The 57,273-nt window shown below is 45.4% G+C and carries 59 protein-coding genes (1 of these 59 only partly in view); 21 read left to right on the plus strand and 38 right to left on the minus strand.

The features are described 5' to 3' along the window. Positions 1–267 precede the first annotated feature (267 nt). Together OH459_RS20985 and OH459_RS20990 are read right to left on the minus strand one after the other, a co-directional pair. Positions 268–762 (minus strand): YcxB family protein, encoded by a 495-nt coding sequence (locus tag OH459_RS20985; protein ID WP_239212116.1) that lies wholly within the window; start codon positions 760–762, stop codon positions 268–270. A 240-nt stretch (positions 763–1,002) separates the two neighbouring features. Then, entirely contained in the window at positions 1,003–1,263 is a 261-nt protein-coding gene (locus OH459_RS20990) for a DUF5062 family protein (protein ID WP_005451643.1), read from the minus strand. A 424-nt stretch (positions 1,264–1,687) separates the two neighbouring features. Here OH459_RS20990 and OH459_RS20995 point away from each other — a divergent pair, with 424 nt between their 5' ends. Beyond that, positions 1,688–2,635, plus strand: a complete 948-nt coding sequence (locus OH459_RS20995) for a hypothetical protein (RefSeq protein WP_269988553.1) — start codon at positions 1,688–1,690, stop codon at positions 2,633–2,635. A 125-nt stretch (positions 2,636–2,760) separates the two neighbouring features. Here OH459_RS20995 and accD read toward each other — a convergent pair whose 3' ends face one another. Then, positions 2,761–3,630, minus strand: a complete 870-nt coding sequence (gene accD, locus OH459_RS21000; RefSeq protein WP_050908219.1) for an acetyl-CoA carboxylase, carboxyltransferase subunit beta — start codon at positions 3,628–3,630, stop codon at positions 2,761–2,763. A 109-nt stretch (positions 3,631–3,739) separates the two neighbouring features. On the opposite strand from accD, the gene OH459_RS21005 reads away from it, so the two are divergent. Further along, positions 3,740–4,633: a LysR family transcriptional regulator gene (locus OH459_RS21005; RefSeq protein ID WP_050908220.1), complete on the plus strand. Its 894-nt coding sequence runs from the start codon at positions 3,740–3,742 to the stop codon at positions 4,631–4,633. A gap of 68 nt (positions 4,634–4,701) precedes the next feature. Here OH459_RS21005 and OH459_RS21010 read toward each other — a convergent pair whose 3' ends face one another. Both OH459_RS21010 and OH459_RS21015 read right to left on the minus strand, forming a co-directional pair. Beyond that, positions 4,702–4,962: a nicotinamide mononucleotide transporter gene (locus OH459_RS21010; protein ID WP_009696752.1), complete on the minus strand. Its 261-nt coding sequence runs from the start codon at positions 4,960–4,962 to the stop codon at positions 4,702–4,704. 149 nt (positions 4,963–5,111) lie between these two features. Beyond that, entirely contained in the window at positions 5,112–5,594 is a 483-nt protein-coding gene (locus OH459_RS21015) for a tetratricopeptide repeat protein (RefSeq protein ID WP_050925196.1), read from the minus strand. 175 nt (positions 5,595–5,769) lie between these two features. Between OH459_RS21015 and OH459_RS21020 the strand changes: the two genes are divergently transcribed. After that, positions 5,770–6,384 (plus strand): 3'-5' exonuclease, encoded by a 615-nt coding sequence (locus OH459_RS21020; RefSeq protein WP_269988554.1) that lies wholly within the window; start codon positions 5,770–5,772, stop codon positions 6,382–6,384. An 84-nt stretch (positions 6,385–6,468) separates the two neighbouring features. On the opposite strand, the gene OH459_RS21025 is transcribed toward OH459_RS21020, so the two are convergent. Together OH459_RS21025 and OH459_RS21030 are read right to left on the minus strand one after the other, a co-directional pair. After that, positions 6,469–6,699 (minus strand): hypothetical protein, encoded by a 231-nt coding sequence (locus tag OH459_RS21025; RefSeq protein WP_038898888.1) that lies wholly within the window; start codon positions 6,697–6,699, stop codon positions 6,469–6,471. Between the two features lie 151 nt (positions 6,700–6,850). Beyond that, positions 6,851–7,189 carry a winged helix-turn-helix transcriptional regulator gene (locus OH459_RS21030; RefSeq protein WP_005451632.1) on the minus strand — a complete coding sequence of 113 codons (339 nt, stop codon included), beginning with the start codon at positions 7,187–7,189 and terminating at the stop codon, positions 6,851–6,853. 187 nt (positions 7,190–7,376) lie between these two features. On the opposite strand from OH459_RS21030, the gene OH459_RS21035 reads away from it, so the two are divergent. Then, positions 7,377–7,817, plus strand: a complete 441-nt coding sequence (locus OH459_RS21035) for a YybH family protein (protein ID WP_009696756.1) — start codon at positions 7,377–7,379, stop codon at positions 7,815–7,817. 2 nt (positions 7,818–7,819) lie between these two features. Here the strand turns inward: OH459_RS21035 and OH459_RS21040 are convergent, their stop codons facing one another. Beyond that, positions 7,820–8,239: a PaaI family thioesterase gene (locus OH459_RS21040; RefSeq protein ID WP_029789393.1), complete on the minus strand. Its 420-nt coding sequence runs from the start codon at positions 8,237–8,239 to the stop codon at positions 7,820–7,822. Positions 8,240–8,533: 294 nt separating this feature from the next. On the opposite strand from OH459_RS21040, the gene OH459_RS21045 reads away from it, so the two are divergent. Then, positions 8,534–10,294: an ABC transporter ATP-binding protein/permease gene (locus OH459_RS21045; RefSeq protein ID WP_269988556.1), complete on the plus strand. Its 1,761-nt coding sequence runs from the start codon at positions 8,534–8,536 to the stop codon at positions 10,292–10,294. A gap of 440 nt (positions 10,295–10,734) precedes the next feature. On the opposite strand, the gene OH459_RS21050 is transcribed toward OH459_RS21045, so the two are convergent. The 4 genes from OH459_RS21050 to OH459_RS21065 form a co-directional block, all read right to left on the minus strand. Further along, on the minus strand, positions 10,735–12,147 hold the full coding sequence (locus tag OH459_RS21050; RefSeq protein ID WP_269988558.1) for a coniferyl aldehyde dehydrogenase: 1,413 nt from the start codon (positions 12,145–12,147) through the stop codon (positions 10,735–10,737). 128 nt (positions 12,148–12,275) lie between these two features. After that, positions 12,276–12,686 (minus strand): GNAT family N-acetyltransferase, encoded by a 411-nt coding sequence (locus tag OH459_RS21055; RefSeq protein WP_005451623.1) that lies wholly within the window; start codon positions 12,684–12,686, stop codon positions 12,276–12,278. 3 nt (positions 12,687–12,689) lie between these two features. After that, positions 12,690–13,244, minus strand: a complete 555-nt coding sequence (locus tag OH459_RS21060; protein WP_005451622.1) for a GNAT family N-acetyltransferase — start codon at positions 13,242–13,244, stop codon at positions 12,690–12,692. A 13-nt stretch (positions 13,245–13,257) separates the two neighbouring features. After that, the gene (locus OH459_RS21065; protein ID WP_005451621.1) at positions 13,258–13,710 is read right to left on the minus strand and encodes an NUDIX hydrolase; all 453 of its coding nucleotides are present in this window, start codon (positions 13,708–13,710) and stop codon (positions 13,258–13,260) included. Between the two features lie 150 nt (positions 13,711–13,860). On the opposite strand from OH459_RS21065, the gene OH459_RS21070 reads away from it, so the two are divergent. Further along, positions 13,861–14,760 (plus strand): DMT family transporter, encoded by a 900-nt coding sequence (locus tag OH459_RS21070; protein ID WP_029789577.1) that lies wholly within the window; start codon positions 13,861–13,863, stop codon positions 14,758–14,760. A gap of 85 nt (positions 14,761–14,845) precedes the next feature. Here the strand turns inward: OH459_RS21070 and OH459_RS21075 are convergent, their stop codons facing one another. Continuing rightward, complete coding sequence (locus OH459_RS21075) at positions 14,846–15,160, minus strand: DMT family transporter (protein ID WP_005451619.1); 315 nt, start codon at positions 15,158–15,160, stop codon at positions 14,846–14,848. Positions 15,161–15,788: 628 nt separating this feature from the next. Between OH459_RS21075 and OH459_RS21080 the strand changes: the two genes are divergently transcribed. Then, complete coding sequence (locus tag OH459_RS21080) at positions 15,789–17,153, plus strand: endonuclease/exonuclease/phosphatase family protein (protein WP_269988560.1); 1,365 nt, start codon at positions 15,789–15,791, stop codon at positions 17,151–17,153. 70 nt (positions 17,154–17,223) lie between these two features. On the opposite strand, the gene OH459_RS21085 is transcribed toward OH459_RS21080, so the two are convergent. The 14 genes from OH459_RS21085 to OH459_RS21150 all read right to left on the minus strand — a co-directional run bounded on the left by OH459_RS21085 (position 17,224) and on the right by OH459_RS21150 (position 32,847). Next, the gene (locus tag OH459_RS21085; RefSeq protein ID WP_009701640.1) at positions 17,224–17,763 is read right to left on the minus strand and encodes a phosphatase PAP2 family protein; all 540 of its coding nucleotides are present in this window, start codon (positions 17,761–17,763) and stop codon (positions 17,224–17,226) included. A 184-nt stretch (positions 17,764–17,947) separates the two neighbouring features. Beyond that, entirely contained in the window at positions 17,948–19,042 is a 1,095-nt protein-coding gene (locus OH459_RS21090) for an NADH:flavin oxidoreductase (RefSeq protein ID WP_269988562.1), read from the minus strand. A 547-nt stretch (positions 19,043–19,589) separates the two neighbouring features. After that, complete coding sequence (cyoE, locus tag OH459_RS21095; protein ID WP_269988564.1) at positions 19,590–20,462, minus strand: heme o synthase; 873 nt, start codon at positions 20,460–20,462, stop codon at positions 19,590–19,592. An 8-nt stretch (positions 20,463–20,470) separates the two neighbouring features. Next, entirely contained in the window at positions 20,471–20,782 is a 312-nt protein-coding gene (gene cyoD, locus OH459_RS21100; protein WP_005443825.1) for a cytochrome o ubiquinol oxidase subunit IV, read from the minus strand. After that, positions 20,782–21,381: a cytochrome o ubiquinol oxidase subunit III gene (gene cyoC, locus OH459_RS21105; RefSeq protein WP_005451611.1), complete on the minus strand. Its 600-nt coding sequence runs from the start codon at positions 21,379–21,381 to the stop codon at positions 20,782–20,784. The genes cyoD and cyoC overlap by 1 nt, the downstream gene beginning before the upstream one ends. Further along, positions 21,371–23,407, minus strand: coding sequence for a cytochrome o ubiquinol oxidase subunit I (cyoB, locus tag OH459_RS21110; RefSeq protein ID WP_269988566.1), 2,037 nt, complete (start codon positions 23,405–23,407; stop codon positions 21,371–21,373). Before cyoB ends, cyoC begins: the two co-directional genes overlap by 11 nt. A gap of 5 nt (positions 23,408–23,412) precedes the next feature. Next, entirely contained in the window at positions 23,413–24,294 is an 882-nt protein-coding gene (cyoA, locus tag OH459_RS21115; RefSeq protein ID WP_078609229.1) for a ubiquinol oxidase subunit II, read from the minus strand. Between the two features lie 913 nt (positions 24,295–25,207). After that, positions 25,208–25,966, minus strand: coding sequence for an SDR family oxidoreductase (locus OH459_RS21120; protein WP_269988569.1), 759 nt, complete (start codon positions 25,964–25,966; stop codon positions 25,208–25,210). A gap of 59 nt (positions 25,967–26,025) precedes the next feature. Further along, positions 26,026–26,931 (minus strand): 3-hydroxyisobutyrate dehydrogenase, encoded by a 906-nt coding sequence (mmsB, locus tag OH459_RS21125; RefSeq protein WP_005451602.1) that lies wholly within the window; start codon positions 26,929–26,931, stop codon positions 26,026–26,028. An 11-nt stretch (positions 26,932–26,942) separates the two neighbouring features. Continuing rightward, positions 26,943–28,067: an enoyl-CoA hydratase/isomerase family protein gene (locus tag OH459_RS21130; protein WP_269988572.1), complete on the minus strand. Its 1,125-nt coding sequence runs from the start codon at positions 28,065–28,067 to the stop codon at positions 26,943–26,945. 8 nt (positions 28,068–28,075) lie between these two features. Next, positions 28,076–28,864, minus strand: coding sequence for an enoyl-CoA hydratase (locus tag OH459_RS21135; protein WP_256892200.1), 789 nt, complete (start codon positions 28,862–28,864; stop codon positions 28,076–28,078). Positions 28,865–28,933: 69 nt separating this feature from the next. Further along, complete coding sequence (locus tag OH459_RS21140; protein ID WP_269988575.1) at positions 28,934–30,088, minus strand: acyl-CoA dehydrogenase family protein; 1,155 nt, start codon at positions 30,086–30,088, stop codon at positions 28,934–28,936. Positions 30,089–30,105: 17 nt separating this feature from the next. Further along, positions 30,106–31,599, minus strand: coding sequence for a CoA-acylating methylmalonate-semialdehyde dehydrogenase (locus tag OH459_RS21145; protein ID WP_269988577.1), 1,494 nt, complete (start codon positions 31,597–31,599; stop codon positions 30,106–30,108). Positions 31,600–31,602: 3 nt separating this feature from the next. Then, on the minus strand, positions 31,603–32,847 hold the full coding sequence (locus OH459_RS21150; RefSeq protein ID WP_269988579.1) for a thiolase family protein: 1,245 nt from the start codon (positions 32,845–32,847) through the stop codon (positions 31,603–31,605). 290 nt (positions 32,848–33,137) lie between these two features. Here OH459_RS21150 and OH459_RS21155 point away from each other — a divergent pair, with 290 nt between their 5' ends. The 5 genes from OH459_RS21155 (at position 33,138) to OH459_RS21175 (ending at position 38,185) form a co-directional block, all read left to right on the plus strand. Beyond that, entirely contained in the window at positions 33,138–33,521 is a 384-nt protein-coding gene (locus OH459_RS21155; RefSeq protein WP_009704658.1) for a MerR family transcriptional regulator, read from the plus strand. A gap of 104 nt (positions 33,522–33,625) precedes the next feature. After that, the gene (locus OH459_RS21160; RefSeq protein ID WP_269988582.1) at positions 33,626–34,795 is read left to right on the plus strand and encodes an isovaleryl-CoA dehydrogenase; all 1,170 of its coding nucleotides are present in this window, start codon (positions 33,626–33,628) and stop codon (positions 34,793–34,795) included. A gap of 21 nt (positions 34,796–34,816) precedes the next feature. Beyond that, positions 34,817–36,421 (plus strand): carboxyl transferase domain-containing protein, encoded by a 1,605-nt coding sequence (locus OH459_RS21165; RefSeq protein ID WP_269988584.1) that lies wholly within the window; start codon positions 34,817–34,819, stop codon positions 36,419–36,421. A gap of 25 nt (positions 36,422–36,446) precedes the next feature. Beyond that, positions 36,447–37,292: an enoyl-CoA hydratase-related protein gene (locus OH459_RS21170; protein WP_269988586.1), complete on the plus strand. Its 846-nt coding sequence runs from the start codon at positions 36,447–36,449 to the stop codon at positions 37,290–37,292. Next, positions 37,289–38,185: a hydroxymethylglutaryl-CoA lyase gene (locus tag OH459_RS21175; RefSeq protein ID WP_269988649.1), complete on the plus strand. Its 897-nt coding sequence runs from the start codon at positions 37,289–37,291 to the stop codon at positions 38,183–38,185. The genes OH459_RS21170 and OH459_RS21175 overlap by 4 nt, the downstream gene beginning before the upstream one ends. Before the next feature lie 80 nt (positions 38,186–38,265). On the opposite strand, the gene OH459_RS21180 is transcribed toward OH459_RS21175, so the two are convergent. Continuing rightward, a complete protein-coding gene (locus OH459_RS21180) occupies positions 38,266–38,883 on the minus strand; it encodes a porin family protein (protein WP_053052299.1) in 618 nt (205 codons plus the stop codon). A 305-nt stretch (positions 38,884–39,188) separates the two neighbouring features. On the opposite strand from OH459_RS21180, the gene OH459_RS21185 reads away from it, so the two are divergent. After that, complete coding sequence (locus OH459_RS21185; protein WP_269988588.1) at positions 39,189–40,016, plus strand: winged helix-turn-helix domain-containing protein; 828 nt, start codon at positions 39,189–39,191, stop codon at positions 40,014–40,016. Further along, the gene (locus tag OH459_RS21190) at positions 40,004–40,483 is read left to right on the plus strand and encodes a hypothetical protein (RefSeq protein WP_005451582.1); all 480 of its coding nucleotides are present in this window, start codon (positions 40,004–40,006) and stop codon (positions 40,481–40,483) included. Before OH459_RS21185 ends, OH459_RS21190 begins: the two co-directional genes overlap by 13 nt. 10 nt (positions 40,484–40,493) lie before the next feature. Here OH459_RS21190 and OH459_RS21195 read toward each other — a convergent pair whose 3' ends face one another. Then, positions 40,494–41,045: a DUF2301 domain-containing membrane protein gene (locus tag OH459_RS21195; RefSeq protein WP_050936170.1), complete on the minus strand. Its 552-nt coding sequence runs from the start codon at positions 41,043–41,045 to the stop codon at positions 40,494–40,496. 74 nt (positions 41,046–41,119) lie between these two features. Then, on the minus strand, positions 41,120–41,998 hold the full coding sequence (locus OH459_RS21200) for a DMT family transporter (protein ID WP_269988592.1): 879 nt from the start codon (positions 41,996–41,998) through the stop codon (positions 41,120–41,122). Positions 41,999–42,341: 343 nt separating this feature from the next. Here OH459_RS21200 and OH459_RS21205 point away from each other — a divergent pair, with 343 nt between their 5' ends. The 5 genes from OH459_RS21205 to OH459_RS21225 all read left to right on the plus strand — a co-directional run bounded on the left by OH459_RS21205 (position 42,342) and on the right by OH459_RS21225 (position 47,541). Then, positions 42,342–42,512, plus strand: coding sequence for a hypothetical protein (locus OH459_RS21205; protein WP_009696160.1), 171 nt, complete (start codon positions 42,342–42,344; stop codon positions 42,510–42,512). A gap of 469 nt (positions 42,513–42,981) precedes the next feature. Beyond that, on the plus strand, positions 42,982–43,350 hold the full coding sequence (locus OH459_RS21210) for a c-type cytochrome (protein ID WP_017819538.1): 369 nt from the start codon (positions 42,982–42,984) through the stop codon (positions 43,348–43,350). 15 nt (positions 43,351–43,365) lie between these two features. Beyond that, positions 43,366–44,775: a cytochrome-c oxidase, cbb3-type subunit I gene (gene ccoN, locus OH459_RS21215; protein WP_005451576.1), complete on the plus strand. Its 1,410-nt coding sequence runs from the start codon at positions 43,366–43,368 to the stop codon at positions 44,773–44,775. Position 44,776: 1 nt separating this feature from the next. Then, positions 44,777–45,388, plus strand: coding sequence for a cbb3-type cytochrome c oxidase subunit II (locus tag OH459_RS21220; RefSeq protein ID WP_005451574.1), 612 nt, complete (start codon positions 44,777–44,779; stop codon positions 45,386–45,388). Then, positions 45,385–47,541, plus strand: coding sequence for a cytochrome c (locus tag OH459_RS21225; protein ID WP_269988596.1), 2,157 nt, complete (start codon positions 45,385–45,387; stop codon positions 47,539–47,541). The genes OH459_RS21220 and OH459_RS21225 overlap by 4 nt, the downstream gene beginning before the upstream one ends. Before the next feature lie 309 nt (positions 47,542–47,850). On the opposite strand, the gene OH459_RS21230 is transcribed toward OH459_RS21225, so the two are convergent. From OH459_RS21230 to OH459_RS21245, 4 genes are all read right to left on the minus strand, one after another. Then, the gene (locus OH459_RS21230; protein ID WP_269988598.1) at positions 47,851–48,384 is read right to left on the minus strand and encodes a DNA mismatch repair protein; all 534 of its coding nucleotides are present in this window, start codon (positions 48,382–48,384) and stop codon (positions 47,851–47,853) included. Then, on the minus strand, positions 48,378–48,764 hold the full coding sequence (locus OH459_RS21235; RefSeq protein WP_005449392.1) for an MAPEG family protein: 387 nt from the start codon (positions 48,762–48,764) through the stop codon (positions 48,378–48,380). Before OH459_RS21235 ends, OH459_RS21230 begins: the two co-directional genes overlap by 7 nt. A 198-nt stretch (positions 48,765–48,962) precedes the next feature. Further along, complete coding sequence (gene rarD, locus OH459_RS21240; protein WP_009696156.1) at positions 48,963–49,868, minus strand: EamA family transporter RarD; 906 nt, start codon at positions 49,866–49,868, stop codon at positions 48,963–48,965. 82 nt (positions 49,869–49,950) lie between these two features. After that, complete coding sequence (locus OH459_RS21245) at positions 49,951–50,673, minus strand: sulfite exporter TauE/SafE family protein (RefSeq protein ID WP_005449394.1); 723 nt, start codon at positions 50,671–50,673, stop codon at positions 49,951–49,953. Between the two features lie 355 nt (positions 50,674–51,028). On the opposite strand from OH459_RS21245, the gene OH459_RS21250 reads away from it, so the two are divergent. After that, positions 51,029–51,562, plus strand: coding sequence for a type II secretion system protein (locus tag OH459_RS21250; protein WP_053053137.1), 534 nt, complete (start codon positions 51,029–51,031; stop codon positions 51,560–51,562). Positions 51,563–51,608: 46 nt separating this feature from the next. Here the strand turns inward: OH459_RS21250 and OH459_RS21255 are convergent, their stop codons facing one another. The 3 genes from OH459_RS21255 to OH459_RS21265 form a co-directional block, all read right to left on the minus strand. Continuing rightward, positions 51,609–52,589: a chemotaxis protein gene (locus OH459_RS21255; RefSeq protein ID WP_005449396.1), complete on the minus strand. Its 981-nt coding sequence runs from the start codon at positions 52,587–52,589 to the stop codon at positions 51,609–51,611. Between the two features lie 272 nt (positions 52,590–52,861). Beyond that, positions 52,862–53,584 (minus strand): nitroreductase family protein, encoded by a 723-nt coding sequence (locus tag OH459_RS21260; RefSeq protein ID WP_005449398.1) that lies wholly within the window; start codon positions 53,582–53,584, stop codon positions 52,862–52,864. A gap of 101 nt (positions 53,585–53,685) precedes the next feature. After that, positions 53,686–55,605, minus strand: coding sequence for a HAMP domain-containing methyl-accepting chemotaxis protein (locus OH459_RS21265; RefSeq protein ID WP_269988602.1), 1,920 nt, complete (start codon positions 55,603–55,605; stop codon positions 53,686–53,688). Between the two features lie 365 nt (positions 55,606–55,970). Here OH459_RS21265 and OH459_RS21270 point away from each other — a divergent pair, with 365 nt between their 5' ends. Beyond that, positions 55,971–56,579, plus strand: coding sequence for a response regulator transcription factor (locus tag OH459_RS21270; protein WP_005449400.1), 609 nt, complete (start codon positions 55,971–55,973; stop codon positions 56,577–56,579). Here OH459_RS21270 and OH459_RS21275 read toward each other — a convergent pair. Next, positions 56,576–57,273: the 3' portion of a LysR family transcriptional regulator gene (locus tag OH459_RS21275; protein ID WP_005449401.1), read on the minus strand. 190 nt of this gene lie beyond the right edge of the window; the window shows 698 of its 888 coding nt (coding positions 191–888); its start codon lies beyond the right edge, outside the window; the stop codon is at positions 56,576–56,578. The two genes, OH459_RS21270 and OH459_RS21275, sit on opposite strands and share 4 nt — an antisense overlap.

Below are 57,273 nucleotides of genomic sequence, written 5' to 3' on the forward strand. Positions count from 1 at the left end.
ATAGTTGATATTAAATAGATTTAATGACCAATTTCTCTTCCAAAAACCGTACTACGCCTCCTTCAAAGCTGACGATGCGGGTTTGATTCCCACTGTACGCTTAGGTAGATTCCTAGTCTCGCCTAGGCTCGCTGGAATGACCCATCTGTAACGCCGAGTGTAGTGGTTCAGCTTTCGAGTCAGAATCAGAGTTACCCCATGGACACCAAATCCTAAGATCAAAAAAGGCGAACCACTTGACTCGCCTCTTTTGTCAGTAAGGATTTGTTAGCTCGCTTTCGATGCCGCGTGCTGTTCTACCATAAACGCAATAACTTCATCGTTTAAGCAAGATTTGCTGATGTATTGGCGTTGTTTACCAAGATGAAGGATAAAGCCCAAATCGGTTTGTTCGAGTTGGTCGATTTCTTTCCAAGCGAGGCTGCGATCGATTTTACCGCTTTTGTAGCGCACGCCATCCGCGTTAACTTCAAACACCACTTTGTTGCCACGGCTTGAACTAATGGTTTGACGCCACAGCCACCACGTTCGCTTGCAGTACACACTGAACGCTTCAATCACACTCAATACGATAAAGAACCAACCCACATAACCGTTAGGTAGCAGTTCAAACTCCAATAAAACCACACCAAAAATAAGAAACAAGATCCCTTTCAGGTATGCGTGTGGGAACTTAACTGGCTGGCTAGTTTGATCATAACACTCTGCAAAGAATGGTTTGTCGAGTGTGTATTCTGTGGTGAATTCGAAATCTTTAGACATGTATGGTTACTTTAAGGTTTCTGTGAATGAGTCTACTTGGTTGCTCTCTCGCAACGCGTGCATTGTAGCGCTTCTCTTAGTTTATCTTTAGTCCTTTTGATTCTGTTTTGTAAATCAATAATAACGAAACATTCGGAGACCCTAGTGCGCTTGCCAAGATCAAACAAAGCGAACCATTTGGCTCGCCTTGTTATTTGATGGTCTATGTTAATTAATGACCTATGCGACTTCTTGAGTTTTCTACTTTAGAGGGTCGTTATCTGGCAAAGCACTGTGTATCCACACTGCCAGTCTGTGTTTGATGTTTGCGCCGTCGAGCTTGCTTTCTGGCAGTGGCGTGATTTGCTTGGCATCGACCAAGAATAGGTAAATCGCTTTTACTCTTACAGGTTGTGGTGACTGCGGAAGGTCAAAGCCTTGTAGCTTCGCCATCTTCCCGCCAATCTCTAGTGCCTTCTTAACCAGTTTGTCTTCATTCTGAAGCTTGGAGCTTTTTGACATTGATAGATTCCTCTTCTTCGCTTCCAGTAAGAATACATTAAGTGTCACGTATGGCGTGTTAGTAAGCTCGCATATTAGTAAGATTCCCTGACATTGCCGCGCAACTGATTAAACAACGACCAAGCATGCTGATATTGGCGATACAGCAATGTAGGCAAGTCACTTCACCACATTGTTTCTGGTTTCAAAATACCCCCTCTTTTTATGGTCTTTGAGCGTTTTCATTGGCTTTTTCTTTGAATCAATCTCAAACAAATAAATTTAAATGATAATTATTATCATATTTATACTTACTTTATAAAATCCTACTGATAAGCTCAGCTTTGCTTCTCGATACTGAAATTGAGGACGCTTACATCGGTCGAGTTAAACCTCTCTTCCGATTGAAAAATTAATAAAAACCATAAATAACAGGCTACTAACTATGAACATTAAAAGAAGCTTCGCCGGTCTGGCAATTTTCGCTGCATTTAACGCTACGGCTTACGAACACTATTCGGTGTTTGAAGATTACGTTGACCAGGGTCTGGTCACTGCAAACCAATCTCGCTTAACACAAATAGCAAAGTCTAACCAAGGGCAACTAACTGTAGCTGGCGCGTACTCATACGATCAGCTAGGACGAGTAACACAGCGCGACTACGCAGACAGTACATTTGACTACGCCTATAACGATGCAGGCTTTTTGGAATCTGCACGTGCGCTAATGAAGCACGGCTCAATCAACAGTTACGTTAGACACACCAAAGAAAACTTCATCTCTCAATACAGCTATAACGAACTCGGTCAAGTTGATGTTGAGAATAAGCAAGTCTTTCAGGATGAGGCTGCCGATCTTAACGGTACACCTATCGCGACATATCGAATTCAATATACGTATGGTGCTGATGGCAAACTTCTTCAACGCCGCCAAGTACCGCAGTCTGGCGACGATATGTCTGTTCGCGAATTTCATTACTCCTACCATGAAGATGGTAAGTTAAGAAAAATCCGTGAGGTTAAGCTCTCGACACCAAAGGAAAAGAGTACCCTCTTGCTGCAATACTACCCGAATGGCGAAATCAAAAAAGCAACTCAGAAGTTGTTCGGCAAAGGCACCAAAACCTTTGAAATGGAGTATGAGGATGATGGTTCATTGGTTTATGGTGTTTACTATGTAGATCCAGTGAAAGAGTGGAAAGTAGACTTAGATTTCTTTGGTCTTGCCTTCCATCCAATCAAATCAATGAAACAAACCGCTGGCGATGCAGTCAGCACATACCGCTATCAATACCAGAACAGCGACGGTGATACTCTGCCAGATGTGGCACTGCTAGAGGTCACACTGCCAAGCTTTAGCCAAACTATTCAGTACAATATGACAAATAGATAACGCTAAACCCTTCTCGAAGATATTCTCGTATCAGACTATCAAGGAAGACCGCGCTTCTGGTCTTCCTTGTTTCCCAGTAAAAAAACCGTGACAAAGCAGCAAGCTTATATGTCAACAAGACAAAGTTACCCTGCATCTATCTGGATACTTGTATTGGTCAACTTTGCTATTAGCCCACCTACTCGTTCTCGCATATCCTGCCTTTGTACGATCATATCAAGAGCGCCATGCTCAAGTAGAAACTCACTTTGTTGAAAGCCATCCGGTAGCTTTTCTCGCACGGTTTGTTCAATCACACGACGCCCTGCGAACCCGATTCTGGCTGCAGGTTCACCAATGTTGATGTCCCCCAGCATAGCCAAACTTGCAGAGACGCCGCCGAACGTTTGATCGGTCAATACCGAGATATAGGGCAAGCGTGCATCAGACAAACGCGCTAATGCTGCACTGGTTTTTGCCATCTGCATTAACGCCATTAAGGACTCTTGCATACGAGCGCCACCACAAGCTGAAAAACAAACTAATGCACAATTATCTTCTATTGCTGTATCGACGGCATCAACAAAACGAGCCCCTACGACCGACCCCATTGAACCTGCCATAAATGAAAACTCGAATGCACATGCGACAATGGGTAAACCTAGTAGCTCGCCTTTCATTGCAACTAATGCATCTTTCTCTCCAGTATTCTTTTGAGCAAGTGCGATACGTTCTTTGTAGCGCTTTTTATCCTTAAAATTGAGCATATCTGTTGGCTCATATTCACTGCCAATTTCTATCCGCTCCCCTTTATCCAAAAAGCTATCCAAACGATGCCGAGCTGACATCCGCATATGATGTTGACATTTTGGGCAAACTTCTAGGTTCTCCTTAAGGGCGAGCCGATACAAAACTTGTTCACAAGAATGACACTTGGTCCATACCCCCTCTGGGATGGATGCTTTGCGCGTACTGATGATGCTCTTTTTATCTAATAGCTTTTCTAGCCAACTCATTGGGATCCTTCAACTTAGAAACAACGTTATCGAGCATTGTATTAACCTGTTTCAAGTAATAAAGTGCACTTTACGGGCTTTATAATCCAATAATATGGGATAAACCAAAATGCTTGAGAGAATTGATCAGCAATGGCTAAAGAGCTTCCATTGTGTCTATGAAAACAATAGCTTTAAGAGAGCCGCCGAGTTTTTATCCCTGCCGACTTCAAACGTCAGCCGCCATATTGCTTTACTAGAAGAACAACTTGATGTGCGATTGTTTGATAGAACAACCCGAAGAATATGCGCTACAGATGCCGGAGAGCACCTCTACATACGTACGCAACCTCTTTTGGACAAACTGAATGACGCGCTCGAAGAAGTCACGCAACACTCACATCAAGTCACGGGACAACTTAACGTTTTAATGCCAGATTCACCGGAGTTGGCGCGAGCGGTTGTCTCTTTCTGTTCTCAACACCCTGCGATTTCATTGAGTTGCGAGACCAACCTAAGCCCTAAAGAGGATTTGCTTGATGGGTTTGATGTTATCTTGAGTTTTCATCGTGGAAAACTTGAAGACAGCAATTGGATTGCCAAAGAGATTAAGCGCTGGTCTAGCGTTGTTGTCGCCTCACCTATCCTACTGCAAACATGCCAAAAACCTTACAAAATTAACGATTTAAAACACCTTCCTTGTATTAGCAGTTTTACGGCATTGAAAGGAACGCCTTGGGTTTTCAAAAACTCAGAAGGAGAGCAGATAACTCAACGAGTACAATCTGCATTTAAGGTTAATAGTGGACAACTTGCTAAAGTCGGCGCGTTAGCAGGATTTGGCTTTGCTATTCTTCCCGAAGCGTTCTGCTATGAAGACGTACAATCCGGAGTACTGGAAGTCGTTGAACTTGAATACAAGCCAGAAGATTTGGTGTTATACGCCTTTTACGCTTCCAGAAAGCACGTAGCGAAGAAGATCCCGATGTTTATTGAGCATTTGAAACGTTTGTCGAGCATTTGAAACACTCAATACATAACACGAACACTAAATAAACCCGTCCCCTCTCCTGCACTTGTTCAATTTACCACTTATTGCTCAACTGGCGTCACTTTTGATTCGTCGTCAGGTTGAGACCACTTGATGATGGCTCGTAGGTTCATAGAGAAGAAGATGATATTGGCAATTATCATTGCCACGCTGCCTGTGAGATACCCAACTGCAACCCAACTGGTGTTTCCGCACATCATTAAGATGAAACCAATTTTGTTCTTGTTTCCGATTTGCCAAATGGCAAGAAACGTAAGTACCATCGCAACCCAGTCGATCCCATAGTACTGAAAGTATTCCATTGTCCTCTCCATGGATGTAACACTTTAAAACGGTGAGCAAGCGCCTTAATGAAGCTTTAACACACCACTTTAATGATAAAAACAACAAGGCGTAAATGCCGCGCGTAGTGAATCTTTTTTGAATATTTGATGATTACTAGAACCAAAAGCTACCAAGTTTTATCGAGATCTCGAGCGTACAAAGAAATAGCTCGCTGATACTCTTTAATTGCATCGCTGTTGGTGGTGGACACTAAGAGTTCGAGTAACAATGATGTGGCTTCTTTATGTCGACCCACATTGTAAAGACACATTGCATAAAAAGGCTGAACTTCGATCGCATTAGGGTATTCATCCAACGTTTGTTCAAAATAGCTTAATGCTTCTGAATACTCGCCAAGGCTTCGGTAGGTACTCGCTAAGCCGAACAAAGCATCAAATCTTTCTAGCGAAGAGAGTGTTCCTGAAAGCGCAGACAAGTAATGACCGATTGCTTCTTGCTCTTTGCCTTCATTGTCGTACGACCAAGCGATTTGTAAGTGCGCTTTTGCGGCAAAATGTTCATCGTCTAGTAGTGTTGTAAGTAACGCTCTCGACGCTTGATACTTAGCTTCTTTTCGCAGCTCAATTGCTTGTTTGATGATCGTTTCCATAATTTCCCTCGAAGCTAAAAGCGCTCGTTTAAAGAGCGCGCAATCGCAATGTCTTTGTTCGAATGAATCAAGAATAGTAAATAACCTAACTCACACAGTCTACCCATCATAACCTTTCTTTTTGTATCCGTTTCGTTGATACTCTTGCCCCTTATCGTTCAGTTGGAAAACTTTCATGCCCCAAGCTAACTCTGTTGTCGTACTCGACTTTGAAACCACTGGTCTCTCTCCGAATATGGGTGACCGCGCCATTGAAATCGGTGCAGTAAAATTAGTCGACGGTGAGGTTGTCGATAGTTTTCAGCAACTGATGAATCCAGGCTTTAGAGTCAGTTCTTTCATCGAGGGCTACACTGGCATTACCAATAACATGTTACGCACCGCACCAGGCTGCGATGAAGTGATGGCATCATTCAGCGAGTTCATTGCCGGTGAAAACCTTATCGCCCACAACGCATCTTTTGATAAGCGCTTCCTCGATGCGGAGCTTGAACGAATCAACCGTGGTTACTCAGGCGAGTTTGCATGCTCATTGCTAGTGGCAAGACGTTTAATTCAAGATGCTCCTTCTCATAAACTCGGAGAACTAGTTCGCTTCAAAAACATCGATAATGACGGCGTTTTTCACCGAGCGTTAGCCGATGCACAGATGACAGCAAAACTCTGGATTGAAATGGTCGAGGGCTTGGAGCAATCCGGCATTCACAATCCAAGCTTTAAGTTTATGCAAACCGTGAGTAAAACAGCGAAAGGGAAAGTCGATCTGCTACTCGCGAAAAACCGCACTTAGATCTCGCGACTATGATGTTTGTTCTCAAGCATCATAGTAAAGGTAAATAATCTATGGTTGTTTATGATTAGAAATACCTAATCGTTAAGAGTCACGCTCGTTTTTCATCATAAAACCTTGATACAGAGCTTCGAGCTTAGCATTCAGCTCCTCATCATTTTTTGCAGATACAGTACCTATCAAAGTCGCGCCGCTTGCCGTACCTATTGTTACATCAAAGTTTTCATTATCCGTACTTTCGACAAAGACATAGTTGTCGTTCTCTCTGTCGTAGAAAGAAGCAAAATTATCGTCAATAGATGTATTAAATTTCATAAATCAACCCGTCAAAACCGTAATGATTGTGACTCTTTTTTAAGGTCGGTAATACAGGTATATGTTAATTCTCAGTCTCATTCCACAATCAGATGCAATCAACATATCTATTAGTTTCTACATAAGGGTTCTAAAGGGTTAGATACGTAACCTACTCGGCATCCCAGTCATCAACTTTTTGGACTATGATGTCGACAACACTAGCAAACTCTCTACCTTTTGGGGTTAAACCATAATTCACAGTCACAGGGATAGTGTCTTCTTGTTTTCGCCAAACAAACCCATATTCGCACAGTAACTTCAAGCGTTCGGTGAGCACCTTGCTTGAAACCAGCGCTAATTGCTTGCGAATTTGACCGAATCGCATCTCTTCTTGTTGCCCGAGCAACCAAACGATGTGAGCAGTCCACTTAGTCGATATCAATGTTAAGTATTTATCCACGCTGCAATAGCCAACAGGCTGTACTTGATGATTTACTTTTGACGACATCGCCCTTCCCTAATCCGTTTTTTACCGCCAGTGTAATCAAACACTACACCTCAGACCATTAGTTACCTGAGAGTAACTAGTTACTTTTAGGAAGCTAATTTTAATTCGTAACTGACCGTTCTATCTTGAATTGGCAATTAGGCAAAGGGGCGAAAGCTGCCTGAGCCAATAATTAGAGGATTACGTTATGCGATATATTTTTCTGTTTATTTCTTTTGTCTCACTTGGTTTACATGCGGAGACGCTCTATCCGAAGCCACAAACACCATCAGAGTTACATGCATTATTTGGTCAATACTTTGCGGATAAAGATTTGGAGGGATTAGGAACACTTTTCCATCAAGATGCGGTATTTATTTTGGATAAAGAAGGCAATCAAGCCAAAGGGCAAGAAGCGATCAAACGCGTATTGGAAGGTTTTATGAAAGGCGATGTCACCATGCATACAAAGCGCGTTTCCATCCACATTAATGATGACATTGCCATGGTGCGTTCAGATTGGGAAATAATGAACACTTCGCAAGGTGCAACTCAGACAAAAAACGCGATACAAGGAACGGCATTGGAAGTCATGCATTATGTAGATGGAGGTTGGGTTTATGTTATCGATAATCCCAATGGCTTTTGAGGTCAATATTCGGCGTCGACAACATGCTGCATGAACTTCGCTTCTGCTTTTGAGTAACATTGTTCCCCCACATAGATTTCGCTTTGTAGTAGAAACATTCCTCGTTTGCTCTTTACGCAATGCGCCTCAACGCGAATGATGGCATTAAGGGGAACCGGTTTGATAAAGCGAACCTCGAGCTTTGCTGTCATCGCACATATCTCTTGAGCAAAAAGGCAGTGGGTCATAGCCGTGTCATGCAAAGCGCAGATTGCTCCGCCTTGCATGACACCTTGATATCCCTGAACTTTCTCTGTTGGTACGATTTCGCACTGCACGCCGCCATTCGGCATCTGGGAAAACTGAACAGTATCGTTGGCGTTGAAAAATGGCTGGCAACACACTGCACACTGCTGGTGGTTTTTGGGGTTGTGGTGTGACATAAAATCCTTCTGTATCTGAGACGTCTCTGAACTTAAGCTGCTTTAATAAGAGTGTTCACGAATCATGCATCTAACTCAACATTCAAAGGCGAGAGGCGCTTATTCATTGGTAATGGGATATGAACTGTAGCCCTCATTATTAGCATATGCCAATAACAAATAGTGAGAAATTAGGTTCCATGAGACTGTATTCTTTCTAACGAATGAACCGTGACTCGAATCGGACGCGCCACTGGTCACGTCTCAAAAAGTCGCTTACTATGCCAAGTACCTATAAAGCTTTGTGAGCTACTCATGAGCAGTAAAAATAATAAAAACCTTGGCATTCTTCTTAAACTCAACACCTTTATTTCGCCTTATAAATGGCGTGTCGCTGCTGCCCTAGTCGCACTTGTTGCGACAGCAAGCCTAACGCTGTCCGTCGGTTATGGCGTACGTATCCTGATTGACCAAGGCTTTGCTCAACAATCATTACAAGAGCTAACCAACGCAATTCAGTTTATTGTTGCCGTCACTTTATGTATTGCCGTTGGAACGTTCTTCCGCTTCTACCTGGTTTCTTCGGTTGGAGAACGCGTCAGCGCAGATATTCGCCTTGCGGTGTTTAATCATGTGATTACCCTGCATCCGAGCTATTTTGAGACCAACAGCAGCGGCGACATTATGTCTCGCCTCACGACTGATACGACTCTACTTCAGAGCATTATTGGTTCGTCGTTTTCCATGGCGATGCGCAGCGCATTGATGTGCTTTGGTGCGATCATTATGTTATTTGCTACTAACGTTAAGCTCACCTTGATTGTTTTGGCGTCTGTGCCTTTTGTTTTGGTGCCGATATTAGTTTATGGCCGGCGCGTTCGTGCTTTATCGCGTCAAAGCCAAGACACAATGGCGGATGTGGGCAGCTACGCTGGCGAAGCGATAGAACACATTAAAACGGTGCAAAGCTTTAGCTCAGAGCAAAATGAACGCGCAGCGTTTGCTGTCGAAGTAGAAAAAGCCTACGAGGTAGGCAGACAACGCGTCAAACAGCGCGCAATCTTGATCTCCGGCGTTATTGTAATTGTTTTCAGCGCTATTGCAGGCATGCTTTGGGTAGGTGGCAGTGACGTTATTCATGGCAAGATGTCGGCTGGTGATTTAGCTGCGTTTGTGTTCTATGCCATCATGGTTGCATCCTCTACTGCCACTATTTCTGAAGTGATGGGAGAATTGCAACGAGCCGCTGGTGCAACCGAACGATTGATTGAGATCCTGCAAGTTGAGAGTGATATCAGTGCACCAAGCCATCACCTTACTATTACCGACCGCATGCCTGCAGAAGTCACGTTTGACTCAGTGAACTTCAACTACCCTTCTCGCCCCGATCAGCCAGCTATTAAAGGATTAAATCTCAAAGCAGAACAAGGGAAAGTGTTAGCCTTGGTTGGTCCTTCTGGTGCCGGTAAAACAACGCTGTTTGAGCTGCTACAACGATTTTACGACCCGCAGCAAGGACATGTATTGTTTGGAGGTGAAGATATTCGACAGTTCGATCCTAACGATCTTCGCCGCCAAATGGCATTAGTCCCACAGCAACCCGCATTGTTTAGCCATGATGTATTCCACAACATTCGCTACGGTAATCCGGAAGCCACAGACGAACAAGTGATTGAAGCAGCAAAGAAAGCCCATGCTCATGAATTTATCGAAAAGCTACCTGACGGCTATCATAGTTTTTTAGGTGAGCGTGGCGTAAGGCTATCTGGCGGTCAAAAACAGCGAATTGCCATTGCTCGTGCAATTCTAAAAGATCCGAAAATTCTGCTGCTTGATGAAGCCACCAGCGCACTGGACAGTGAAAGTGAACATCATGTTCAACAAGCGCTTGAAGCCTTGATGAAAGACCGCACTACGTTGATCATCGCACACCGCTTATCGACAATTCAGCACGCAGATAAAATTGCAGTACTCGACGGTGGCGAACTGATTGATATCGGTAATCATCAATCATTGATGCAAAGCTGTGAACTGTATCAACGATTGGTCGCGTTGCAGTTTAAACATCTAGAATAGCGACGGCGTTTAACGCTAGTGATGTTAACGAAACAAAGAAACTATACCCAAGTGACTTCAAGATGCAGGATTCAGAGCGTTGTCATTGATTCGAGAGCAAGGAAAACAACGCAGTGTAATAGCCAGCTCTTTCCAAGTTGTTTGACGCAGCAATCGGGTCAATGACACGCTCCCAAAGGGCGAGCTGCCTTGGCTTGTATACTTTGTTGCCGATTCTTGATTTAGACCCACTAAACCTTTAAATCGCCGCCGCGTCTACAAACCAAGTCAGTCTCGCTGAACCTAGCATCTCGAGGTTACTTGGGTATAAATATGAAAAAGCGCACCACGACGATATGTTAAGGTGCGCTTATTTGTTTGCCCAGCAGCTAATATGAGTCAGTCATAGACCTCCGGCTCTGCCGCAGAATGTTATTCTTGAAGTTCCAATATCAATAGCGTTAACGCATAAAGAACTTTTGCAATGCTTTGATCGCCATGCCACGACGTTCCAGCAACATGCCTACACGAGGTAGCCACGTTGGTGTACTCAGGATGGTTTTGGCGTGACTAAAGGTTCTAAACCCTTCCTCGCCATGGTAGTGACCGATACCAGATTCACCAACACCACCAAATGGTGCGTCTTCCGCGCCAACGTGCAAAATCGTGTCGTTCACTCCGACCCCGCCACTGTGAGTGTTACGGGTAATTCGCTCAATAATGCTCTTATCTTCTGACATGATGTAGAGCGCAAGTGGGCGTTGATTCTGGTTGATGTAGCTGATGACCTCTTGGATATCACGGTAAGGCTTGATTGGCATAAGAGGACCAAAGATCTCTTCCTGCATAATGGTCATCTCTTCCGAAACATTGGTGACTAAGTGCGGATATAATCGTCGACCTTCTGCTCTCGTTTCAGGCACGGTATGTAACTCCGCGCCCTTGGCTTTGGCATCTTCCAATACCGCCTTTAATCGGTCGTACTGACGCTGATTGATGATATGAGTAAAACCTTGTTCTTCTTGACCTTTGAGGTACAGCGCTTCAAAGCGTTGTAAGAAGAGTGCGACGAACTCGTTAACCCTTCCCTCTGGTACGAAGGCATAATCGGGCGCAACACAAATTTGTCCGGCATTGATGCATTTACCGAACAAAATCGCATCAACTGCTTTGTTCAAGTTAGCATCATCTGCCACGATAACTGGAGACTTACCACCGAGCTCCAAGGTAATTGGGGTTAAATTCTCCGCTGCAGCACGAGCAACCGCGCGACCAACATTAGTAGAGCCAGTAAACAGCAGGTGATCGAACGGTAATTTGCTGAACGCTTGAGCCACTTCGGCTTCGCCCTCAACCACCTCGACATCTTCAGGCAACGCTCGACAAATCTCAGAAATCACCTTGTTGGTCATCGGTGTAAATTCGCTGAGTTTCATCATCACTCGGTTACCTGCCGCAAGCGCGGTGACTAATGGCGATAAGCTGAGGATTACTGGGAAGTTCCAAGGCGAGATGATACCCACCACACCAACAGGTTGATATTCAACGGTGACTTTAGACGGGGTAAGTAACAAACCAGAGTGACGGCGACTTGACTTACACCATTTATTAAGGCGTTTTAAGGTGTAATTGATTTGAGCAACCGTCGGCAATACATCCGTCATTGCCGTATCAAATTCAGAGCGGTAACCAAAGTCCTCACTTAAGGCTTCCACCAGCGCTTGCTGGTTATTCAAAATAGTCTTCTTAAGAAGGTTAAGCTTCTGTTTTCTTACCTCTAAGATCGGATAAGGTTCGGCATTGTATGCAGCTTTGAGCTTATCCAATTTTTGTTGCAGCAGTTGACCAACTTCGACGTCGACGATCGCATTCATGATTTTCTCCTTGTGCACCCAATCTAGGGCAATGTCGCACTTATGTATGATTTAAAGTTAACATAAGGGCAACATCCTGACTATTAACGCAATAAGGAAGTTAGAGTTCAAACTCAGATTTGTTTCGGTTAAAGCGCAAGTTTCATCTTGTAGTAAGAGACGTCAGATTTGTAGAAGCGTTCGCCTTCAACGTTCATCCCAAATTTTTCGTAAAAAGCCAGTGCGGATTCTCTCGCATCGCACCAGAAATATTCAACAGGTGAGAACTTAAGACTTTCTAACACATATCGAATCATGGATGAACCAATACCCAACCCTTGATACTCAGGCAAGATAGCAAACTTGCGCAATCGAGCTTGATTGTCATCTCGGTATATCGACGCCACCCCCACCAATACGCTGTCGACGAATGCGCCAAAATGCTCCGCTTCCTCGTCGCCCTCTACTTTGCAATGTTCGATGGGTTTATTTGCCCAAAGTACTTGATGGCGAATTGGCATCGCATCTTGCCAAGTGATTTTATCTATACTGATGTTCATGCGTTACGACTCTCTCAAATGCAATTCATAAATGCCCAAACGCTGACTGGCGTCGAGCATCTCAAAATCATGATCAATGTATTCCTTTAGCGTCGCACCAGCGCGCTCTGCAATTTTGATGCTTGGTATGTTGTCTTCCATGCAATGAAATTGGATCACTTTGGCATTGCCTCTTTCTCGAATCAGTGGCACCAAACTCATCAAGACCAAATCAATTATTTGATGACCCCGACCTTTCTCCGCCAACCAATATCCAATCTCGGTCGCTTTGCTTTGTGTTTCGATGCCTTTGATACCAAGCACACCGACAAACTCTTGATTTAGGTTTATCGCAAACCAATAAGCATCGAGAGCATTGGAATTAATCCGTTGAGAAATATACGCCACCGCTTCTCTACGGTTAGTGACCCAGTCTGTCCAAGGTAGATATTGAGATAAACTCTCCCGACTCTCATTAACCACAGAGAGCAAGGTAGAAGCATGTTTAGTCAGCAAAGGCTCAATGGAAATACGCTCAGTAATTTGTAGTGCCTGATGTTGTTCATAACCTTGGTACATAGTGATTCCGTAGTTAACTTTGCTTGATCAAAGTGAATGGCGTCAGTTCGCTTTCAACATAGTGTTTCCATACATGCTCGTACAGGTGATGTTGATTGGCAAATGGTACGAGTTGTTTTGCCTCTTCTAACGTGCACCAACGGTAGTCGGTATGTTCATGATTAAGCGTTACTGTTTGATTTGGTTTGCAGAATAATACAAAACAAGGAATAACCATGATTCGATTCTTGTGCGCTTCATAAAACTGTTCGAGAAAATCTGCAGTATGAAGCTCTACATCTTCAATCTGTGTTTCTTCCTTAAGCTCTCGTACGATCGTTTGCCAGCCAGTTTCCCCCTCTTCGACACCACCAGCGACATGACACCAGTAACCGCCTTTCACTCGTTCTAGTAATAGCATTTTCTTTATGCCGTCGAATTCAGAAATCACCACACCGGACACATGCGTTGCTTGAATAGGAATCATCCACTTTTCCTTTAGAAATTATTGTTTTTTACTCTGAGCAAGACAGTCTACCTCGGTTCAAAAAGAAACGCGGGCTTTATCCCAGCGCACTGATCTTTTTGTGAGTTTAGTGTGCTAAAGTGCGATCTCCCGCAATAAACGAGCAGTAAGATGCCTAACTCACTCAACTCAATGATTCCCATTGGCGTGCGCTTTATGGTGCTGTCCGCGTTTGGTTTTGCACTGATGTCTGCCACGGTCAAGCACGTTAGCTTGCACGGCATTCCCGTATTTGAAATCGTAGCCGCTAGGGCGCTGGTTTCGTTAGTGATCAGCTATCTCGATGTAAAACGTAAAGGTATATCCGTTTGGGGTAATAATAAGCCCTTGCTCTTTGCTCGCGGTGCCGTTGGAACCATGGCTCTAATGTGCGTGTACTATTCCGTTACGACTTTGCCACTGGCTGAAGCGACCATTTTCCAGTATATCCACCCTGTATTTACTGCCTTACTCGCCGTTTTCTTCCTTAAAGAACGTATCCAGTTCTCGACGTTTATTTGTATCGCCCTTTGTTTACTTGGGGTCTACGTCATGGTGCGACCAGAAACTGGTCCAGACGCCGAACATGCCTTACCAATGTTCAGTGTGATGATTGCTATCTTAGGCGCATTTGGCAGCTCTATTGCGTATGTAATCGTACGTAAGCTAAGCCAGACAGAAGACAGCTCTGTCATCATCTTTTATTTCCCATTAGTGGCGCTGCCTGCATCGATTCTTTTGATTGGCGATCAATTCGTCATGCCAGATTTGTATCTAACAATGATGCTTGTTTTGGTCGGTGTGTTTACTCAGATAGGACAGCTGGGATTAACGAAGGCAATGCAAACACAAGAAGCTGGTAAAGCATCGGCTTACTCATATGTACAGATCATTTTTTCTGTTGTGTTGGGTATCTTCTTCTTTGGAGAACTGCCTGCGGCATGGACATATCTGGGGGGAGCTCTCATCGTGACCGGCGCTTTGATTAATGTCTTTGGACAGCACCTAAAACTGCCATTTATGAAGCGATAATAAGCTCTTTATAAAGGAATCCCTTGGTTTCAAACAACAAAAGCCAGATCAAGACTCTGGCTTTTCTTTTGACAGCTCAACTAGATTAAGCGGCGAACTTTAAGCCAGCAATACCGGCAACAATGAGCAGCAAGCTGATGAGCTTGATTAACGTGGCTGGTTCATTAAATAAATAGATGCTGGCAATCGCAGTTCCTATAGCCCCTATTCCGACCCAAACACCGTAGGCAATGCCTAGAGGTAATGTTCTAAGTGCAATACCAAGTAACCAAAAGCTTAACACCATAAACCCGACCGTAAAGGCAGACGGCGCAAGCTTACTAAAGCCTTCCGAGTATTTAAGACCGACCGCCCATGCCACTTCGCATAGCCCCGCGAGAAATAGAATTGCCCAAGCCATTGAGAGATTCCAAATGATTGGGGTCGTCCCCGATAGTGATAAGAGCGGTGAGGTCGTCCTCACTTCTTGTGAATCCACATTATAAATAAAAAGCGCTCACCAACAAAATTGAAGTGACTTCACGTAAACGTCGAATCGATTAATAAGAAAAATAAGTTCATTTGAATTAAATAGAATATACCCAAGTAACCTCGAGATGCTGGGTTCAGCGAGAATGACTTTGTTTGTAGACGCGGCGGCGATTTAAAGATCTAGTCATTCTAAATCAAGAATCATCAACAAAGTATACAAGCCAAGACAGCTCGCCCTTTGGGAGCGTGTCATTAACCCGATTGCTGCGTCAAACAACTTGGAAAGAGCTAACTATTACACTGCGTTGTTTTCCTTACTCTCGAATCAATGACAACGCTCTGAATCCTGCATCTTGAAGTCACTTGGGTATAAACACCTTTATTTAACAGTTTGTATATAAACTTCTGCTGTTGAAAGTGATGCATTTATTGCACAAATCACACAAAACCGGAACAAGCATGCAAATTCGCAATCGTTTGTGTGATTCATGTCGCTTACAAAAGCTACTGATAACTTTAGTATTTGCGCGAATCCAATTATAAGGTATGACATACCCATGAAATATATAAAAACACCTCTTGCTCTCCTCATTGGTGCGACCCTACTTACCGGATGCAATGACGATACTGAATATGTGAATGTTCAACCCAAAGAAGTAAAGATCGCCACTTATAACCTCTCTTTTGATCGCTATACTTTCAAAGCTCTTGTTGCAGAAATGCAAGTTGAACCAGCAAAACAAACTCAGCTCGTTACTGCGTACCTCGATAAATCAATTGCTGCGGAAGACAAAGCAATGGCTGAGAAAGTCATTCAGATCCGTAACGTAGCAGCAATCATCCAGAAGAACCGTCCTGATGTTCTGATGATGGCGGAATACAACAACGATGGCACTGGCGAAAACAAAGCCGCGCTAGAGGGCTTCCAGAAAAACTACCTTTCTATCGCACAAAGCCTCGAAGGTGCTGGCGGTAAAGCTGACCTAGAGCCTATCGAGTACCCGTACGCGGAGTCTTACTCGACAAATACTGGCTTAAATAGTGGCTTAGACTTAGATAACGATGGCGTAAAAGGCAAACTACCTGGCGACGCTTGGGGCTTTGGTAACTACCACGGTCAATACGCGTTCGCCTTAATGTCTAAATACAAAATCGACACAGACAACACACGTACTTTCCAAGAGTTTAAATGGAAAGATATGGAAGGCGCTAAGATCCCTACCATCACGCTATGTGATGACCCAAGCAAATTCCCTGAAGGCATGGACTGTGGTGACGATTGGTACACTGCTGAAGAGTGGGAGCAAATTCGTCTGTCTTCTAAAAACCACGTAGACGCACCAATTATCATCCCGACAGAAAAAGGCGATGAAGTTGTTCACCTGCTTATGTCACACCCGACCCCACCAGTGTTTGATACAGGTAAAAACAAAGTACAAAACGGTGCAGAGGTTGAGTTCTGGCATCATTACGTACAGGGTAAAGACTACTTCTACGATGATGCTGGTAAGAAAGGCGGTCTGGCAGAAGGTGCGAAGTTCGTCATGATGGGCGACCAAAACCTTGACCCATTGGATGGTGATGGCTTTAGTGAGATCATGCAAGCATTCCACAATGATCCATTAGTTAACCAAGACGTGATGAATGGCGAGCTTTACCCAACAAGCTTTGGCGCAGCAGAACACGCAGCGGACGGCAGTTCTACTCACCCAATTCCAAATCGCATTACTTCAACATTTGGTCTAGGTGTTGACTACGCTATGCCATCAGCAAACCTAAACGTTGTGGATTCTGGCGTTTACTGGGCTGCATCTTATGAAGAAGGTCGTAAGCTATTTAACGATCCTCGCATTGGTGAGAAAGGGAGCGGTAAGGATGTTTCTTCTGACCACCGCATGATCTGGATTAAAGCTCAGTTCTAATCACGAACGTTTTAGAATTTAGTAACACAAAGCCTCGGTTTATGCCGAGGCTTTTTTATCGGGTCTCAAATTACCAGCGGTAAGTAACTGAAACACCGACATCTTCACTTGTCACCCAAGGCACGAGTTGAACATTCTCATCATAAGCATCTGTAAACACGTAAGCACTCAATGTGCCCAATGCAGCACCAGCTAACACATCTCGCCAATAGTGTTTCTTCGCCTCTACTCTGCCATAGCCGACTAATGTGGCAACACCGTATGCAGGTAAACCTGCTTCCCAACCATAACGCAAATAAAGAGTAGTAGCCGAAGCAAAAGCATTAGCCGTATGGTTAGAAGGAAAACTGTCGTTGCCACTTTTATCTGGACGCTCAGCATCAATGGTGGTTTTACCAATTAAGCCAACACCAGACGCAGCACCAATACTAAAGCCAGCTTGCCAAAAGCCGTCCCAGTCCCCTTTGTATACCGGAACAGCCGCCGCCGTTGCGACCAAGCCATACGCGCCAATATCGGTCAACACGTCCCAATCTTTCTCACTCATGGCATAAGTAGATTGGGCACAAAGAGTGGAGACTACGCCAACCAAACGTACAATTTTCTTCATTAATACAACCAATTAGATTTAAAAGTGCGAGCGAAAACTATCACAGCTCTCGCGATTGTTCGACTGCAAAGTGTAACAATTAAAGCGTGAATTGTTTGTGAAAGGAGAATCAATGACTGGACTAAAGGGAGTAACCGGAGACATAAAACGGGCAGTTACACACAAACTGCCCGTTTCGGATGTTTTACTTTCTGCGCTTGTAAACCACACAGAAGTTGCCGCGCTTGGTGCGGCACTTAGAGCAGCGTTCACAGTCCACTTCAGCGCGGTTGCCGTCTTTCCAGCGCTTGATCAATTGTGGCTCTGCCAATAACGGACGAGAAAGCGCGAAGAATTGAATCTTGGTGTTTTCAGCCAAGTCTTCAATCGCACAGAAGTCGTTTAAGCCACCTACGGTAATTACCGGTACGTTCACATCTTGGCTGATCACTTGACCGTATTCATGGAAGTAGCCTTCTTCTTGTAGCGTGTAACCATCGAACGATTCACCTACCATGGTGCTTGCGTTGCCATGAATGTTACCCGATACAATGATCGCATCCACGCCCACTTCTTCTAGCTTCTTACAAACAATGCGCGTTTCATCGAACGTCAAACCGCCATCGAAGAATTCTGTGGCTGTCAGCTTCACTAGAATTGGGAAATCATCACCAACTAACTTGCGTGTTTCGGCATAGATTTCCATAAGGAAACGCATACGGTTCTCAAGGCTACCGCCGTATTGGTCTTCGCGACGGTTGTAGTATGGGCTCAAAAACTGGTTGATTAGGTACGTGTGCGCCGCGTGGATTTCTACACCATCAAAGCCAGAATCTTGTGCTCGCTTGCTCGCTAGCGCAAATGCTTTAACGATGTAGTCGATCTCATCTTGAGTCATCGCTTTGCCTTCCGTTTTGGTGCCGCGCTCTGGCACTTCACTTGGAGCAAAAATCACACGCTCGCCAACGTTGAAGGTCGTTTTTGTACCGCCGTAAGCGATCTGCATGACGATCTTAGCGTCATGTTCGTGAACAAGGTCAGTCAGCTTTTTGTATTCATCGATGAAAGAGTCGTTGTAGATCCCCATCATGCCTGCGTTCGGCTTCTCTTCTTCTACGATGTTTGCGTAGCCAGTAACGATCAGGCCCACTTCACCTTTGGCAAGTTCTTCATAAATGTTGTAAAGCTTCTCGGTCATGTGACCGTCTTCCGTTGCCATATTTTCCCACGTTGCACTACGTACAAAGCGGTTCTTTAGTGTCATGTTGCCAATGCGGGCTTCTGAAAACAAAATGCTCAAGTCCAGTCCTCTTAAAATCTGTCTTTTAGTTCTACATACCCAAGTGACTTCAAGATGCAGGATTCAGAGCGTTGTCATTGATTCGAGATCAAGGAAAACAACGCAGCGGAATAGCCTGCTCTTTCCAAGTTGTTTGACACAGAGATCGAATTAATGACACGCTCCCGAAGGGCCCTCTTTGCAAATAGTAAGGGTCTTGGCTCGTATACTTTGTTGTCGATTATTGATTTAGAGTAACTAGATCTTCAAATCGCCGCCGCGTCTACGAACCAAGTCATTCTCGCTGAAGCAAGCATCTCGAGGTTACTTGGGTATAGATCACTACCGAGTAGGAACGAAAAAGGAACAGCGATACACAAAGCATGGCTGTTCCTTCTCTGAATTTCTGTTCAGTGCGATGAGCGACGCGAACCTTACCGCCGAAACTGCGGCAAAACTTTAATCTGGATTAAGGTTTGGTGAGATAGATCACCGATTTCGCATTCATTGGTTTTGTACTCATCACAACTACTGATGTCATCAATCGTTAATTCAGATTTACTTTCCTTTAATGAATAAACGACAGTGGAATCAACTCTAAGCCAAGCACGCCGCTGATGCTCATTACGACCAATAACGACACTTTAAACACCGCTTTGGACCATTGAATGTAGTTGTTGTAATTCACTTTTTGGAATGTCACCCGTGTCCACATAAAGCACACCGCTGCCGAGACCGCTAAATACTCGTAACCGGCTTCACCCAACATAAACAACCCAATAGCGACCACACCAAAAGCCACCACATACGCCTTCATATGTTGATGCGCTTTGGTAATGCCCTCTTTAACGGGAAGAACAGGAATACCTGCATCGCGGTAATCTTGCATGCGGAACATCGCAATCGCGTAAGAGTGCGGCATCTGCCAAAGGCAAAACATGATGAAGAGTAAGATCGCTTCTAAGCTGATGTAGTTCGTCACAGCAAGGTAGCCCACCAGCGGAGGAACCGCGCCAGAAATGCTGCCGACTAAAGTGCCGTAGACCGAATTTCGCTTGTACCACATGGTGTAGAAGAAGACGTAAAACACGTAACCCAAGAGTACAACCACAGCCGAGAGCGGATTCACCAATTGGAACAATAACGCTGTGCCATTAAGCAACAATACCAAAGCGTAAACAAATGCCGCGTCGATGTTGATGTTTCCCATCACCAATTCACGGTTTTGCGTTCGCTTCATTTTTTGGTCGATATCGCGGTCGAAGATGTTGTTCACCACGCATCCTGATGCAATCACAAGCCCGACGCCAACTAACGTTGTTAGCAACAACAGAAAGCTAGCGGGTTCTGATTTTGCGGCGAGGAAAAACCCCGCCGCAACAGAAATCAGGTTGCCGAAAATGATGCCCGGTTTGGTAATAGACAAATAACTTTTCAGCATACCCTAGCCTATAACTTCATGTTGACGTTCATGTTGTAGATGATCCAGATCGATCCAGCGATCAGAATCAACACAACAATGGCGGTAAACATCAATGACACTACGTTCCACTGACCTTCTGACGTCTTCACTTCCATGTGCAGGAAGTACTTAAAGTGCACAAAGATCTGCACAATCGCACAACCAAATAACACAGCATAAGTTGCAGTATCTGGCAGCACTTGCGCCCACACACAATAAAAAGGAATTACGGTCAGGATCAGAGACGCAATAAAGCCTTTTACGTAATCAGAGGCACCTGTATCTAGATGTTGTTCCATTACATAACCCCCAATAAGTAAACGATGGTGAATACACAAATCCAAACGATGTCTAGGAAGTGCCAGAACAAGCTCAAGCACTGGAATCGCATCGACATGTTATCGTTCAAGCCCTTGGTTGACAGTTGGTGGTAGCAAACGGCTAGCCAGATCAAACCAAAGGTTACGTGCAGACCGTGCGTTCCAACCAAAGTGAAGAACGCAGATAGAAATGCACTTTCTTGTGGACCATAGCCTTCAACAATCAGGTGATGGAACTCATACACTTCCATCCCGATAAAGCCGGCACCAAGTAAGAAGGTCACTTTTAACCAACGCTTTAACCCTGCAACGTCTTTGCGCTTCATCGCAATCATGCCGAAGCCAAACGTGATACTACTGAACAACAGCAACATGGTTTCTACAAACACGAACGGCAGTTCGAAAATGTCTTTACCGGTTGGACCCGCAATAGAGCCGCTTTCTAGTACTGCGTAAGTCGCGAACAAAGTCGCAAATAATACACAATCACTCATTAGGTAAATCCAGAAACCAAACAGCTTAATGCCTGCAGAATCATGGTGATGATCGTGGTCGTGAACCGCAACATTAGCTTGCATAGGTCACCTCCAGATCGTCTTTCTTATCGTTGTCTTTCACTTCGTTTTTCTTCGCTTCTTCAAGTTGAGCTCGACGCTCCGCTTCAATCGCTTTGATTTCTTCTATTTCAACGTAGTAATCCACGTCGTCGTTGTAGCTGTGTTGGATACACGTCACGATGATGCCAACAAAGCTCGCAGCTGCCAGCCACCAGATGTACCAGATCATGGCGAAGCCAAACACCAACGCCCATGCAGACACATAAATACCTGTTGGTGTGTTCTTCGGCATGTGAATGCGTTCGTATTCCACTTCTTTGGTTGGATCGAATTCGCCACTCTGCTTTTGGTACCAAAACGCGTCTAGCTCATCGCCTTTTGGTAGGTGTGCAAAGTTGTAGAACGGCGGTGGTGAAGACGTCGCCCACTCAAAGGTACGACCGCCCCATGGGTCACCCGTTAGGTCACGGTTTTGCTCGCGGTCACGAACACTCACGTAGATTTGAATGAACTGACAAGCCACGCCAAGCGCAATCACTGCCGTACCCGCTGCGGCAACCGCCAACAATGGGAAGTATTCTGGGTTAAGGTCTTGGCTTAGACGACGCGTCATGCCCATAAAGCCCAGTGCATAAAGCGGTAGGAACGCCATTAGGAAACCGACAATCCAGCAAATGAATGCACGTTTGCCCCATGTTTCGTTCATGGTGAAGCCAGTTGCTTTCGGGAACCAGTATGTGATTGCTGCGAAACAACCGAATACCACACCACCGATGATTACGTTATGGAAGTGCGCAATCAGGAACACTGAGTTGTGCAGAACAAAGTCTGCGCCTGGTACTGCCATTAGTACGCCCGTCATACCACCTACAGAGAAGGTAATCAGGAAGCCAACTGTCCACATCATCGGCGTGGTAAAGCGGATTCGCCCTTTGTACATGGTGAATAGCCAGTTGAAGATCTTCACCCCGGTAGGGATAGAGATAATCATGGTGGCGATGCCGAAGAATGCATTCACATTTGCACCTGAGCCCATGGTGAAGAAGTGATGCAGCCAAACGACGAACGCCAAAATCGTAATTACGATGGTTGCCCATACTAGCGAGGTGTAACCGAACAGCTTCTTGCGTGAGAAGGTTGCCGTTACCTCAGAGAACACACCAAAAATAGGCAAGATCAGGATGTACACTTCTGGGTGACCCCATGCCCAAATCAGGTTGACGTACATCATCACGTTGCCGCCAAGGTCATTGGTGAAGAAGTGCGTACCGATGTAGCGATCCAACGTCAGTAGCGCGATGGTTACCGTTAGGATTGGGAATGAAATGATGATTAGAATGTTGGCACACAGGGACGCCCACGTGAACACTGGCATCTTCATCATTGGCATAGACGGCGTACGCATGCGCAAAATAGTTGCAAAGAAGTTCACGCCCGTCAGCGTGGTGCCGACACCGGATATTTGCAGCGCCCATATCCAATAATCCACCCCAACTCCGGGGCTTGCCTCAATACCAGACAGCGGCGGATATGCCAACCAACCAGTACGACCAAACTCACCCAAGCCAAGTGACATGTTAGTGAGGATCACGCCCACAACAAACAGCCAGAAACTTAGGTTGTTTAGGTAAGGGAATGCCACATCACGCGCACCAATTTGCAGCGGTACGATGATGTTCATCAAACCAATCACCAACGGCATTGCCACGAAGAAAATCATGATTACGCCATGGGCAGTAAAGATTTGGTCGTAGTGATGTGGTGGCAAATAACCGCTCTCGCCTGCCGCAGAAAGCAGCTGTTGGCTGCGCATCATGACCGCATCAGCAAAGCCACGAATCAACATCACCATTGCCACGGCGATGTACATAAAGCCTAGTTTTTTGTGGTCTACCGAAGTAAACCATTCATTCCATAAGTATTGCCACTTACCCGCTTTGGTTATCGCCGCAACGACAGCTAAACCAACTATCGCGATCACCGCTAGAGTGACGACAATAATCGGCTCGTGATAAGGGATTGATTCAAGTGTTAATCTTCCAAACATTGCGATTATCCTAGATTTTCCGGCAAACAGTTCATTGAACCCGGATGCTGGGTCACGACGTCGGTGAACAAAAATGGTGGAATACTAGAGAACATCTTCACAGGCTCCGCCACCGTTGGTGATGCAAGCGCACGGAATTGCTCCCAGTCTTCGATTCGATCAGGGCTGGCTTTCACTTGTTGCACCCAATTCAGGAATGCAGTGCGATCTTCCATTGCTGCTGCGGTAAATTTCATTTGCGAGAAACCTTTACCGCTGTAGTTAGAAGCAAAGCCTTTGTAATCCCCTGTGTGGTTCGCAATCAGATTCAACTTGGTCACCATGCCTGGCATCGCGTAAATCTGAGTACCGAGACGCGGGATAAAGAACGCGTTCATGATGTTGTCTGAGGTCAGCTTGAACTGAACCGGAACATCTTTCGGAAACGCCACATAGTTCACTGTCGCAATGTTCTCTTCTGGGTAAATGAATAGCCATTTCCAGTCGAGTGACACCACCTCAATGGTGATGGGTTTGACGTCACTTGCGATGGGCTTGGACGGCTCTAACTCGTGAGTAGAACGCCAAGTGATGGTTGCCAGAATCGCAATGATGATGATTGGAATCGTCCACACCACCACTTCGATCTTGGTCGAGTGCGCCCACTCTGGTGCGTATTCCTCGCCAGTATTCGACTCTCGGTAGCGGTAAGCAAAATAGATTGTCATTAAAATCACGGGGATCACGACAATCAGCATCAGTAAAAGCGCTGTAATGATCAGTTCTTTTTCCTGAACGCCAATACTACCTTTCGGGTCAAGTAGAGCAGAGTTACACCCTGAAAGCATAAGAATGGTTCCTGCCAAACTTATCCTCGCTAAGATGCGTTTGTATCTTGAAGCTTCCATTAACTTTCTCGATGGTTAGCCAACAACAGAGCAAGCCCTGCGATTGGTTGTCTTGGTCATTAGAATATTTTTGTGTTGAGCTTGTGCAGCAATGGACTTCTTGGTGGGAGGTATCAAGTTGCTTGATGGTTAAAACCACACTCACAACGTGAGTTTATTGTTACACTTTGAAATACATTGTTACATTCGAGCGCATTATGCGGAGGGAAAAAGGAAAGCTCATTAGCCACAGATGGAAACTAACGTTCCATTTATGAAAGCTTATATTGATATAGGAATAGCAAAACAGGTGCACAACATTAACGTACTACAGCGCATATTCTTTTCTTTACAGTAACTTAAGCAATGTAAACGAGAAGAGTAATCAGTTGCGTATTCGGCACGAGAGTGTGAGCTACATTAGAAAGTGCGAATTAAGGAAAGCGTGACCAGTATCATAGTTATGAATTCACATACTATTTACATGGCATTTCAAATTTCAATCACTGATAACAACATGCCATTCATAGCATCTATGCTTTAGCGAGTAACGGGAAAACCGCCCACTGAACTGTTAACTCAATTTAACACTAAGTAGCGACGTCTTTAGCTTGAGAACATTTCATTCTGTACATTTAAATTTGTGAGTTCATTCGAGGCTAGGAAGCTAACAGTCTTTGTTGGGCTTACGATGAGTTTATTGTTTGATTACGGTGAAAAATCAGGCATTACGGTCATGTCCAAACTTCTTATTATAACGTTTAATTACGTCATCATTTTTTCTTTTACAGTGTGGTTCTGGTCTGACGCAGACGACTCGACTAAAACTGGTTTGTTTTATTTCGTGTTCGGAATGGCATTCTTCCAAAATGCTTATTACACACACAAAATTGAGACACTCAAGAACAAGAAAGAGCCGTAATCGGCTCTTTCTTCACATTCTCATTCCGCCATCTACTTCGAGCACTCGCCCTGTGAAGTAGTCGTTCTCAAGAATGTATTTCACGGCATGAGCAATCTCACTCGTCTCCCCCATCCTACCGACGGGTATCATCTTTTGCAGTCGGTCTATGGCTTCTGGTTTCATTTGATCTGCCATTGCCGTTTTGACGACACCGGGCGCAATAGCCGCAGAGCGAATGCCATATCTGGCGAGTTCTCTTGCCCATGTTGTTGCCATGGTTGCGACGGCAGCTTTCGAGGCAGAGTAATTGGTTTGCCCAATATTGCCCGCTCTCGCCACGCTAGAGATGTTAATGATGGCGCCCTTCGAGCCACTCTCGATCATTTTGACTGCCGCTTCTCGACCACACAAGAAGGTACCTGTGACGTTGACGTTCATCACTAGGTTAAACTGCTCAAGCGACATCTTGGTGATCTCGCCGTCTTTGGCTTTGACTAACAATCCATCTCGCAAGACGCCAGCGTTATTAACTAAGCCGTTTAGCTGTCCAAAATCTTGAAGAATCTCATTAAAGGTATCCTCCACTTCAGATTCATTGGTGACATCAAGTCGATAGATCAATGCTTTGGCACTGAGCATGCGGCATTGTTCTTGGGTATACAGCAGTCCCGTTTCGTTAACATCAAGCAATGCTAAATCCGCGCCCGCTTGAGCAAGGCTGACCGCCATCATCTGTCCTAGTCCTTGCCCCGCACCTGTGATTGCAATGACACTGTTTTTTAAATCCATATCTGTACTCCATTACTGGATAACTTCCATGCTTAAACGCCTGATAGGGAATCTCTCTTTTAACCCTTTTGGTTCTTGTAGAATTCAAACAAGCTTGAAAAGTCGAGTTCTGCATGACCTGCTGCGTTATGGAATGCATAAAGATTACGAGCCAAAGAGCCCATCGGAACAGAAGAGTTGGTTTGCAGCGCCGCATCCAAGCCTAAGCCGAGATCTTTGAGCATCAACTTGCTCATAAAGCCGGGATTGTATTGATTACTCGCTGGCGCAGAGTCCATCACCCCTGGGCATGGGTTATAAAGCTCCAGCGCCCAGTTTCGACCAGAGCTTTGCAGCATGATATTGGATAAGACTTTCGGGTCGAGACCATGGTCAATGCCGAGATTGAGCGCCTCGCAGGTTCCTGACATCAAGATACCCAACATCAGGTTATTACAGATTTTTGCCATCTGACCGTCGCCCGCTTTACCAGCGTGGAACACGTTCTTACCCATGTATTGCAAGATCGCATTGGCTTTGGAGAATGCTTCGTCCGAGCCACCAACAATAAAGGTCAGCGTTGCTGCTTTTGCACCTGCTACACCACCGGAGACGGGAGAGTCGACAAACAACAATCGTTTGTTTTGCGCTTCGTTCGCCACCAAGCGAGCAGAATCTGGATCAATGGTCGAGCAGTCAATCAGCAATGCGTTGTCCTGCACAATGTTGAGTAGACCGACACCACCGTGTAAATCCCCTAAGTACACCGCGCGCACGTGTGCACCTGCTGGTAGCATGGTGATGACCGTTCCTGCGCCATCCACGGCTTCTTCTAACGTACTGGCAACCACTGCGCCAAACGGTTCAAGTTGCTTCGCCGCGTTCACATCCACATCGAACACTTGCACATGAAACCCTGACGCCAATAGGTTTTGTGCCATTGGACTGCCCATGTTGCCCAAGCCAATAAATGCAATGGTACTCATGTTGTTTCTCCTTATTTTCCTAGCTGTGCAAGTGGATGTTCCTCTTCTGACCAAAGAGAAGTGAACAAGGTGTCGATGACGCTTTCATCGACTTCACTGACGCTGTTAAACATCCATTTTGGATTGCCATCTTTATCAACTAATCGAGAGCGCACGCCCTCTTCAAACTCACCGAGTAATGCGCTACGAACTGACAAGGTTAGCTCTAGACGGAAACAATCCGCCAATGACAAACGGTGGTACTCTTTGACTTGTCTAAAACAGATATGTGCGGTGATCGGACTGCCCGCAGCAAACGATTTTTGTGCGTTCTCAAGCCATTGAGTCTCGCCTTCCATTGCTTGAATACGTTGGGCAATCTGATTTAGGTCATAGCCTTTGCAGGCTTCTTTAATTTGGTCAAGATAAGGGCAAATCTGTGTTGTCGGCTTACTGTCGATGACTTGATCTTCCATCAATTGAAGTAACGCACTAACAAGTGATTTGGCATCGGCAGAGCTCCAATCGACTTGTTTCAGCTCTTCTAACAGTTCCGGATATTGCTCTTCCAGAAGCAACCATTCTGCCAAACCGATAGTGACAGCGTCACTTGAATTCACCATTGCACCGGTTAACCCAAGGAACAAACCTACCTCTGGGTCGATTTGGCTTAAGAACCAAGTACCACCCACGTCCGGGTAAAGTCCGATATTGATCTCTGGCATCGCGAGACGAGATTTAGGCGTGACGACTCTATGGCTGGTGCCCATAAATAAGCCCATGCCACCGCCCATCACAATGCCCTCTCCCCAACCAATGATTGGCTTTTGGTAGGTATGAATCAGGTAATCGCATTCGTATTCGAGCGAGAAGTAGTTAGAACAGAACTCGGCAGTCTCTTCTTTGCTTTTGTCGTGCATGACGTGGTACATGGTTCGTACATCGCCCCCTGCACAAAACGCTTTTTCACCCGCCCCGTTGAGGATGACACACACCAAATCAGGGTCATCTTGCCATTCGATAAGTTGGTCGTAGAGCTCTGCCAACATGTCGTAAGTCAACGCATTCAAAGAAGCCGTGTTGTCTAACGTCGCGATACCAATTCGGTGCACGCCGTCTAAGCAATCTATTTCGCTAATGGTTACTTTCCCTGTCATGCGACCTCCTATTGATTCTTCCAGTTGGGTTTACGTTTCTCTAAGAAGGCACGAACCCCCTCGGTTTGATCTTCGGTATCGAATAAGTTTAGAAACAGTTCTCGCTCTTTAATCAGACCATGTCTGAGTGGCGCTGAGCGCATGTTTTGGATAAGCGCTTTACATGCGGTTACCGAAGAAGGCGATTGATTGGCAACCGATTCTGCAAGCTCAATTGCTTTATTAAGCGCTCCACCTTTTTCCACCACTTCTTCCGCTAAGCCAAGTTCTCTCGCTTGTGCTGCACCGACTTGTTCACCGCACAATATGATGCGTTTCGCCCAACCTTCACCGACCAATGCGGTTAGGTTTTGCGTACCACCAGCACAAGGCAGTAATCCGACTTTCGCCTCTGGTAGTGCCAGCACGGCTTGCTCTTCCACCACACGAATATCACACGCCAATGCGACTTCTAATCCACCTCCCATGGCGTAGCCGTTGATGGCAGCGATAGAAACCCCTCGAAATGCAGACAGCGTTTCAAAGGCTTCACCAAAGATACGCGCCATCTCTAACGCCACCGCTTTATCGCCATCGGCAAACAACTTGAGGTCAGCACCTGCAGAGAAAAACTTCTCTCCATTCCCAGTGAGCACTAGAGCGTAAACGTCTTTGTTGTCGTTTAGCGCTAGCACTAGCTCTTTCAATGCGGTTAAGCTTTGTGACGTCCATGTATTAGCAGGCGGGTTGTTCATGGTCACCACCGCAACATGATTGCTGATGGTATGTTGAATCGCTTGTTGTTCTGTTAGTGACATATCTCTGAATCCTTTCTTGATGAAAATGACCTGAGCTTTATGAATAAAAGCAGAGCTTGTCGGCTGCACTTATAGCAATGCGGACTCTTCTGCGAGCAATCGACGCGCGATGATCAACCGCATGATCTCGTTGGTGCCTTCCAAAATCTGGTGCACTCGAACATCACGGAAATAACGCTCCATCGGGTATTCTTTGATGTAGCCATAGCCGCCGTAAAGCTGTAGCGCTTGGTCACAGACTTGAAAGCCGACATCGGTTGCAAAGCGTTTTGCCATGGCACAATAAGTCGTGGCGTCTGGGTCACCTCGGTCTAACTTGCTGGCGGCGTACCGCACCAGTTGGCGGGCAGCGACAAGCTCGGTTGCCATGTCTGCCAGTTTGAATTGCAATGCTTGGAATTGAGCTAATGATTTGCCGAACTGTTTACGTTCTTGCATGTACTTCGCCGCTTGATTCAACGCTTGCTGAGCCGTACCGACAGAACAAGTAGCAATGTTGATGCGTCCACCATCCAAACCTTTCATGGCGAACACAAACCCTTGTCCCTCTTCACCGAGCAAATGTGAGGCAGGAATAGAAACACTATCGAAAGTCACCGCGCGTGTTGGCTGACTGTTCCAGCCCATTTTCGGCTCTTTACGTCCGTAGCTAATGCCATCTGCATCGGCGGGGACAACAAATGCAGATACACCTTTCGCGCCCGCATCGCCGGTTCTCGCCATCACAACTAAAACGTCAGTATCGCCTGCGCCAGAGATAAAGGTTTTGCCGCCGTTGAGAATGTAGTTATCACCTTGCTTAGTCGCAGAAGTCGTCAGAGACGCCGCGTCCGAACCTGCGTTTGGTTCAGTTAAGCAATAAGATCCGAGAAACTCACCCGTAATGAGTTTTGGGCAGAATGCGTCTTTTACTTCATCGGTCGCAAAGCTCGCGACCATCCAAGTCACCATGTTGTGAATGGTCATAAATGCGGTGGTCGATGTGCACCCCATAGAAAGTTGCTCGAAAATGATAGACGCATCTAACCGGCTTAAGCCCAAACCGCCTTGTTCTTCTGGGGTGTAGAGGCTCAAGAAACCGAGTTCTCCTGCCTCTCGTAGGATGTCTTTGGGGAAGATTTGTTTTTCATCCCACTCTGCTGCCATTGGCGCTAAACGTTCTGCCGCAAACTGCTGAGCCGTGTCGGCAAACATACGTTGATCTTCGTTGAGTTCAAAATCCATATGAGCTCCTTACTTCGTTAGCGCAAGTTAATGGTGAGGTTTGGACCGGTTGGGATATCGTCATCAAACCAACGAGCCGTCACAGTTTTGGTCTCGGTGTAGAAGCGCACCGCTTGTTTGCCGTAGGCGTGCAAATCTCCATAGAAGCTGCCGCGCCACCCAGTAAACGAGAAGAATGGCAAAGGCACTGGAATCGGCACGTTTACACCTACCTGACCGACTTGAATCTCATGTTGATACTTTCTCGCCGCCGCACCATTCGCAGTGAAGATGGAAGTGCCGTTGCCGTATGGGTTGCGATTCACCAGATCTATCGCTTCTTGTAACGTGTCGACCTCAATACACACCAAAACAGGTCCGAAGATTTCTTGGGTATAAATCGACATCTCGGTGGTGACGCCGCTGAATAAAGTAGGACCAATCCAGTTACCTTCAGGGAAGCCTCCCACTTCACATTGGCTACCATCAAGTTCACACACCGCACCTTGTTGTTTGCCTTCTTCAATCAAACCGAGCACACGCTGTTTTGCTTGTGCGCTGATCAAAGGACCGTACGCGGCATTCTCGTCATCCCAAGCGCCAGGGTGCACTTTCGCCATCTCTTGCTTTAGGTCGGCAATCCACTCTTTCGAACTACCTACAAACACAGCAACAGATATCGCCATGCAACGTTGCCCTGCCGCACCAACCGAAGAGCCAACTAAGTTGTTCACCACTTGGTTTTTGTTTGCATCTGGCATTACTACCATGTGGTTTTTCGCGCCAGCAAAGGCTTGAACACGTTTGAAGTTCTGTGTGCTTGTGGTGTAAATGTATTGCGCTACGGGTACAGAACCAACGAAAGAAACGGCTTGGATATCGGGATGTTTCAGCAACAAGTCGACTTGCTCTTTACGACCGTGCACGATTTGCAGAACACCTTTTGGCGCACCCGCTTCTTCGAACAGCTCAGCCAAGCGAATTGACGTGAGAGGCACTTGTTCAGAAGGTTTGAGAACAAAAGTATTCCCGCTCGCAATCGCAATTGGGAACATCCACAAAGGGATCATGGCAGGGAAGTTAAACGGCGTAATACCGCAGCACACTCCAAGTGGTTGAATCAGCGAATAGCTGTCGATATAGGTCGCAACGTTCTCGACGGTTTCTCCCATCATGTTGCTGGCAATATTGGCAGCTTGCTCGACGACTTCGATACCACGCCACACATCCCCTTTTGCATCCGCAAAGATCTTACCCGTCTCGTGAGACAGCAGCGTCGCCAGCTCATCATGATGTTCTTTCAGTAGATGTTGGTAGCGCAGCATTAAGCGTGCACGCTCCGAAACTGCGACATCTTTCCAACAGGTAAAGGTGGCTTTTGCACTCTCAATTGCCGCGTGCATCTCTTCATCCGTTGCGCATGGCAAGCGCGCAATCACGTCATTTGTGGCTGGGTTTGTCACTTCTACCCAATCCGTTGCTTGAGATTCACGAAACTCACCATCGATGAATAAGGGAACCGTGCGAGTCATAATCTAGTCCTTTGTTAACGTTTGTCGTAATTGGAATGAAAGCGGTATCTCGATACCAATGGCAGTGGCTTCACCACCACCGATACACAGTGATGCAACACCGCGCATCACTTTTTTATTGTTGTTGTCGCCATCTACACCAAGCGATTGCAGTTGGCGTAGGCTATGAATGAGGGTCACTAAAATACGAGCTCCGCTTGCGCCAATTGGATGCCCAAGCGCACACGCACCGCCTTTGATGTTTACTTTGTCTTTATCGATGCCTAACTGGCGTACCGCGATTTGCGTGACAACGGCGAAAGCTTCGTTGATCTCCCAAAGATCGACCTCGTCCACTGACCAATCGAGTTGAGATAACAACTGCTCTATTGCAAAGACAGGCGCGAGGGTAAATTCGGCGGGCTTTCTGGCGTGGGTTGAGTGCCCTTTGATGATTGCTAATGGCGTTAAACCTTGATGCTGTGCCACCTGCGAGTCCATTAACACCAAGGCTGCAGCACCATCGGATATCGCACTTGAGTTTGCAGCCGTCACCGAGCCGTTTTTATCGAACGCGGGTTTGAGTTGAGGGATCTTGTCGAGCTTGATGGAGCGAGGATGCTCGTCGTAATCCAATGTTGAAGCGCCATGGCGAGTCGTGATTTCTATCGGTGAGATTTCATCGTTAAACAGATACTGCTCTTGCGCTTCCAACGCTCTTGTCGCAGATAGGATTGCCCATTCATCCATTTGTTCACGAGTAAACTCCGAACGGTCAGCCGTCTGCTGCGCATAGACTCCCATCAAATGCCCTTCATACGCATCTTGAAGACCGTCGAGAAACATATGGTCGTGAGTAGATTGGTGACCCATTCGCATGCCGTTACGCGCTTCTTTAAGCAGATACGGCGCATTGGTCATGCTTTCCATACCACCAGCGACGGCACTGCGAATGCTGCCCGCTTTGATAAGATCGTGAGCTAACATGACGCTTTTCATGCCAGAGCCACACACTTTATTGACAGTGGTACAGCCTGTCGTCAGTGGAAGATCTGCACCTAGCGCTGCTTGTCTGGCTGGTGCTTGTCCGCACCCCGCAGGTAATACGCAGCCCATGTAGACTTCGTCGACTTCGCTAACACCACTCGCATCCATTGCCGCTTTGATAGCAAATGCCCCTAATTGAGGCGCTGAATAACCTTGTAACTGACCTTGAAAGCGCCCGATTGGCGTTCGCTTTGCACTGACAATCCAGATGTCGTTTCCCATGATCTCGTCCCTTCTGACGATAATTCACAGTTCACGAACTCATCCCTCACACCTGCTACCACGGAGCTTTCACACAGAATGTGGTGTCACTCCAGCCTCTCATAAAACGATGAATTTTCGCACTGTGATTTCTTGACGTTTACGTAAGCATAGCACTAACATTTACGTTAACGTAAAGAAACACATTAATAACAACACAAATTTACTCTCATGCTTTTAGCTAGCCCGTTTAGCTCAAGGCTTGAAGGGATTTTAAGAAGCCAAAACTATTCATTAGAGGGAAAAACCGAGTGGATAAATTCAAGATAAGTGACCTCGCCAAAGAGTTCGACATCACGACCCGAAGCATTCGTTTTTATGAGGATGTTGGGCTGATAGAGCCGGAACGAAAAGGCAACATTCGCGTGTATCAACGCAGAGATAAGATCCGTCTCAAGCTGATTTTACGTGGTAAGCGATTGGGTTTTTCGCTTGCGGAAATTCGAGAGTTGTTCGAGCTTTACGATACCCAACAAAGCGATGGTCAGCTGCTTAAAATGCTAACCATTATTGATGAAAAACAAGCGCACTTACAGCAGCAACTGGACGATATTAGCGTTGTAATGAACGAGCTGGAAACCGCCAAAGAGCGATGCAAACAAGCGCTAAGCGACAATAAAACTAACAGCCAATAACTAAAAACTTGTAACGACTAAAACAAACAAGAATAACCATAATTTCCAAGCCCAAGCAGTGTAACTCGAACTAACAACCGCAGTACTTTCAACAGGGAAATGTTATGAAAAGCAGCTACACCCCACTCAACTTTGGGCTTGGTGAAACCATCGATATGCTCCGAGACCACGTCAACGCGTTCGCCACCGAGCATATCGCCCCCATCGCCGCAGACATCGACCGCGATAACCAATTCCCCAATCATTTGTGGTCCAAGTTTGGTGAAATGGGTTTGCTCGGCGTAACCGTCGACGAAGAGTTTGGCGGTGCAGGCATGGGCTATCTTGCTCATGTTGTTGCGATGGAAGAGATCAGCCGAGCTTCGGCGTCTGTCGCGCTCAGTTACGGCGCGCATTCCAACCTTTGTGTTAACCAAATCTTTCGCAATGGCTCCCCTGCTCAACGAGAAAAGTACCTACCTAAACTCATCGATGGTTCTCACGTCGGCGCACTAGCCATGAGCGAGCCGAACTCAGGTTCTGACGTGGTTAGCATGCAGCTTCGTGCAGAAGATAAAGGCGACCACTTTCTGATGAACGGCAACAAAATGTGGATCACTAACGGTCCCGATGCCGACACCTTAGTGGTTTATGCGAAAACCGATCCCAATAGTGGATCTCGCGGCATCACCGCTTTCATTATTGAGCGAGAATTCGAAGGTTTTAGCCATGCACAGAAGCTCGACAAACTTGGAATGCGCGGCTCCAACACCTGTGAATTAGTGTTCCAAGATTGTGTCGTGCCAAAAGAGAATGTGTTAGGCGAGTTAAACCGTGGTGTCGAAGTTTTGATGAGCGGTTTGGATTACGAACGCGTGGTATTAGCAGCTGGACCGCTTGGCATCATGCAAGCCTGTATGGACGAAGTGGTTCCGTATGTTCATGACCGCAAGCAGTTCGGCAAATCCATCGGTGAATTCCAACTCGTGCAAGGAAAGCTCGCTGACATGTATTCACGCATGAACGCCGCCAAAGCTTATGTTTATACCGTCGCAGCCGCCTGTGACCGAGGTGAATGTACACGTAAAGATGCCGCTGGCGTGATCCTTTACAGCGCCGAACTTGCCACACAAATGTCGCTCGATGCTATTCAGCTGTTAGGCGGCAATGGCTACATCAACGAATACGCGACTGGGCGATTACTCCGTGACGCCAAACTGTATGAGATTGGTGCTGGCACTTCTGAAATTCGCCGCATGCTGATTGGACGAGAGTTGTTCGAAGAGTCTCGCTAACCCACCGACAAGGAAGTCACTATGGCAATCATTAAAAGTAAAACCAAGCCAACCGACGAGCTGTTTTTGTCGAATAAAGCGGTCATGACCGAGTTGGTAAACAACCTTAATGCCAATATTAAAGCCATCAAGCAAGGTGGCGGACAAAAAGCCATTGACCGCCAGCGTCTGAAAGGAAAACTGCCCGTTCGTGAGCGTGTTATGCACCTTTTGGATGAAGGCAGCGAGTTTCTTGAAGTCGGACAATTCGCCGCGTGGAACGTCTACGAAGAATCAATTCCATGCGCAGGTGTCGTCGCGGGCATTGGCACCATTGAAGGCACTCAATGCATGGTGATCGCCAATGATCCTTCCGTCAAAGGCGGCACCTATTACCCGCTCACCGTGAAAAAGCATCTACGGGCGCAAGAGATCGCCCAACGTTGCCAACTACCTTGCGTCTATTTGGTGGACTCTGGTGGCGCGAACCTCCCTCACCAAGCGGAAGTCTTCCCTGATAAAGAGCACTTTGGGCGTATCTTCTTCAATCAAGCCAGGATGTCGGCACAAGGTATTCCTCAAGTGGCGGTTGTGATGGGGCTTTGTACCGCAGGCGGCGCTTATGTACCTGCGATGGCGGACGTTTCCATTATGGTCAAAGAACAAGGCACCATCTTCTTGGCAGGTCCTCCGCTAGTAAAAGCCGCTACGGGAGAAATCGTAACCGATGAAGAGCTAGGCGGTGCCGACGTGCATTGTCGCAAGTCTGGCGTTGCCGATTACTATGCAGAAAATGACCAGCACGCTTTGCAACTCGCGCGCGAAGCCATCTCTAATACCAATCAATCACTCCCCATTCAAAGCGACAAACCGGTTTTACCACCACGTTACGACGCCGAAGAGATGTACGGCATCGTCAATGCAAACTTGCGCTTGTCTTTTGATGTTAGAGAGATCATCGCTCGTGTGGTTGATGACTCAGACTTCGATGAATTCAAAGCACTTTATGGCAAGACCTTAGTATGTGGCTTCGCACGAATTCACGGCCATCTGATTGGCATTGTGGCGAACAACGGCATCTTGTTTTCTGAGTCCTCACAGAAAGGCGCGCACTTTATTGAGTTGTGTGCCAAACGCAAAATTCCCCTACTGTTTTTGCAAAATATCACTGGGTTTATGGTGGGCAAAAAGCTTGAAGCAGAAGGCATTGCCAAGCACGGCGCGAAACTGGTGATGGCGGTTGCATGCGCGGATGTGCCTAAGTTCACCGTGATTATTGGCGGCTCTTACGGTGCAGGCAACTACGGCATGTGCGGTCGTGCTTATGACCCAACCATGATGTGGATGTGGCCAAACGCACGAATCTCCGTCATGGGCGGAGAACAAGCCGCTGGCGTGCTCACTCAAGTGCGTCGAGAAGTGAAAAAACGCCAAGGTGAAGAATGGCCAGAGCCCGAAGAAAGTGCATTCCGAGAATCTATCGTAGACTTGTATGAGTCTCAGGGTCATCCCTACTACGCCAGCGCGCGTTTATGGGATGACGGCATCATCGACCCAAAAGAGACGCGTCAAGTATTGGCTCAAGCCTTAAAAGCCGCGCTCAATGCGCCAATTCCTGACAGCAACTTTGGCATATTCAGAATGTAGCAATGTAGAGAAGAAAGGACGTCACATGCAGGATCATCAACCGAGTATCATCCCCAATACCCAACGACAAGATGAAGTACTTTGGAACGTCGATGAATTCGGCGTCGCAACGCTTACGCTCAATCGCACAGAGAAGCACAATGCGTTTGATGCCTGCATGATTGATCTGCTGATCCACAGGCTGGACTACCTCGCCTTGCGTACCGATGTTCGATGCTTAGTGCTTCGAGGAAACGGCAAACATTTCTCCTCTGGTGCTGATTTGAATTGGATGAAATCCATGGCAAGTAGCACCAGAAAGCAAAACCTAGAAGACGCGCAGAACCTTGCACGTCTGATGCATACATTGGACGCTTTCCCTCAGCCTACTATTGCGGTTGTGCAAGGTTCCGCTTTTGGTGGCGCATTGGGCTTGATCTGTTGCTGTGATATCGCCATCGCAGCGGATAATGCGAACTTCTGCTTGAGTGAAGTCAAACTGGGGCTGGTTCCAGCAACCATCTCTCCTTATGCCATGCGAGCAATGGGCAACCGACAAGCTCGTCGTTACATACTCAGCGCCGAAGTGATTAACGCCGCTAAGGCTGAAAAGTTTGGCATTGTGCATGAGGTTCATAAGCTGGATAAAATCGAAGCCGTGGTAGAAAGCTTGATTGATTCTTTGCTGCTCAATAGCCCAGATGCGATGCGAAAAGCCAAAGCGTTATGTCATCAATGCCACCAAAATCCGATTGATGGTCAGCTTATCCAATACACGAGCCAGCTCATCGCCGACATTCGCGTATCGCCGCAAGGACAAGATGGCTTGCAAGCCTTTCTGGAGAAACGAGAACCGGGTTGGATAAACAAGCCAACAAAGGGCAAGAAATGAATTTGCCAAACAAGGTAAATATTGTCGAAGTAGGTGCGAGAGACGGTCTGCAAAACGAATCACCGGTGTCCACGCAAGCCAAGATCCGCTTAATCGACCTACTCTCAGATACAGGACTCACCCATATTGAGGCAGGCTCTTTTGTCTCGCCTAAATGGGTACCTCAAATGGCGGACTCACTCGATGTGATGAAGAAAATCACCCGCCGCCACAACGTCATCTACTCAGCCCTAACGCCTAATGTGCAAGGCTTTGAAAAGGCACTAGAAGCCGGCGCTACCCAAGTCGCGATCTTCACCTCTTCATCGGAGGGCTTTTGCCAACACAACATCAATTGCTCGATTGCGGATAGTCTTACCCGCTTTGAACCAGTAATGGAATTGGCAGCAAAGCATAACATTCCCGTTCGGGGTTACTTATCTTGCGTGGCAGACTGCCCTTACGACGGGCCAACCAAGCCCGAGCAAGTCGCAAGAGTCGCTAACCTGCTGATGGAATTAGGGTGCTATGAGGTTTCACTTGGAGACACCATAGGTACAGGCACGCCGATACGCATCGCTAAAATGTTAGAAGCCGTACAAGTAAAAGTCCCAACCAATAAGTTTGCGGTGCATTTTCACGACACATGGGGGCAAGCGTTGGCGAATATCTACCAAGCCTTAACGATGGGCATCAATACCATTGATAGTAGTGTGGCTGGGCTTGGTGGCTGCCCTTACGCTCATGGCGCTTCAGGTAATGTTGCTACCGAAGATGTGCTCTACCTTTGCCAAGGCTTAGGAATCGAGACCGGAGTAGATTTGGAGTTGCTTGCCAAAGCAGGATGGATGATCAGTGAAGAATTAAACCGTCAACCTATCTCGAAGGTGTCGATGGCATTAAAACAACGTTAATCATAAAACAAAAAAGCAGCCTTGCTTAACAGGGCTGCTTTGCATCTTCTAAGTACGATGAATTTTAGATAAAAAAGGCGTTAAAACTTGTAAGTAGAACCAACATACCAAGAGCCAATAGACTGGTCGTAATCTTTAATCGGAGTTTCTAGCGTGTAATGGTCAACTTCATAGCCTGCACGGAATGCAAGACCGCCTAGCATTACTGGCGCATATTCCAAGCCAATACCGAGGCGAACCGTGCCGCCATCATCTTTATGATTGTAGTTTTTGCCTGGGTTATTTTCTTTTACTTCGTAACTGATTGAACCTAAACCAAGCGTCGCAAAAGGACGCAGCCCATTGTTGAATGTGTAACCGACATTTGCTGCTACAGTAAACGTATCGTGGCTTAGTTTTAGGGCTGAGATATTGTGCACTTTCACATCAGTATCCGCATATTTAGTGTATTGCGCTTCAATAGCAATAATGCGGTTGATTTGGTAGCCAGCAATCAATTTGTAAGCAGAGCCATCTGTATCTGAGGTCAACGGAACGCTTCTTCCTGATCGTAGAGCGAGTTGGTGACTTACATCATTCATGAATCCCGCATCATCGAAATCAGTGCTTCCGACACCCGCACCAAGGTAAAAACCACTCACATCGTGAGCAGATGCAAAGCTAGAAACGAGTGCTGTAAGAAGAAGAGTCTTTTTCATTTTGAATTATCTTTACCGTGTTGTTTGTTTCGGCATACTCTAAAAGCATGCCCAATCAATAACTAAACGGAAATCAAATTGTTTTTACATTTATATTTACATATCCCTATTAAAAGAGAGGCTTAAAAAACACTCAAAAATATCAAGTCAATGATTTTTAAAGGTTTATTTTCATTTAAACTGTCAGCTTGATTTATAAATTAATCTCGGTAGACTGTGCCGCTTTCAAAATAAAATTAGGTTCTCTTAACTTTTTAATCTCGTTTATCGAGATAGAAGTTGCCTTCTAAAAAGCCAATTTAGCAATGAAATCGATTCAGTTTTCAAACTTAACTTTAGAGTGTGCAACAAGGACGTTACGTAATCAAAATGGAAATACAATAGTTCTCAGACCTCTTCCTTACGAGGTTCTTATGCTGCTCTTGCAGAAAAATGAGCCCGTATCCCGAGAAGAGCTTTTCGAGACATGCTGGGAAGGATTGGTCGTGACCGATCAAGCACTAACCAACGTGGTTTCGGGTCTGCGTCGTAATCTTCTTTCTTTGAAAGCACAAAACGCGGAAATCAAGACCATAAGTAAAGTCGGTTATTTTATTCAAGCCGAATCCATTGAAGTCTTGCTACAACCAGTATCTCAGATTGCAGAGCCTACTTCAGAAGCCATTCGCAATATTGAGAATGAAAGAGTAAAACACCCCCTTCGTGTGCAAAAGAAAGCCAGTACTTTTCTTCTTGCAACGGTGTATGTCATTAGTGCTCTTACCGCTTTATTCACCCTTTTATGTGTTAAGCCACTTTTTGTGAAGCCAAACTACATAAAAAAGGATAACTATAAACACCTAGTCGTTGGTCAAACCAATTTCTATTTGCATGACGCAACTCATGGGTTTATTTCTGCCAGTGATTTAAACCAGATACTCAATGAACTAGCTCAATCACAATGCAATGCGGACGTTTACATACGCCTTTTCCCCTCGATCTATGAGCCAAATACGATGGCTTTAACCATTTGGTTTCAAAAACCTAACGGAAATAAAAACCATGTGTATCGCTACTTTAATGTTCAGAGAGAGCACCTTCGAGAATATATAGCTGACTCTTACGTAAATAAGGAGGCTATATGCGAATTTTAACGATTGTATTCGCAGCCATTGCGTCTGCATTTGCCGTCTATTACGGGCAATTTGAGGAGTACGATTTTAGCGGAACTCGATGGCGTTGTTCTGAAGCAAAGGCAGGTTTCACCTCTGCAGCATATCGTCAATATAAAAGCATCGAAGAGTATACAACTATCTATTTTCCTTCGAATACCAGCGTGATTTATTATCAATCAGGCGTGCTCAATCATAAGTCTGGTTTAAAAGAACCTTTTGAAATTGTACTCACAGCAAAAAATGACGTAGACGGTCAGCGAATTCAGCAAAAATTCAACACTGTCGATTGGAATCTGACACCAACAGAGTCTCCCCTGTTTATCAGAGATAAAGATAGTTTGGTCGGTTTTGAGTCTGATTTAAATTACTTTATTCAAGACGAACGTCTTTTCTTCTTCAACGCCAACGAAAGTGAAGATGTGAACATTCCTTGCCATAAAGTTTGATTGCTTGGGGTTAAATCTCGTAGTTAGCTTTGATACCGATATCGAAATGCAGCGGCATACGCCATTTAGCAAATGACAGGAAGCCCATTACCAAACCAGCCAACAACATAGTGATGGCAGCAAGAATTGGAAGGTTAAACCACAATGCAAACGTTGCTACAGCGAGAAACGCGGGCACCATCTTTAAGCCTGGTACTTTAAAGCAAAAAGACTCTTTAAGCGCAATGCCCGAAAAGGTCACAAAGATAAAGCCAAGCCCTAACCAAGTGCGCTGAAACTCCAAGTCACTCACCATCAGTACCAAGCCAATCCAAGACGCCCAACTGATCACGGCACGTACGTGCTTGCTGTAAACGTGGACATTCCCGGCAGATAACGCACCAGCCACACAAAGCGCAATGACTGAGGTTTGGTAAACCAACGGTGAACCAGAAATTGCACCAGAGACAAGAACCGAAAAAACAAGCAGCGCCATTGCAAACAAAGTAATACCAAAGCGATACAAGCACACGCTGATTTTATCGAGTGAATCCAGCGTCTCTTGATGTTCTGTGTTTGCCATGGAAAGCATCCTGCCTAAAAATGAAAAGGAATGAAAAGCCAACGAGGGTGAAATTGCTGGCTCTATAAACTTAATTACGCCCGTTTTAGAAAGCGGAGTCTACCGCCAGTTCGGTAGATCACCAAAGAGAATAAGATAAGCGCACAACCAACGAGTTTATTGGAGGTCAGCTCTTCGCCGTACCAAATCACACTCAAGATCACTGTCCAGACAGGTTCAAGGATCATAATCAGTGCAGCGTTACCCGCTTGGACAAACTTTTGTCCCATGGTTTGCATCACATAACGCAAGCTGGTTGCCAAAAGCGTACTCAGCGCAAACCAAATCCAGATAGACGTCGATACTTCAGTTGGCACCGTTTCCACCAAAGATGAAATCAACAAACCAATCAAACCCGTGACAAACAATTGGATGCACGTCAGTAACAACACAGGCAATTTTTGCGAATACTTGCTGTTTACGTTGAAGTGCAGAGCGAGCATCAAAGCAGCGCCTAAGAACCAAAGTTGACTGCTAGATTGTTGCCAACCACCAGCTAAAGACAAACACCCTAAGCCAAGAATCGCGATTGGTAGTGACACCCAAAAAATTCGTTGAGGTCTTTGACGAAACATAATCCACGCGACAATGGGTACGAACAGCATTGATAGGCTCATGATGAATGCGCCCTCACCTAACGTATCACTGATTGAAATCGCATAGATCCAACACATCAGCGCGCCTCCCAAAAGCACACCAACGCCTGCCGCGGCAAAAATATCTTTCTTGTTGGCAGCACGAAGCGGTTTGATACACAGAGGCAACAAACACAGTGAAGCGATAGTGAATCGCAGACCGATAAATCCGAATGGAGGGAGACCTTGAATGGTTTCTTTAGAGAAGATCCACCCTAATGCCGCGATCATCGTAGTAGCGACGAGCACGAATGCAGCTTTGCGTTCTGAGTTAAACATAATTACTCACAAAAAAGACCCTACGAAGGATTCGTTAGGGGTTCATATATCATTGATTTTAATGCGTGATTGCTAGTTATATTTACATCGCAAATGCTGGACTAAATGTGTACTTAGACTGAGGAGTGTTAACGTTTGCGAAGCGTTCACAGTATACATTGTGACTAATTCATCATCGAGAAAATTACTGTGAAACCCTGTCATTATTTTGTTATTTGAAACCATCAGAATAACAAGAATCCTTTAGGTAAAAACTCAAATACAGTACGGAATAACCTAAGTCTAAATTCGGGGCAAAATGTTACAATAGCAACGAAACAAAACAGACGTCAGGAGGTGCTTTATGAGACATTCAACCGTACTCTTTTTCATTCTGATCGCCTTGCTTATCATTGCTCCAATTGCGCTCGGCTCGCTGTTTAGTCTTATCTCCTCTTTTCGCGTGAGTACTATCGAAGCCGATCCAATATCCATCACACATATCTACGACATGATGATCTACCGCGGTCGATAATGTGTTTTGAAAGATCTCCTATTCTCTAACCGCTCTTGCTTATACCCAAGTAGCCTCGAGATGCTAGGATCAACGAGAATAACTTAGTTTGTAGACGCGGCGGCGATTTAAAAGTCTAGTGGGTATAAATCAGGGCGGTTTTCAATTTCCTTCATCCTCTTAAAACAATACTGAGCCCACTCAAATCAAACAAAACTCGCCATTTTTCAAAAGGCAAAAGCTAAGCACCTCTTTTCACTTTAGTTTTATTGGTAATGATTTTGTCCAATCCATCGAGTTGGCGCGTATTAGTAATGAAAACCACAACTAAATCGGCTTGTACATAGCGATATCGCCAGTACCTGCTTACTCTTTAACCTACAACAATAAAAAACAAACCCGTTCATTCACCTCACGAATAAGAGCGAAGAGCCTGTTTGTAAAACGCCCAAGTTAGTGAAAACGCACTCAAATTACTAGGGAATCAGTGATGAGATTAAAGAACACACAATGCATGAGCACAGTGCTGAAGACGGCTCTCGTCGTCACTATGTGCTTCTCTCCGATCACCTTCGCATCCGACACCAATACCGATGCTCAATTTGAGGTTGGTAAGGAAAAGGCGAAAGTATGTATGACGTGTCATGGTACCGACGGAATTTCTACTATCGACGCCTACCCGAATTTGCGCGGTCAGAAAAAGAGCTATCTAATTTCGTCTTTGAAGGATTACAAAGCGCGTGAGCGCACAAGTGGTCTGGCGGTATTAATGCAGCAGCAAGCTGATGCACTTTCTGATCAAGATATCGAAGACATCGCCCATTACTACTCACAGTTAGGTAACGAGCCGCAGCCTTAAACGAGGAGCGTTCTTATGGAACAAGCAGCAACTCAATACAACACTCAAGTTGTGAAGTATTTTGTGTTGGCATCGTTAGTGTGGGCTATTGCAGGGATGATCATCGGTGTCATTCTTGCCGCGCAGTTATATTGGCCCGTGCTCAACTTTGATTCTCAATACTTCCAATTCGGTCGCCTGAGACCATTACATACTTCCGGCGTGATATACGGTTTTGTCGTCAACATTTTGATGGGTACTTCTCTTTACATCGCTCAACGCACCGGACGCTGTAATCTCTTCAATCAAAGTTTATCTTGGATGGTTTTCTGGGGATGGCAATTGGTGCTGTTCTTAGCACTCGTCACGTTACCAGCTGGCTACACGACATCTAAGGAGTATGCAGAATTAGAGTGGCCAATCGACGTACTGATCGTCTTGGTCTGGGTGCTCTACGCTGTGCTGTTTTTTGGCACGATTGCGAAGCGGAAAGTTGACCATATCTTCGTTGCGAACTGGTTCTTCGCCGCCTTTATCATTGTTATTGCGATGATCTTCATCGTGAACAACCTTGCCATGCCCGTCTCTTTGATGAAGTCCTATTCTGTGTTTGCCGGAGCACAAGACGCTATCGTGCAATGGTGGTGGGGTCACAATGCAGTGGGCTTCCTACTGACTGCTGGTGTGATTGGTATGAACTATTATTTCATACCTAAAGCCGCTGACCGCCCTATCTACTCTTACCGTTTGTCTGTGATCCACTTTTGGGGCTTGGTTGGTTTTTACACTTGGGCAGGTACTCATCATTTGGTTTATTCATCAGTACCTGTTTGGGTGCAAAACATTGGCATCATCATGTCTCTCATCCTTTGGCTTCCTTCTTGGGCAGGCGCTTTCAACAGTGCTATGACACTTCTACAAAACAAAGAGAAGCTCAAGTCTGACTACATTTGCCTGTTCTTCTTCTCGGCAATTCTTTACTACTGCTTGGCCACATTTGAAGGACCTCTATTGGCGATTCGCTGGTTCAACATGCTAGCGCACAACACCGAATGGGTGATCGGGCACGTTCACTCTGGCGCATTAGGTTGGGTGGGCATGTCCGGCATTGCGGTGTTCTATTACTTCATCCCGCGTCTGTGGAACAAAACCGAACTTTGGTCGCAGCGTTTGATCAAGTGGCACTTCTGGCTAGCCCATGCTGGTGTCGCCATCTACGCTATCGCACTTTGGGTAGCAGGCATTGGTGAAGGCTACATGTGGCTAACCCAAAACGAGAATGGCGAACTGGTTTACAGCTTTATTGAAGCCATGAACTTTAAAGCGCCATGGTTGTTCTTACGTTTCTTTGGTGGCGCACTCTTTGTACTTGGCTTGTTCCTGATGGCGTTTAACTTGTATAAGACCGTGCGTTCTCCATCCGTACTAGTGGCAAAGGAGGCATAAGATGAGCAAAGACTTTACTCACTCGGTTATCATCTTAATCATCACCACGGTGGTTGTAGCTTCTTTTTCACTCGCAGTTTGGGTTGTGCCGAATATTCTTCGCACGGATGACATCGCCAAAGGCAGTTTAGCTAAGCCCCTAACCGCAATTGAGCTTGCGGGTCGCGATATCTACATCAGCGAAGGTTGCCATGTGTGCCACACACAAATGGTTCGCCCATTGGAACCAGAAATCAAGCGCAATGGTCGCGCTAACCAAGAGTCTGATGATATTTACGAGTTCCCAAACTTGTGGGGGTCTAAACGTACTGGACCAGACTTAACCAACCTAGGCCGGAAATATTCGGACCAATGGCATGTATTGCACCTTATCGATCCACGCCAAGTTGTACCAACATCCATCATGCCTGCTTACCCTTGGTTGTTTGAGCAAACTCTGTCTGGTAATGCCATTGGCAACAAGATGGAAACACTGCGTACGTTAGGCGTACCCTATACCGACCAAGAGATATCAGACGCACGTCTACAAATTCGAGGTAAAACCAAGGGTGAAGCTTTGATTCGTTACCTTCAAAGCCTTGGTCAAGACACAGCACAGGAGGTGGCACCATGAGCACATTCTGGAACTGGTGGGCAGTTGCCTGCACCATAATATTTTTTGCCCTTATGGTGAGTGTTATCGTCAAGTATTGGCGAAGCAACCACAAAGCAGATCAAGACCACACCATTGCTTCTTTTGATGGTATAGATGAGAAAGATGCCCCACCACCTAAGCTGCTGTTTATAAGTTACGCTGTCGCGTTTTTACTCTCTGCAGGCTATTTAGTGTTGTATCCAGGGCTAGGTGAATGGAAAGGATTGGTGAATTATGACCAAGGAAATGACAAACTCAGCTCACCTTCGACCACACTCGATCAGCAGTTTAGCCAAGTAACAAACACCTCTTTGGCGGTACTTGCACAAAATACCGACATCGTACGCACTGGACGCATGCTGTTTCAGACCCATTGCGCCGCTTGTCATAGAGATAACGCGCAAGGGCAAAAACACTTTCCTAACCTTATCGATAAAGAATGGATGTATGGTGGAGATGACGATGCCATTATTCACTCCATCGCAAAAGGGCGTAACGGTGCTATGCCGGGATGGGTAGAGGTAATGAGAAAAGACGAAGTAAATAAAGTCGCCTATTACCTCGCCTCTCTCAATCAACGCCACAGTGACGTACCTGAAGTGAAGATCGAATTAGGTAAAAACCTATTCGCTCAATACTGTTCTTCTTGTCACGGCGATGGCTCACTTGCCAATCAACAAACTGGTGTTCCAGATTTGTCAGACAGCGTATGGCTTCATGGTGGCAGTATTGAAGAAATTCAACACACCATCAATTACGGTTTGAACAACTTGATGCCTGCGTTTGAAAACCAACTCTCAGAGCACGAGATCCTTGCGATTGGCGCCTACATCCGCAAAGCCGGCGAAGAGGAAGAGCAAAAACTCGCAGCACTTAACGCTCAATCTGTCGAACGTGGTGAATATCTCGCGCACGCGGGGGACTGCGTGGCTTGTCACAGTGCTGAAGGTGGCGAACCTTTTGCCGGCGGTCTACCGTTTGTTACACCATTTGGCACCATCTATTCGACCAATATTACTCCTCACGCCAGTGAAGGGATTGGTGAATACGACTACGACAACTTCCGTGATGCTCTGGTACACGGTAAAGGCAAGCATGGTTACTTGTACCCTGCAATGCCTTACACCTCTTATCAATATCTCACGGAACAAGACATGACGGATTTGTGGGAGTACATGCAGTCTATCCCTGCCGTGGCGCGTCGTAACGATGAAAACCACATGATGTTCCCATCGAACATTCGTCTTGGTCTCCTTGGTTGGAACATTGTCTTTATGGACACCGACCCTATCGACTACAACCTACCTTCAGAGCTTGAGGGCGTGGTGGTGGACGTCGAGAAGTGGCAGAAAGGTAAATATTGGGTGGCAGGTTTAGGGCACTGTTCAGAGTGCCATACGCCGCGTAACATTGCTCAAGCGCTAATCCCTGAACGCATCTTCCAAGGCAACTTGATAGATGGTTGGAACGCACCTGACATTACGTCTACAGAGCTGTATGTGGGCGGTTGGGATGAGAAAACACTAACCGACTTCTTGCACACTGGTCACTCAGACAAAGGTACCGCTTTTGCCGGGATGGCTGACGTGGTCAAAAACAGCTTGAGTTTGATGACGCGCGAAGACATCGAGTCCATGTCCTATTACCTACTCAGCGGTGACGTAAACAACTTCATTGCTGCCGATGCGGTGCCTTTAGAGCCGAAAGGGTTCGATGAAGCTGCCTATCAAGATCCGATCTATGCTACTTACAAGCAAACGTGTGGCGCGTGTCATGGGAACGATGGTAAAGGTCGAGACCCTATTGCACCAACGCTCTTGAACAATGGCATCATCATGCACAGTGACCCATTCAACACTATTGCGGTAACGGTGCGTGGCTTACAGCCTACCTATATTGATCCGGAGCGTAACTTCATGCCGATGGCTAGTTTTGAGGATATCCTCTCTGACGCACGTTTAGCCGAGCTCATTACCTTTGTACGTAGGCATCTCGGGGATCAACAGCAGGAAGTGACGGCGGCAGATGTGCGAGAAGTGAGAGAAACATTGGAAGCGGCTGGATATGCTGGCGGTCTGCACACCACCCCAGACATGTACGACAGGCGCGACAACACTATCAACATTCGTTAGGGTCAGCAGACTTCAGGACCTGTGTTCCCTAGCTAACAGGAATAAAAAAAGCCAATCACAATTGGGTGATTGGCTATATATTTCTGTGAACAATCTGGTTCACTAACAACGTCAGTTGGCTAGGTGACCCTCGGCTTAAAAGGGTCATATAAACTAAAGCATTAGACATGCCAACTTTTCGATGCAGTAAAACCGATTGTTATTTAATCATTTGCAGTCAAATTGAACGAATAATCACACTAACCACTTTCCACTCATTGCATATTGCGAACAAGACCTTGCAATATGCAAATACAATCTTCAATTCATTTATGGCTTACGGGCGAGATCTCTCGCTAAAATTAATGCCAAACCGAAGACTTGAAGAAACAAACCAATACTTTTATACCAAGCCATCTTTTCTTCCAAATCTGTCACCACTTCCGTAGTTTCCAAGTTGGCAAGGTAATAGCTGTCTATACGATTACGGTAGTTATTTTGCGCCTGATTGATCTCAGACATCAGATTAGGTAACTGTTCAATTTGGATTGGACTTACTTCCTGCCCTGTCCATGCTGACAAATGCCCTCTCAACACTTGGTTCATTTCTTCTGAAACAGGTTCACTCTGAGCAAGGTGCAAATGCAGCAACAATACTTCCCGCTTTCGCTCCAATGTTTCAACACTATTCCAAGCGAGTTGTATCGAATAGAGGTTATCGGCTTTTTGTTCAGCCAGTAAACTGATCTCTTTACCGAGTTTATCTAACACAACACTGGTTAAGATAATCGCAGCAATATTAAGAACCAGTCCAACAAACACCAATAGCCATGCAGGCGGTAAGTATGTCGATTTTTTTACCATAAGCTCCCGTAAGGTAAATAGATCAAGTTAAGGGCTACTAAACCAATCATAGTAAAGAAGGTTAACTTCATCCCTGTAATTCGACCTTTTAAATCCTCACCGAGAATTCCCTTTGCGTGAATCACACGCCCAATCACAAATACAATACCAGCAAGGTGTATCCACAGTAGCGAAGCGCCGTTGTATTCTAATAACGCCATTAAAATGAGAGTGATAGGAACGTATTCACTTGCATTGCTTTGTGCGCTGCGAGCGATTTGAAGCGCCTCAACTCCACCATCGGCGTAAGCGATTTTGTTGCTGCGGCGTTGCTTGATGACTTGAAAAGCGAGCCAGATGAGCAGTAATGCGAGAATAGATGCGTAAAGCGCGGTAACCATAAAACTTCCTTCTTTAGATATTATTGTGAGCTAATTATTCTATAAAAAACACATTTATAAAATACATACATTCTTGATTTAGAGTGACTAGATCTTTAAATCGCCGCCGCGTCTACAAACCAAGGCATTCTACCTGAACCGGGCATCCCGAAGTTGCTTGGGTATAAATTAGCCCTATAAATCTAAAGAAAGAAATCATCAAAGAGAGTGGTTAGCGAGCTTTTTACGCTTAGAAAGCTTGGCGATACCTTCGCAGATCGTGAACAGCAGACCCACCCAAATAAAAGCAAATGTCACCGCTTTTACACTATCGAATAGTTCACCAAAGAACACGACGGCCAATACAAATTGAAGACTCGGTTCAATGTATTGCATCAACCCTACTGTCGACAGGTTAGTAATTCGGATCGCAATCGAATAAAAAATCAGTGGGAGAATAGTTACTGGCGCACTTCCTAAATAAAGCATGAACGTGGTCATATCGACGGTTGAAGATAACTCACCGATCGTCCATTGCTTAAACATCAGATATGCCAATGCGATTGGGGTAAGCACCACCGCTTCAATAAAGAGTGTTGTACTCCAATCAAAGTTAATCTTTTTCTTAAATAAGCCATAAAGAGAAAAGAATAAGCCCATTGTCAGTGCCACTAATGGTAACTGACCATATTGGATAACCTGATAAACCACACCGATAGTTGCTAAAAGAATGGCAATGAACTGACCTTTCGACAGCTTATCACCAAGGACAAAAACACCCAGCGCAACAGAAACCAAAGGTCCAATAAAGAAGCCTAAGCTCGCATCAATAACACGGTTATTGGTTAACGCCCAAGTGAATGCAACCCAAGAAATACACATTAGGCTACTTGCAACAAAGGTATACCAAAGGGACTTTTTATCTTTCCAGATAGCAGCCCACTTCGGCATGTGATGCGTGATCGCCAGTACCAATAGAAACCCCACAGGTACAGAGCCAATGATGCGCAGCGCCAACAGTTCATCCATTGATGCATTTGGCAGAAAGCGATAGTAAACAGGCAACAATCCCCAGATAACAAAGGAAAGTGCAGCCATAAAATTGCCGTAACGATTGTTGTTCATAACTGACTCGACAAATAAAAAAGTGACGCGATTCTATAGAGCAAATTTGGTTTGTAAAGCGAAACAAAAGGACCAATATTCGCTATAAGGCTAGGCCTTGAATTACCGCGGTAATTCCACTAATAAAACACAGCGCTAGCGCACCGAAACGCACTTTTTCTTTAGGCAAGGACTGTGTTGTTTTTATTGCCAACCAATAGCCGAATGCGGCTGCAGGCAGTAAGGGCAAAGTAATGATCAAATGATGAAGATTGAAGAATCCCACCGGAATTTGAACCACCAACGAGATAATAGAGCTAAACACAAAGAAAGCAGAAAGGTTACCACGTAACTGATTCGCTTCTTGATGCTGAAGTAGTAACGCCATTGGCGGTCCACCGATCGCGGAGCTTGTACCAAAGAGCCCCGAAAAGAAACCTGCAAACGTCATGCGTCCTGGTGTTGGCTCAATGCGAAAAGGTAAGACACTCACAGCCACAGCAAAAAGCACGAGAAAACCAATCCAAAGCGTTAACGCTTCTGTCGAAACATAAAACAACAGCGCCCCACCCGCTAACGATCCGGGAATACGACCGATCAACGCCATCTTTAAACCACCGAGTTCAACATTACTGCGGTGCTTCATCGCATTCATTAATGAAATAAACAATGCAACTAAACAGATGGGAGCAGGAACGTATTCCGGAGCCCATAGAATAAGTAGTGGAGCCGCGACAATAGCCAAGCCAAAGCCAATAGCCGTTTGTACATAAGAGCCGAGGAAAATCAGCCCCATTGCAAGCAAATTAGTAGAATCGAATTCCATCGATGCGTTCTTATATTTTATCTATTTATTAGAGAGTTAGTTAAATATAAATTATCTATTATTCACCTACTCTCGCCCTGCGTAGGATTCATCAAACCTATCTAAAACACAATCAAAATATTTCAATAACCGAACTTTAGAGGCTCACTTTCTGCAACTTCGAATTTTGTACAAAGATGCAATGTTTAATTTATCAATACTCCTCTATCCAGAACACAAAATCGACATTATAATCAGCGGCTTTTATAGAGTGAATGCACTATCAAAATTCACCACACGTAGAATTTCACAGTCTAAGGCACTAAATAACAAATAAATATTAGACTATCGTATCAACCTAACTTAAAGATGGTTTATGAAAAGAAAATCAGGTTTTACTTTAATTGAGCTTGTTGTTGTAATCGTAATTCTTGGCATCCTTGCTGTCACTGCCGCACCCCGCTTCTTAAACATTCAAGATGATGCTCGCGAAGCGCGTTTGGAAGGAATGAAAGGTGCAATTGCATCAGCTCTTGCCATTGGGTATGGAAAAATGGCAACTGCGGGACTAGAAAGCGTACCTTACGTCTCTAATAAAAAGACAGATTACCCTGCAACTAACCTGCCATTTGATGGCTGTAAGACAAGTGACTCGATGCAATGCACTTTCCTATATGGTTACCCAGATGCAGATGACCACACTATTGGTCTACTGATTCAAGGAATAAATGAGAGCAGCAATTCCGACTGGAAGACATTTCATCACGAGGGCGGTTCTTTTACTCGAGAGATGGTTATCGCTCCAAGAGACGACCCTCGTGCAAGCCTTACTCAATGTGGTATTTTATATGGACCACCGATGAGTAAAAACAAAAGTTATAAACTAGAAATTTTACCTTGTCCTAAATAACAAAAAAGGCTGCCAATCGGCAGCCTTTTGTCATCTTGTTCTCTGCTTATGCAAAGTTAAACACGTATTTATCCATCATATTGACCATACGACCAATTTCTGGCTTAGTAATCGTGTCATTTGCCCCTAGTGATAGTGCTTTCGCACGGTTATCTTCACTCATTAGAGAAGAAAACATCACGATTGGCATTTCATTGTAGGCTTCCGTTTCACGTAGTCGTTTTACCAAGTGCATACCATCCATACGCGGCATTTCAACGTCGGTAACAACAGCATCAAGCAGCTCACGCACTGGCAGTTGTTCTTGTTTCGCTACTTCGATGAGACTCATTAATTTCTCGTAAGCTTCGCCGCCGTCTTTACATGTGATCACGTTATAGCCTGCTGATGCTAAAGTATCTTGAATCAGTGAGCGAATAAACGCTGAATCGTCCACAACCATAACGGTTTTCGCATTACGCTTACCAACCATACGCTGGTTAAGGTCAACCGATTTATCACCCGTTACGTCGTATTTTTCCATACTCAGCTCTGGGTTGATGTCTGCAATGATTTTCTCGAAATCGAGGATCATGATCAGGTTGCCATCTTTACGAACAACAGCAACCACACAATCTTGTTCACCTGCTTCTAAGAACTGGCTCGGTGATTCTACGTCATTCCAAGAGATACGGTGGATGCGTGAAATGCTGTCAATCAAGAAGCCATTCGTCATCTTGTTGAAATCCGTCACAATCACAAACTTACGCTCTAAGTCGCGACGAGTCGGAACGCCAAGCCAACCAGCAAGGTCCACCAACGGAGTTAACACTTCACGGGAAGAGAACACGCCAATCATATGCGGTTGTGCGTTCGGATAATCGGTAGTCTCTGGTACGCGAATCACTTCGCGAACTTTAGCGACGTTAATACCGTAATAACATGTTTTTGTGCTGCCATCTGGCATCTGTTTTTCTAGGTGGAACTCAATGATTTCAAGCTCATTGGTACCACTCTCAGTCAATATAGTGCTGGTTACGTTACTCATAAACACAATTATCCAAAATACGCACCAAGAAAAAGGCTTGATGCAATGCCACAGAGAATCACTTCACAGGCGAAAAAATCCAAGAGTCCTTTTGTAGTCGTTGAGACAGAATTTGTAAATAATCAAAAGGATGCTGACTGCACACTTCTATATCAAATGCTTAAAATTTGTCTCATTTTTGTACAAAACACATTCAAGTATTCAATATTGCAGCTGGGTTCCTTAAGTTAACGGCAGGGAAAACAAAAAGTTTAGCCATAATTAGTAAAGAATCAGTGAGTTTTAATGACCGCTTCGTTATCTACGCGATGACGCTCGCCATAAACCCCTTCTTCGGTTCTGATACCACAACTGATGATCATGGTGATTTGATCACTGTCTCTTAGATTAAGCAACTGTTTTACACGTTTTGAATCGAAGCCTTCCATTGGGCAAGTGTCATAGCCTTTTTCTCTCATCGCGTACATAAAAGTCATCGCTGCCAAAGAAACACTCTTGTGCAAACAAACACGTACGTCACTTTTAGCCACTTCTCTTACCATCGGCTTGTTTCGACCTAGCCACCAGCTGTATAACTTGCGTACCGCCCCGCGTATGCCAAATGCATCATTGTTATAAACCATTGGGATAAGTTTTTCGTAATACTTTAGAGCGCGCTTGGCCGCAGCGTCGTCACGGCCTTCAAAAGCTTGGCGCACAGTCTCTGCGTTGCGCTTTGCGCGCTCTTCCCAGTTATGAGTAGTCGCCACAAAAACGACTAACTCATTCGCCGTTTTTGCCGCATTTTGTCCCATGCAGAAGTCGGCTAATTTCGCTCGCTTCTCCGCTGAAATCACTCGATGAAATTCCCACATCTGCATATTACTGCTGTTTGGGCTAAGCGTGGTCAACGCGAGCGCCTTGGCTACATCATCATGGTTAAATTCAGCATTCGTATCGTACTTTCTAACGGAACGACGTGAATGAACAATAGATTCAAAAGAAGATTGGCTCATAACGGACTCAAAACTTAGGTAAAAGCGCGATCTTTACTGATTCATTGCTTAGCTGCAAGTATAAATACACCATCAGGTAAAATTTCGCTCCTAACATCTCTCTATTGCAGCTTAAAGAATCGAATTTGATCAGATAAGTTAACCGACATTCTTGCTAGCTCATCTGTTGCCTGATTGCAGTCTTGAATCATATTAACGGTTTGCTCCACTTGATCGCGTACAGATACCACGCTTTGATTGATCATTTCAGCCGTGGCACTTTGTTCTTCCGTCGCCGTAGCGATTTGAGTGTTAAGCGCATTCGTCTGTTCAATATTCCCCGAAATACTCACAAAGGCTTCATTCGCTGAGGCTGATTGCTGTACCGTTTCTTCTAGCATGCGTTGCCCAGCATTAATGGAATCAACCACCTGAGTCGTATTCTGTTGCAGCGTACTGATGCGATGACCGATCTTTTCTACCGCCTTCTGGGTTTCTTGAGCCAGTTGACGCACCTCATCTGCTACAACAGCAAAACCACGACCTTGATCGCCAGCACGCGCGGCCTCAATCGCTGCATTGAGTGCCAGAAGGTTTGTCTGTTCAGCAATGGTTTGAATCACTTCCGTAATATCCGCAACCTCTGCTGTCCCATTGGACAAGGTAGCCACCTCTTGGCTCATGGTTCCCATTTGCGTGGCTAAACCGCCCACCTGCTCCATGGCTCGTTGCATGACAGTCTGCCCTTGTTCAGAGACACTCGTCGCCAACGCAGCTTCTTGTGATGCCCCACTCGCACTTTGGGCGACTTCGGTGATGGCTACCGTCATTTGGTTCACCGCGGTGGCAACTTGATCAGTTTCTAATTGCTGGGCTTGTGCATTCGTCAGAATTTCTCCGTTTACTGCCGACAACTCTTCTGATGCCGAAGCAAGCAAGTCACTACAAGACACCACACCTGACACCGTTTTATACAGCTGCGCTTCCATATGGTGCAACGCATCAAGCATTTCAGCGATTTCATCATTCCCTTTCACCTGATCATGCCTCATCCCGATTTCACCACGACTCAGCTTTTCAGCTACCTGCTTAGCAAACTGAACATTCGCGGTAATATCATGAGAAATATACAGAGATAAGAAGGTGACGATTGGCAATCCAATCAACAAAGCTAACGTCACATTGATGATTGCCTCTTCAGTGGATTGTTGAATCTCATCTTTCAATGCATTTTGATCATTAACGGCATCGACTCTGATGCCATTCAGTTGTTCAGCAATATCAAAACCAATCTCTTTAAGTACTTCCCAACGATCGTTTCGAGTCCGAATCGTGCTGGCAACTTGAGACAACGAGTGAGCAAAGCCTTCTGTCAGTTCAATGAGTTGTTCTTGGCTTGCGAAGCTTAACTTGGACAAATCACTTTTCCATTGCGTTAGCTGATCTTGAAACTGTTCGTAATCTTGCTCGTTATTGGTTAACAGATACTCCGTAGCTTCTTGCGTCAACGCTTTAAATACCATAGCTGCGCGAGAAACTTCCGAACGTTGCTTACTAAGCACTTCTGACTCACTCAGTCGTCGCGATATTTTTGCCTCAATCTGCTTTTGAAAAGAAACCAGTTCGAGAACAGAAGCGTCACGTTCTCGCATTAATTGCGAAACTTCAGTTAAGTTTGTTATATAACTTTCGAGTTGCGAGGTGACTTTTTCAAAGCGCCCCTTTCGCTCATTATCTGTCGACTTCAAAGCCTGCCTTTGTGCCTCTTGTTGCGCTAATTTCAAGCTTTCAATTGCTCGATTAAAAAATTGAGGGTCGCGGTTTGTGCGATACGTCAATGCATTGATTCGAGCCTTCAACAGATTTGCTTCAACGTCTGTCGCTTCAAAAGCCGCCTCATCGATTGATTGAAAGTGAATAAAATTTGAATTGACCTGTTTAGTCGTAAAAAAGCCAACAGCAGACACTGTAGACAGCACCAAAATAACGGCACTCAAGATCAGATAAAATTTATGTTTTATTTTTTTAATTCTATTAAGCATTCCGCATACTCCATAACAACAGCAAGTGGAAATACTAAAAACCTAACGGATAAGTCGCAAACTCGCCCCAACACACAAACAACACTATCTTGTTGTTATAATTGAACTTATTCGAATATGTACGCCTTTTCTGACGGCAAAGAAAGATTGGTACTTCAACTGAGGTCGGTGATTCTTTCGTGCCGTATCTCTTTGATTCTATTATCTACCACGCGACACTTTCTAAAAAATGAGACACACCTTTTCAAATAATGAAATTGTCATTTTCACCCACACGGCAAGGATTTTTCCTACAATCCCTTCTCGTTAAATGAGTGCTGAATGGAAGCGGCAAGTAAATTGAAATATAAGGTGAGGCACAAAATATGAATAACGTTCTTATTATCGACGACCAACCGTTATATAGCGAAGCGCTCGCTTCTCTTGTTCAAAACGCTTTCCAAACTGTGAACGTTGTAGAATCAACTGACAGTGCCGAAGTTATGGAGCTCATTCGCAACCAGCCTGTTGACTTGGTTATTTTAGATGTAGTTTTAGGTGACAGAGACGGTATGCGGTTGGCAAAGAACATTCTGGCAACCGGTTATCAAGGAAGAATCTTATTTATTTCCTCTCGCGATTACAGCAGCTTGTCCAAAGCCGCGTTTGAAATGGGTGCGCATGGATTTTTAAATAAGAATGAATCGAAAGAGACCATTATGGATGCGATTGTTAGCGTGACGCGTGGTTATTCCATGTTTAAAGCAACGCACAATCAATCAAGCGGTAACGTTGCTTTATCGAACCGTGAAGCAATGGTTTTCCATTATTTGGCTCAAGGTTATTCAAATAAGAAGATTTCTGAACAGCTGTCATTAAGTGCAAAGACCATCAGTACTTATAAGACTCGCATATTGAAGAAATACCATGCCGAGTCCGTTGTAGAGCTACTTAATACACTTCCGCAAGATGAATGCGGCAGCTTGTGCTGCTAAGAAATGACGTACTTCGCGATAGCATCGGTTAATAGCTGATGCATCGAGTTGTAGCGATGAGATTGCTTCATTTGTATCACGACCTTTGGTCGCCCTTGAGGGTAAAAACTCTCCGGTACAGGGATAAAGGTATAGCCTTCAATTGGCTTTTGATACTCAAGTAATATTGTCGCTGCAGCCTTGCTTCTTATGACTTTGAGTAGACTCGTGATATTACCAATCGTCGCAACACGGTTTATATTAATCCCACTTTGTTCGAGCGCTCGCTTGGTCACCTGCTCCCTATCCTTCCAACCGGCTAACTCAAGCAAAATGAAATCGAGCTTACACGCGGTTTCGAGATCGTTGATCCCAAGCTCTTCGGGTACCACGATGACAGCTGGCGCATAACCAATAAATTGTTGATGGATGGTTTTTGGATACTCTTCGTTAAAGTAATGCAATTGCATATCTACTTTATCAACCAAGATATCGTCTATTGTGCTATCCGTACTGCTTTCTACATTGATGTAGGCATTAGGAAATAATTCCATTAAATCAATAAGAAGCAGATCACCAAATGACTGTTGTGCTGATTGGGGCAAGCAGATTGAGATGCTTTTCTCGTACGAGAGAGGGTCGAACTCACGGCGAACTAGACAAGATTCTAACTGCCCTAGCGCATCAGTAATTTCTGGTAATTTACGCTTTAGAT

It is taken from the genome of Vibrio sp. MM46, from assembly GCF_027587135.1.
GTDB lineage: Bacteria > Pseudomonadota > Gammaproteobacteria > Enterobacterales > Vibrionaceae > Vibrio > Vibrio harveyi.

Excerpts from the sequence above, each read along its gene's own strand:
- OH459_RS20985 (WP_239212116.1), bottom strand. The coding sequence starts at position 762 with ATGTCTAAAGATTTCGAATTCACCACAGAATACACACTCGACAAACCA.
- OH459_RS20990 (WP_005451643.1), bottom strand. The coding sequence starts at position 1,263 with ATGTCAAAAAGCTCCAAGCTTCAGAATGAAGACAAACTGGTTAAGAAG.
- OH459_RS20995 (WP_269988553.1), top strand. The coding sequence starts at position 1,688 with ATGAACATTAAAAGAAGCTTCGCCGGTCTGGCAATTTTCGCTGCATTT.
- accD (WP_050908219.1), bottom strand. The coding sequence starts at position 3,630 with ATGAGTTGGCTAGAAAAGCTATTAGATAAAAAGAGCATCATCAGTACG.
- OH459_RS21005 (WP_050908220.1), top strand. The coding sequence starts at position 3,740 with ATGCTTGAGAGAATTGATCAGCAATGGCTAAAGAGCTTCCATTGTGTC.
- OH459_RS21010 (WP_009696752.1), bottom strand. The coding sequence starts at position 4,962 with ATGGAATACTTTCAGTACTATGGGATCGACTGGGTTGCGATGGTACTT.
- OH459_RS21015 (WP_050925196.1), bottom strand. The coding sequence starts at position 5,594 with ATGGAAACGATCATCAAACAAGCAATTGAGCTGCGAAAAGAAGCTAAG.
- OH459_RS21020 (WP_269988554.1), top strand. The coding sequence starts at position 5,770 with ATGCCCCAAGCTAACTCTGTTGTCGTACTCGACTTTGAAACCACTGGT.
- OH459_RS21025 (WP_038898888.1), bottom strand. The coding sequence starts at position 6,699 with ATGAAATTTAATACATCTATTGACGATAATTTTGCTTCTTTCTACGAC.
- OH459_RS21030 (WP_005451632.1), bottom strand. The coding sequence starts at position 7,189 with ATGTCGTCAAAAGTAAATCATCAAGTACAGCCTGTTGGCTATTGCAGC.
- OH459_RS21035 (WP_009696756.1), top strand. The coding sequence starts at position 7,377 with ATGCGATATATTTTTCTGTTTATTTCTTTTGTCTCACTTGGTTTACAT.
- OH459_RS21040 (WP_029789393.1), bottom strand. The coding sequence starts at position 8,239 with ATGTCACACCACAACCCCAAAAACCACCAGCAGTGTGCAGTGTGTTGC.
- OH459_RS21045 (WP_269988556.1), top strand. The coding sequence starts at position 8,534 with ATGAGCAGTAAAAATAATAAAAACCTTGGCATTCTTCTTAAACTCAAC.
- OH459_RS21050 (WP_269988558.1), bottom strand. The coding sequence starts at position 12,147 with ATGAATGCGATCGTCGACGTCGAAGTTGGTCAACTGCTGCAACAAAAA.
- OH459_RS21055 (WP_005451623.1), bottom strand. The coding sequence starts at position 12,686 with ATGAACATCAGTATAGATAAAATCACTTGGCAAGATGCGATGCCAATT.
- OH459_RS21060 (WP_005451622.1), bottom strand. The coding sequence starts at position 13,244 with ATGTACCAAGGTTATGAACAACATCAGGCACTACAAATTACTGAGCGT.
- OH459_RS21065 (WP_005451621.1), bottom strand. The coding sequence starts at position 13,710 with ATGATTCCTATTCAAGCAACGCATGTGTCCGGTGTGGTGATTTCTGAA.
- OH459_RS21070 (WP_029789577.1), top strand. The coding sequence starts at position 13,861 with ATGCCTAACTCACTCAACTCAATGATTCCCATTGGCGTGCGCTTTATG.
- OH459_RS21075 (WP_005451619.1), bottom strand. The coding sequence starts at position 15,160 with ATGGCTTGGGCAATTCTATTTCTCGCGGGGCTATGCGAAGTGGCATGG.
- OH459_RS21080 (WP_269988560.1), top strand. The coding sequence starts at position 15,789 with ATGAAATATATAAAAACACCTCTTGCTCTCCTCATTGGTGCGACCCTA.
- OH459_RS21085 (WP_009701640.1), bottom strand. The coding sequence starts at position 17,763 with ATGAAGAAAATTGTACGTTTGGTTGGCGTAGTCTCCACTCTTTGTGCC.
- cyoE (WP_269988564.1), bottom strand. The coding sequence starts at position 20,462 with ATGCTGAAAAGTTATTTGTCTATTACCAAACCGGGCATCATTTTCGGC.
- cyoD (WP_005443825.1), bottom strand. The coding sequence starts at position 20,782 with ATGGAACAACATCTAGATACAGGTGCCTCTGATTACGTAAAAGGCTTT.
- cyoC (WP_005451611.1), bottom strand. The coding sequence starts at position 21,381 with ATGCAAGCTAATGTTGCGGTTCACGACCACGATCATCACCATGATTCT.
- cyoB (WP_269988566.1), bottom strand. The coding sequence starts at position 23,407 with ATGTTTGGAAGATTAACACTTGAATCAATCCCTTATCACGAGCCGATT.
- cyoA (WP_078609229.1), bottom strand. The coding sequence starts at position 24,294 with ATGGAAGCTTCAAGATACAAACGCATCTTAGCGAGGATAAGTTTGGCA.
- OH459_RS21120 (WP_269988569.1), bottom strand. The coding sequence starts at position 25,966 with ATGGATTTAAAAAACAGTGTCATTGCAATCACAGGTGCGGGGCAAGGA.
- mmsB (WP_005451602.1), bottom strand. The coding sequence starts at position 26,931 with ATGAGTACCATTGCATTTATTGGCTTGGGCAACATGGGCAGTCCAATG.
- OH459_RS21130 (WP_269988572.1), bottom strand. The coding sequence starts at position 28,067 with ATGACAGGGAAAGTAACCATTAGCGAAATAGATTGCTTAGACGGCGTG.
- OH459_RS21135 (WP_256892200.1), bottom strand. The coding sequence starts at position 28,864 with ATGTCACTAACAGAACAACAAGCGATTCAACATACCATCAGCAATCAT.
- OH459_RS21140 (WP_269988575.1), bottom strand. The coding sequence starts at position 30,088 with ATGGATTTTGAACTCAACGAAGATCAACGTATGTTTGCCGACACGGCT.
- OH459_RS21145 (WP_269988577.1), bottom strand. The coding sequence starts at position 31,599 with ATGACTCGCACGGTTCCCTTATTCATCGATGGTGAGTTTCGTGAATCT.
- OH459_RS21150 (WP_269988579.1), bottom strand. The coding sequence starts at position 32,847 with ATGGGAAACGACATCTGGATTGTCAGTGCAAAGCGAACGCCAATCGGG.
- OH459_RS21160 (WP_269988582.1), top strand. The coding sequence starts at position 33,626 with ATGAAAAGCAGCTACACCCCACTCAACTTTGGGCTTGGTGAAACCATC.
- OH459_RS21165 (WP_269988584.1), top strand. The coding sequence starts at position 34,817 with ATGGCAATCATTAAAAGTAAAACCAAGCCAACCGACGAGCTGTTTTTG.
- OH459_RS21170 (WP_269988586.1), top strand. The coding sequence starts at position 36,447 with ATGCAGGATCATCAACCGAGTATCATCCCCAATACCCAACGACAAGAT.
- OH459_RS21175 (WP_269988649.1), top strand. The coding sequence starts at position 37,289 with ATGAATTTGCCAAACAAGGTAAATATTGTCGAAGTAGGTGCGAGAGAC.
- OH459_RS21180 (WP_053052299.1), bottom strand. The coding sequence starts at position 38,883 with ATGAAAAAGACTCTTCTTCTTACAGCACTCGTTTCTAGCTTTGCATCT.
- OH459_RS21185 (WP_269988588.1), top strand. The coding sequence starts at position 39,189 with ATGAAATCGATTCAGTTTTCAAACTTAACTTTAGAGTGTGCAACAAGG.
- OH459_RS21190 (WP_005451582.1), top strand. The coding sequence starts at position 40,004 with ATGCGAATTTTAACGATTGTATTCGCAGCCATTGCGTCTGCATTTGCC.
- OH459_RS21195 (WP_050936170.1), bottom strand. The coding sequence starts at position 41,045 with ATGGCAAACACAGAACATCAAGAGACGCTGGATTCACTCGATAAAATC.
- OH459_RS21200 (WP_269988592.1), bottom strand. The coding sequence starts at position 41,998 with ATGTTTAACTCAGAACGCAAAGCTGCATTCGTGCTCGTCGCTACTACG.
- OH459_RS21205 (WP_009696160.1), top strand. The coding sequence starts at position 42,342 with ATGAGACATTCAACCGTACTCTTTTTCATTCTGATCGCCTTGCTTATC.
- OH459_RS21210 (WP_017819538.1), top strand. The coding sequence starts at position 42,982 with ATGAGATTAAAGAACACACAATGCATGAGCACAGTGCTGAAGACGGCT.
- ccoN (WP_005451576.1), top strand. The coding sequence starts at position 43,366 with ATGGAACAAGCAGCAACTCAATACAACACTCAAGTTGTGAAGTATTTT.
- OH459_RS21220 (WP_005451574.1), top strand. The coding sequence starts at position 44,777 with ATGAGCAAAGACTTTACTCACTCGGTTATCATCTTAATCATCACCACG.
- OH459_RS21225 (WP_269988596.1), top strand. The coding sequence starts at position 45,385 with ATGAGCACATTCTGGAACTGGTGGGCAGTTGCCTGCACCATAATATTT.
- OH459_RS21230 (WP_269988598.1), bottom strand. The coding sequence starts at position 48,384 with ATGGTAAAAAAATCGACATACTTACCGCCTGCATGGCTATTGGTGTTT.
- OH459_RS21235 (WP_005449392.1), bottom strand. The coding sequence starts at position 48,764 with ATGGTTACCGCGCTTTACGCATCTATTCTCGCATTACTGCTCATCTGG.
- rarD (WP_009696156.1), bottom strand. The coding sequence starts at position 49,868 with ATGAACAACAATCGTTACGGCAATTTTATGGCTGCACTTTCCTTTGTT.
- OH459_RS21245 (WP_005449394.1), bottom strand. The coding sequence starts at position 50,673 with ATGGAATTCGATTCTACTAATTTGCTTGCAATGGGGCTGATTTTCCTC.
- OH459_RS21250 (WP_053053137.1), top strand. The coding sequence starts at position 51,029 with ATGAAAAGAAAATCAGGTTTTACTTTAATTGAGCTTGTTGTTGTAATC.
- OH459_RS21255 (WP_005449396.1), bottom strand. The coding sequence starts at position 52,589 with ATGAGTAACGTAACCAGCACTATATTGACTGAGAGTGGTACCAATGAG.
- OH459_RS21260 (WP_005449398.1), bottom strand. The coding sequence starts at position 53,584 with ATGAGCCAATCTTCTTTTGAATCTATTGTTCATTCACGTCGTTCCGTT.
- OH459_RS21265 (WP_269988602.1), bottom strand. The coding sequence starts at position 55,605 with ATGCTTAATAGAATTAAAAAAATAAAACATAAATTTTATCTGATCTTG.
- OH459_RS21270 (WP_005449400.1), top strand. The coding sequence starts at position 55,971 with ATGAATAACGTTCTTATTATCGACGACCAACCGTTATATAGCGAAGCG.